General features: G+C 55.8%; 53 protein-coding genes and 5 pseudogenes. 21 read left to right on the top strand and 37 right to left on the bottom strand.

Annotated elements, in window-relative coordinates:
* From HGP16_RS27795 to HGP16_RS27805, 3 genes and pseudogenes are all read left to right on the top strand, one after another.
* Positions 1-197: pseudogene (locus HGP16_RS27795) on the top strand (DNA mismatch repair protein MutT); the annotation flags it as partial.
* A gap of 242 nt (positions 198-439) precedes the next feature.
* Positions 440-643, top strand: coding sequence for a hypothetical protein (locus HGP16_RS27800; protein WP_168843198.1), 204 nt, complete (start codon positions 440-442; stop codon positions 641-643).
* A gap of 312 nt (positions 644-955) precedes the next feature.
* Positions 956-1,195: a hypothetical protein gene (locus HGP16_RS27805; protein WP_168843199.1), complete on the top strand. Its 240-nt coding sequence runs from the start codon at positions 956-958 to the stop codon at positions 1,193-1,195.
* A 96-nt stretch (positions 1,196-1,291) separates the two neighbouring features.
* Here HGP16_RS27805 and HGP16_RS27810 read toward each other — a convergent pair whose 3' ends face one another.
* From HGP16_RS27810 to HGP16_RS27840, 7 genes are all read right to left on the bottom strand, one after another.
* The gene (locus HGP16_RS27810; protein WP_168843200.1) at positions 1,292-2,176 is read right to left on the bottom strand and encodes an NAD(P)H-binding protein; all 885 of its coding nucleotides are present in this window, start codon (positions 2,174-2,176) and stop codon (positions 1,292-1,294) included.
* Complete coding sequence (locus tag HGP16_RS27815; protein WP_205927574.1) at positions 2,176-2,628, bottom strand: VOC family protein; 453 nt, start codon at positions 2,626-2,628, stop codon at positions 2,176-2,178. Before HGP16_RS27815 ends, HGP16_RS27810 begins: the two co-directional genes overlap by 1 nt.
* Positions 2,629-3,515: 887 nt before the next feature.
* Positions 3,516-4,697 carry a GGDEF domain-containing protein gene (locus HGP16_RS27820; protein ID WP_168843202.1) on the bottom strand — a complete coding sequence of 394 codons (1,182 nt, stop codon included), beginning with the start codon at positions 4,695-4,697 and terminating at the stop codon, positions 3,516-3,518.
* Between the two features lie 1,361 nt (positions 4,698-6,058).
* Positions 6,059-7,033, bottom strand: a complete 975-nt coding sequence (locus tag HGP16_RS27825; RefSeq protein ID WP_168843203.1) for an FAD:protein FMN transferase — start codon at positions 7,031-7,033, stop codon at positions 6,059-6,061.
* Complete coding sequence (locus HGP16_RS27830) at positions 7,014-9,212, bottom strand: PepSY domain-containing protein (RefSeq protein ID WP_168843204.1); 2,199 nt, start codon at positions 9,210-9,212, stop codon at positions 7,014-7,016. Before HGP16_RS27830 ends, HGP16_RS27825 begins: the two co-directional genes overlap by 20 nt.
* A 17-nt stretch (positions 9,213-9,229) precedes the next feature.
* Positions 9,230-9,706, bottom strand: coding sequence for a DUF2271 domain-containing protein (locus HGP16_RS27835; RefSeq protein ID WP_168843205.1), 477 nt, complete (start codon positions 9,704-9,706; stop codon positions 9,230-9,232).
* Positions 9,707-9,737: 31 nt separating this feature from the next.
* Positions 9,738-10,091 carry a hypothetical protein gene (locus HGP16_RS27840; RefSeq protein ID WP_168843206.1) on the bottom strand — a complete coding sequence of 118 codons (354 nt, stop codon included), beginning with the start codon at positions 10,089-10,091 and terminating at the stop codon, positions 9,738-9,740.
* A gap of 371 nt (positions 10,092-10,462) precedes the next feature.
* Here HGP16_RS27840 and HGP16_RS27845 point away from each other — a divergent pair, with 371 nt between their 5' ends.
* The 4 genes and pseudogenes from HGP16_RS27845 to HGP16_RS34465 form a co-directional block, all read left to right on the top strand.
* Positions 10,463-11,122, top strand: a complete 660-nt coding sequence (locus HGP16_RS27845) for a response regulator transcription factor (protein ID WP_168843207.1) — start codon at positions 10,463-10,465, stop codon at positions 11,120-11,122.
* On the top strand, positions 11,119-12,480 hold the full coding sequence (locus tag HGP16_RS27850; protein ID WP_168843208.1) for a HAMP domain-containing sensor histidine kinase: 1,362 nt from the start codon (positions 11,119-11,121) through the stop codon (positions 12,478-12,480). Before HGP16_RS27845 ends, HGP16_RS27850 begins: the two co-directional genes overlap by 4 nt.
* 152 nt (positions 12,481-12,632) lie before the next feature.
* Positions 12,633-12,734, top strand: a pseudogene (locus tag HGP16_RS34770) (VIT family protein); the annotation flags it as partial.
* Positions 12,734-13,271: pseudogene (locus HGP16_RS34465) on the top strand (VIT1/CCC1 transporter family protein); the annotation flags it as partial. The pseudogenes HGP16_RS34770 and HGP16_RS34465, both read left to right, overlap by 1 nt.
* A gap of 887 nt (positions 13,272-14,158) precedes the next feature.
* Here the strand turns inward: HGP16_RS34465 and HGP16_RS27865 are convergent.
* Complete coding sequence (locus HGP16_RS27865) at positions 14,159-15,211, bottom strand: hypothetical protein (RefSeq protein ID WP_168843209.1); 1,053 nt, start codon at positions 15,209-15,211, stop codon at positions 14,159-14,161.
* Between the two features lie 798 nt (positions 15,212-16,009).
* On the opposite strand from HGP16_RS27865, the gene HGP16_RS27870 reads away from it, so the two are divergent.
* A complete protein-coding gene (locus HGP16_RS27870) occupies positions 16,010-18,613 on the top strand; it encodes an erythromycin esterase family protein (protein ID WP_246705609.1) in 2,604 nt (867 codons plus the stop codon).
* 137 nt (positions 18,614-18,750) lie between these two features.
* Here HGP16_RS27870 and HGP16_RS27875 read toward each other — a convergent pair whose 3' ends face one another.
* From HGP16_RS27875 to HGP16_RS27885, 3 genes are all read right to left on the bottom strand, one after another.
* Positions 18,751-19,080 carry a hypothetical protein gene (locus tag HGP16_RS27875; protein ID WP_168843211.1) on the bottom strand — a complete coding sequence of 110 codons (330 nt, stop codon included), beginning with the start codon at positions 19,078-19,080 and terminating at the stop codon, positions 18,751-18,753.
* A 54-nt stretch (positions 19,081-19,134) separates the two neighbouring features.
* Positions 19,135-19,581 (bottom strand): pyridoxamine 5'-phosphate oxidase family protein, encoded by a 447-nt coding sequence (locus HGP16_RS27880; protein ID WP_168843212.1) that lies wholly within the window; start codon positions 19,579-19,581, stop codon positions 19,135-19,137.
* Between the two features lie 155 nt (positions 19,582-19,736).
* The gene (locus HGP16_RS27885; RefSeq protein WP_168843213.1) at positions 19,737-20,045 is read right to left on the bottom strand and encodes a hypothetical protein; all 309 of its coding nucleotides are present in this window, start codon (positions 20,043-20,045) and stop codon (positions 19,737-19,739) included.
* A gap of 201 nt (positions 20,046-20,246) precedes the next feature.
* On the opposite strand from HGP16_RS27885, the gene HGP16_RS27890 reads away from it, so the two are divergent.
* Entirely contained in the window at positions 20,247-20,507 is a 261-nt protein-coding gene (locus tag HGP16_RS27890) for a DUF982 domain-containing protein (protein WP_246705610.1), read from the top strand.
* A 184-nt stretch (positions 20,508-20,691) separates the two neighbouring features.
* On the opposite strand, the gene groL is transcribed toward HGP16_RS27890, so the two are convergent.
* From groL to HGP16_RS27925, 7 genes are all read right to left on the bottom strand, one after another.
* Positions 20,692-22,320 carry a chaperonin GroEL gene (gene groL, locus HGP16_RS27895; RefSeq protein WP_168843214.1) on the bottom strand — a complete coding sequence of 543 codons (1,629 nt, stop codon included), beginning with the start codon at positions 22,318-22,320 and terminating at the stop codon, positions 20,692-20,694.
* 658 nt (positions 22,321-22,978) lie between these two features.
* Positions 22,979-23,890: a carbamate kinase gene (locus HGP16_RS27900; RefSeq protein ID WP_168843215.1), complete on the bottom strand. Its 912-nt coding sequence runs from the start codon at positions 23,888-23,890 to the stop codon at positions 22,979-22,981.
* Position 23,891: 1 nt separating this feature from the next.
* A complete protein-coding gene (argF, locus tag HGP16_RS27905; protein ID WP_168843216.1) occupies positions 23,892-24,893 on the bottom strand; it encodes an ornithine carbamoyltransferase in 1,002 nt (333 codons plus the stop codon).
* Between the two features lie 12 nt (positions 24,894-24,905).
* Complete coding sequence (locus tag HGP16_RS27910) at positions 24,906-26,120, bottom strand: arginine deiminase (RefSeq protein WP_205927575.1); 1,215 nt, start codon at positions 26,118-26,120, stop codon at positions 24,906-24,908.
* Positions 26,121-26,132: 12 nt separating this feature from the next.
* Positions 26,133-27,620, bottom strand: coding sequence for an arginine-ornithine antiporter (gene arcD / locus HGP16_RS27915; protein ID WP_168843217.1), 1,488 nt, complete (start codon positions 27,618-27,620; stop codon positions 26,133-26,135).
* A gap of 376 nt (positions 27,621-27,996) precedes the next feature.
* Positions 27,997-28,299 carry a hypothetical protein gene (locus HGP16_RS27920; RefSeq protein ID WP_168843218.1) on the bottom strand — a complete coding sequence of 101 codons (303 nt, stop codon included), beginning with the start codon at positions 28,297-28,299 and terminating at the stop codon, positions 27,997-27,999.
* Positions 28,300-28,431: 132 nt separating this feature from the next.
* Positions 28,432-28,791 carry a hypothetical protein gene (locus tag HGP16_RS27925; RefSeq protein WP_168843219.1) on the bottom strand — a complete coding sequence of 120 codons (360 nt, stop codon included), beginning with the start codon at positions 28,789-28,791 and terminating at the stop codon, positions 28,432-28,434.
* Positions 28,792-29,349: 558 nt separating this feature from the next.
* Between HGP16_RS27925 and HGP16_RS27930 the strand changes: the two genes are divergently transcribed.
* The 3 genes from HGP16_RS27930 (at position 29,350) to HGP16_RS27940 (ending at position 30,964) form a co-directional block, all read left to right on the top strand.
* Positions 29,350-30,045: an SPW repeat protein gene (locus tag HGP16_RS27930; RefSeq protein ID WP_168843220.1), complete on the top strand. Its 696-nt coding sequence runs from the start codon at positions 29,350-29,352 to the stop codon at positions 30,043-30,045.
* 204 nt (positions 30,046-30,249) lie between these two features.
* Positions 30,250-30,384 carry a ChaB family protein gene (locus HGP16_RS27935; RefSeq protein WP_168843221.1) on the top strand — a complete coding sequence of 45 codons (135 nt, stop codon included), beginning with the start codon at positions 30,250-30,252 and terminating at the stop codon, positions 30,382-30,384.
* Between the two features lie 139 nt (positions 30,385-30,523).
* The gene (locus HGP16_RS27940) at positions 30,524-30,964 is read left to right on the top strand and encodes a DUF2267 domain-containing protein (protein ID WP_168843222.1); all 441 of its coding nucleotides are present in this window, start codon (positions 30,524-30,526) and stop codon (positions 30,962-30,964) included.
* Positions 30,965-31,070: 106 nt separating this feature from the next.
* Here HGP16_RS27940 and HGP16_RS27945 read toward each other — a convergent pair whose 3' ends face one another.
* The 7 genes from HGP16_RS27945 to HGP16_RS27975 all read right to left on the bottom strand — a co-directional run bounded on the left by HGP16_RS27945 (position 31,071) and on the right by HGP16_RS27975 (position 37,627).
* Positions 31,071-32,666 (bottom strand): MBL fold metallo-hydrolase, encoded by a 1,596-nt coding sequence (locus HGP16_RS27945; RefSeq protein ID WP_168843223.1) that lies wholly within the window; start codon positions 32,664-32,666, stop codon positions 31,071-31,073.
* An 88-nt stretch (positions 32,667-32,754) separates the two neighbouring features.
* Positions 32,755-33,030: a hypothetical protein gene (locus tag HGP16_RS27950; protein ID WP_168843224.1), complete on the bottom strand. Its 276-nt coding sequence runs from the start codon at positions 33,028-33,030 to the stop codon at positions 32,755-32,757.
* A gap of 231 nt (positions 33,031-33,261) precedes the next feature.
* Complete coding sequence (locus HGP16_RS27955) at positions 33,262-34,029, bottom strand: cytochrome b/b6 domain-containing protein (protein ID WP_168843225.1); 768 nt, start codon at positions 34,027-34,029, stop codon at positions 33,262-33,264.
* 33 nt (positions 34,030-34,062) lie between these two features.
* Entirely contained in the window at positions 34,063-34,458 is a 396-nt protein-coding gene (locus tag HGP16_RS27960) for a cytochrome c (protein ID WP_168843226.1), read from the bottom strand.
* A 102-nt stretch (positions 34,459-34,560) separates the two neighbouring features.
* Positions 34,561-35,148, bottom strand: a complete 588-nt coding sequence (locus tag HGP16_RS27965) for a dual specificity protein phosphatase family protein (RefSeq protein WP_246705611.1) — start codon at positions 35,146-35,148, stop codon at positions 34,561-34,563.
* A 491-nt stretch (positions 35,149-35,639) separates the two neighbouring features.
* Positions 35,640-36,938 carry an ATP-binding protein gene (locus HGP16_RS27970; RefSeq protein WP_168843227.1) on the bottom strand — a complete coding sequence of 433 codons (1,299 nt, stop codon included), beginning with the start codon at positions 36,936-36,938 and terminating at the stop codon, positions 35,640-35,642.
* Between the two features lie 11 nt (positions 36,939-36,949).
* Positions 36,950-37,627, bottom strand: a complete 678-nt coding sequence (locus HGP16_RS27975) for a response regulator transcription factor (RefSeq protein WP_168843228.1) — start codon at positions 37,625-37,627, stop codon at positions 36,950-36,952.
* A gap of 314 nt (positions 37,628-37,941) precedes the next feature.
* Between HGP16_RS27975 and HGP16_RS27980 the strand changes: the two genes are divergently transcribed.
* Together HGP16_RS27980 and HGP16_RS27985 are read left to right on the top strand one after the other, a co-directional pair.
* Positions 37,942-39,057, top strand: a complete 1,116-nt coding sequence (locus HGP16_RS27980) for a glycosyltransferase family 25 protein (protein WP_312867339.1) — start codon at positions 37,942-37,944, stop codon at positions 39,055-39,057.
* Positions 39,058-39,062: 5 nt separating this feature from the next.
* A complete protein-coding gene (locus tag HGP16_RS27985) occupies positions 39,063-39,803 on the top strand; it encodes a glycosyltransferase family 25 protein (protein WP_168843229.1) in 741 nt (246 codons plus the stop codon).
* Between the two features lie 38 nt (positions 39,804-39,841).
* Here the strand turns inward: HGP16_RS27985 and HGP16_RS27990 are convergent, their stop codons facing one another.
* The 8 genes and pseudogenes from HGP16_RS27990 to HGP16_RS34215 all read right to left on the bottom strand — a co-directional run.
* Entirely contained in the window at positions 39,842-40,402 is a 561-nt protein-coding gene (locus HGP16_RS27990; protein ID WP_168843230.1) for a class I SAM-dependent methyltransferase, read from the bottom strand.
* A gap of 92 nt (positions 40,403-40,494) precedes the next feature.
* Complete coding sequence (locus tag HGP16_RS27995; protein WP_168843231.1) at positions 40,495-41,157, bottom strand: tetratricopeptide repeat protein; 663 nt, start codon at positions 41,155-41,157, stop codon at positions 40,495-40,497.
* Entirely contained in the window at positions 41,144-41,989 is an 846-nt protein-coding gene (locus HGP16_RS28000; RefSeq protein WP_246705612.1) for an SDR family NAD(P)-dependent oxidoreductase, read from the bottom strand. Before HGP16_RS28000 ends, HGP16_RS27995 begins: the two co-directional genes overlap by 14 nt.
* On the bottom strand, positions 41,949-42,617 hold the full coding sequence (locus HGP16_RS28005; protein ID WP_168843232.1) for a TenA family transcriptional regulator: 669 nt from the start codon (positions 42,615-42,617) through the stop codon (positions 41,949-41,951). Before HGP16_RS28005 ends, HGP16_RS28000 begins: the two co-directional genes overlap by 41 nt.
* Before the next feature lie 20 nt (positions 42,618-42,637).
* Positions 42,638-44,101: an AMP-binding protein gene (locus HGP16_RS28010; RefSeq protein WP_168843233.1), complete on the bottom strand. Its 1,464-nt coding sequence runs from the start codon at positions 44,099-44,101 to the stop codon at positions 42,638-42,640.
* On the bottom strand, positions 44,085-44,666 hold the full coding sequence (locus HGP16_RS34775) for a thermostable hemolysin (protein WP_168843234.1): 582 nt from the start codon (positions 44,664-44,666) through the stop codon (positions 44,085-44,087). The genes HGP16_RS28010 and HGP16_RS34775 overlap by 17 nt, the downstream gene beginning before the upstream one ends.
* A gap of 383 nt (positions 44,667-45,049) precedes the next feature.
* Positions 45,050-45,373, bottom strand: a complete 324-nt coding sequence (locus HGP16_RS28020; RefSeq protein ID WP_168843235.1) for a c-type cytochrome — start codon at positions 45,371-45,373, stop codon at positions 45,050-45,052.
* A 308-nt stretch (positions 45,374-45,681) separates the two neighbouring features.
* Positions 45,682-46,063, bottom strand: a pseudogene (locus HGP16_RS34215) (heavy metal translocating P-type ATPase); the annotation flags it as partial.
* 547 nt (positions 46,064-46,610) lie between these two features.
* On the opposite strand from HGP16_RS34215, the gene HGP16_RS28025 reads away from it, so the two are divergent.
* Both HGP16_RS28025 and HGP16_RS28030 read left to right on the top strand, forming a co-directional pair.
* Positions 46,611-47,036 carry an EF-hand domain-containing protein gene (locus HGP16_RS28025; RefSeq protein WP_168843236.1) on the top strand — a complete coding sequence of 142 codons (426 nt, stop codon included), beginning with the start codon at positions 46,611-46,613 and terminating at the stop codon, positions 47,034-47,036.
* A gap of 549 nt (positions 47,037-47,585) precedes the next feature.
* The gene (locus HGP16_RS28030) at positions 47,586-49,340 is read left to right on the top strand and encodes an ABC transporter ATP-binding protein/permease (protein ID WP_168843237.1); all 1,755 of its coding nucleotides are present in this window, start codon (positions 47,586-47,588) and stop codon (positions 49,338-49,340) included.
* Positions 49,341-49,542: 202 nt separating this feature from the next.
* Here HGP16_RS28030 and trxC read toward each other — a convergent pair whose 3' ends face one another.
* Entirely contained in the window at positions 49,543-50,091 is a 549-nt protein-coding gene (gene trxC, locus HGP16_RS28035) for a thioredoxin TrxC (RefSeq protein ID WP_312867340.1), read from the bottom strand.
* Positions 50,054-50,368 carry a helix-turn-helix transcriptional regulator gene (locus HGP16_RS28040; protein ID WP_168843239.1) on the bottom strand — a complete coding sequence of 105 codons (315 nt, stop codon included), beginning with the start codon at positions 50,366-50,368 and terminating at the stop codon, positions 50,054-50,056. The genes trxC and HGP16_RS28040 overlap by 38 nt, the downstream gene beginning before the upstream one ends.
* Positions 50,369-50,644: 276 nt before the next feature.
* Here HGP16_RS28040 and HGP16_RS28045 point away from each other — a divergent pair, with 276 nt between their 5' ends.
* The 5 genes and pseudogenes from HGP16_RS28045 to HGP16_RS28065 form a co-directional block, all read left to right on the top strand.
* Positions 50,645-50,845, top strand: a complete 201-nt coding sequence (locus tag HGP16_RS28045; protein ID WP_168843240.1) for a DUF2892 domain-containing protein — start codon at positions 50,645-50,647, stop codon at positions 50,843-50,845.
* Positions 50,817-51,821 carry an efflux RND transporter periplasmic adaptor subunit gene (locus HGP16_RS28050; RefSeq protein ID WP_246705613.1) on the top strand — a complete coding sequence of 335 codons (1,005 nt, stop codon included), beginning with the start codon at positions 50,817-50,819 and terminating at the stop codon, positions 51,819-51,821. The genes HGP16_RS28045 and HGP16_RS28050 overlap by 29 nt, the downstream gene beginning before the upstream one ends.
* Entirely contained in the window at positions 51,818-55,018 is a 3,201-nt protein-coding gene (locus tag HGP16_RS28055) for an efflux RND transporter permease subunit (RefSeq protein ID WP_168843241.1), read from the top strand. Before HGP16_RS28050 ends, HGP16_RS28055 begins: the two co-directional genes overlap by 4 nt.
* Positions 55,019-55,083: 65 nt before the next feature.
* On the top strand, positions 55,084-55,470 hold the full coding sequence (locus tag HGP16_RS28060; protein WP_168843242.1) for a tryptophan 7-halogenase: 387 nt from the start codon (positions 55,084-55,086) through the stop codon (positions 55,468-55,470).
* Positions 55,443-55,808 (top strand): annotated as a pseudogene (locus HGP16_RS28065) (NAD(P)/FAD-dependent oxidoreductase); the annotation flags it as partial. The gene HGP16_RS28060 and the pseudogene HGP16_RS28065, both read left to right, overlap by 28 nt.
* Before the next feature lie 125 nt (positions 55,809-55,933).
* On the opposite strand, the gene HGP16_RS28070 reads toward HGP16_RS28065, so the two are convergent.
* Positions 55,934-56,206, bottom strand: coding sequence for a hypothetical protein (locus HGP16_RS28070; RefSeq protein ID WP_168843243.1), 273 nt, complete (start codon positions 56,204-56,206; stop codon positions 55,934-55,936).
* A 330-nt stretch (positions 56,207-56,536) separates the two neighbouring features.
* Positions 56,537-56,743: a hypothetical protein gene (locus HGP16_RS34780; protein WP_168843244.1), complete on the bottom strand. Its 207-nt coding sequence runs from the start codon at positions 56,741-56,743 to the stop codon at positions 56,537-56,539.
* Between the last annotated feature and the right edge of the window lie 62 nt (positions 56,744-56,805).

Raw genomic sequence — 56,805 nt, forward strand, 5'->3', positions numbered from 1 at the left:
AGACCGTTCCCTCTATCGTTCAAGTCCATCTTCTTGACGTCGCCGAATTGGTGGAGCGCTTTCCGGAGCGCGGTCAGCGCCAGCTGCAATGGTTCTCGCCCCACGAAGCGGCCGCCCATGTCCGCGACCCGGAGTTGAAGAGCCTGCTGCGCAGGGTGGATACGCTGCTCAAAGAAGACAAGAAAGGCAAAGGATGAGCTCTCCGGCTATAGTTGGTCCAGGTAGGAATTGCGATGACGAATCGTGAGGGTCAGGCGCTACGCCCAAATTTCACAATGAAAGTTGACATTAAGTGGAACATTTTTGGAGCCCCGGCGTACCTATCAAAAGGGCGCACGAGCTCTAAACCTCGCCAACCGGACGCCGAACCAAGGCAAATCTGATCCGGGCCAATGTCAAAACCACTGAGAACAGTCCTCAACTTCAAGGGAGGCGTGCTGTGCCAAAAACTGCTAGAATTCCCCCCGTTGTTCCCCATGACGATCACATCGTCACGGCGAAAGAAGCGCTCGAGGTTTCTTTTCTTAGGCTGGAGCAGGAAGTCGAGATCCGTCTTGTCGCTGCAGCTCTACGTGCGGGATGGTCGGCAGACGACGCTCTCGACGCGATCGATCAACTGAAGGCTGAGGAAAACCGGCAATGAACCCAATAATATGTTGAAACGCGGCTCACGTCCCGGACGTCCTCTCAATTCTTGATCCGCCCAGATCGCCGTCAGGAAACTTCCATCCCCGCCAAGATGGCCGAATTCTTTGAAGAGGAAGGGCGATGGCGGGCAGTCGATTCCTCATCCCGGTTATGTCTCCAAGCTGAAGCGCTTTGAAGCAATCAATCTTCGACGCATCCGGCTGATTCCCGTCGTCGCGCCGAATTTTCTGCCTTTTCCAGTGGAGGAGGCGTCGCTGGAGCGGATGCGGGACCTGGTTCAATGCATCATTCGAGATAGTGCGGTACAATGGCCCGCTACGTCATCGAAGGCGCCCGGACCTGCACCGTCGGTGATCAACTCATGAAAAAAGAAGTGATCCTGCGGGGACTTGGTTGGGGACCTATGCCGGATTTTCCTGTCGAGGCTGAGTTGCGCGACGGCCGTTTGAACTCCATGGCCAGCAGCTATTTCCATGGCGGCGTGATCGAGCCTGTCGCCGCGCGCCGAGCCGGACGCGCGCACGGAGCAGCGGCATCGGCGTTCTAGCGTGTCCTGCAGGGGAGTGCCGATTCCAATCCCGAGCGCGAGCGCTGATGACGTCCTGATTGGGGTGGGGAACCGCAAATCTCAGCCCTTCGAACTTCAGCTATGAGCCGAAGCCCCGGTCTTCACGAGGCCCGAGATGTAAGCCCGCAAGCTGGTTGTTCCACGCATGGGGTCTTTGGGCATATCGAATCCGCCCAACGATACCTCGATCATTCGCGCGTAGGCATGGGCCGCTTGTTCTGAAAAACCCGCTTGCTTCAGGCTCGATTCCCACTCGCCCCGTTCAATCGTTCGGACAGTAACGGCATGCTCCAGCGTTTCGGCGAAAGCATCCGCGACGTCGTCGAACGAGTACGCTTCCGGTCCTTCAACATACCTGATCCCGACGTCGTCGAGCGAAGTGGTCAGCCGTCTTGCTGCGGCCACGCCGAGATCGGTCGGAGCCACCATCGGTATCTTCAAATGCGCCGGGAACATCGTGATGATAAAGCCCCGCTGAGCCTCGTCGAGCAGCATATCGAGGTTGGTGAAGTAATACGCGCCGCGGTTGACGGCCATCGGGATCGCAGCTGCGCCAACGCGTTTCTCGAAAGCCCATAGAACCGAGAGATCGCCGATCGCATCACCCGGCTGCGCGCCGTAGGTGGACTCCACCAGGATTTTTTCCAAGTTCGCTCCGGCGACTGCCTCGGCAATGCTCGTGGCCGTCCGGGTTTCTTCTGCATCTGTGTCGGTGGTAACGGGAGCCGGAGGGTTCAACAGGAATGCCCGTCGGCCACGACGGAGCGTAGCGCGAAGAGCCTCCATATTACCGACGTCGACAACGGCGATGTCGGCGCCGGCGGATTTGAGGTCACTGGCCCTGGCTTCGTCCCGTACGACCGCGATGACCTGGTGCCCCTCTCGAAGAAGCCTTCGAGCGACGACCGATCCGATATGGCCGGACGCGCCAAGGACGACGAAAGCATCTCGTTTCGGCATTACAAAACTCCTTTCTTCCGCATTTCTTGCTTTGCGGTCTCGGTTTTGTCGGCAGTGACACCCATCGCCTTGAGCACGGCATTCGATTTGGTGAACTGGACTTCGCGGTATTCGACGATTTCGAAATGGTTTCCCCAAGGGTCGAGAAAGTTAAATGGGCGGCCTTTTAAGACTATCGCGCCGGCCGCGGTGGCAAGGTCCATAACGCTCGATCTGTCGTCTACGACCAGACCGAGATGACGGTTCGCATCGCGCTCTTGCGTCCTGCCGCGGCTCAACGCGAGAGACTGGTCCCCCATGTCCACGAAAGCCATCTGCAGGACACCGCTCTCATCACGGTGGCTCCCGCGGAGCTGGAAATCGAAGACCTCACCAAAGAATTCGAGCGCCGCGTCGACATCATCGACTTCGAGCGCGACGTGGTTCATACCGATGAGCTTGGGTTTGGTCATGCTGATCTCCCGCATTCTTGATATCTTGGGCATAAGGCTGAATGATCAACAGAGTTCGGAAAGGTCTTCCAAGTGCGGGAAGTGCCTGTTTCCGCATCTGAGGATGCAGCTCCCGGCTTTGATACCGTTTTCCAGCAAGCCGCTTTCGCGGAGCCGGAGAACCTCCAAGGAACGTTCGATGCTTGTTTCTGAGACTGTCGCAAACCGTGTATAGAGATTAGAATTGCAGGATCATTTGCGATGTTTCAACGGGCGCGCTGAACTAACGTTTCGCCCCCGCGTTACCAGGTGATACCCATGGAGAGTTTTTATGACGTCGGAATTGCTGCCTGGCCGATTCAAGCGACAAATATTCCTTCTCGCGTCGTTTTCATCTTTTTGTAGGTATGCAGGGCCTCTGATGGCTCGGACCAATATGAGGTACCACCCGTATGCGCTACCGATGTCAAGGCATTGGTTCAAACCATCCATCGCATCATCAATGGCATAGGTGTGGTCGCGCTGCTCCAATCGGTAACGGTCAGACCGCGGATTGATGGCAAGGCCATGGAGATTCCCTTTGCCGAAGGCGAGACGGTTGTTGCTGATGCTCGATGATCGGGAGCTAATGGGGAGCTTGGCGTTTCGACCTGACCGAACTTTGCGGCCTCTGTATCGTTATCTTCTAAAAAGGAGCCATTCCCTCAAAAACCGTAGCGCCTATGCCAACGGCTCACGGGTCGGCGAACCAACCTCATTTCATAGAAGCGGCTTCGCGAATAGTTCGCGTCTTAATCAGCCGGGGAGACGTATCAATCCGCCTACAGGCGAGTTTCTGGAACGGGAGCTTCCGGTCTGGCAGGATGAGCGTTTCGTCATCGCTTTTGACTTTTGCGCTACTTCACACGTCAACTGAAACCACCAGATGTCAGTCGCTGCTGGTCTTGGGGGAAAATCTCAACGTCGGCATCACAAACTCGATTTCGACCTGCTGCTTTCGCCAAGTACAAGGCCCGATCGGCCTCCCGGCATAGGCAGGACAGCTCATTGCGCTCATGCGAGGCTCTCGCAATGCCTATGCTGGCCGTGACGACGATGTCTTTGGGAATGGAGGGATACTGAAGTTCAGAAACCGTTTTGCGGATTCTCTCCGCGTGAGCCATGGCATCTTCGGTTCCAGCCGGAAGAAAGACAATAAACTCTTCGCCTCCTTGCCGCGCGAGGAGAGCAAATTGCGGGAGGATTGTCTGCACGGCTTGCCCCATTATCTGGAGAACCTCGTCGCCTGCGGCGTGTCCCCAGCGGTCGTTCAACTGTTTAAAATGGTCTATATCGAGATAAAGTATCGAGTCGCCGCGACGAAGCCGGCTGGGTACGGTCGAGTTGAAAAAGCGACGATTATAAAGACCCGTAAGAGCGTCACGATCGGCCAAGCGTCTAATCTTAAGATGTTGGCGTTCGCTGATGAAGATCACGATGGAGATGGCGAGTACAAACTTGGACAGGATCATCAAGGAAAACCCGCTCGCTACATCAAGTAACAGAAACGTGTCGAACGCAAATTCCAGACCCATTATCAATGAAAGAACACTGGCGCACGCGAGTATCGCTGCGACCAATTTGCGAATTGGAAGGGGTTCGCGATAAGCGTCGCGCAACACAACGGCTGCAGTTGCAGCCATCGTTAGGCAGCCGAGAAAGGTGAACGTCGTTGCTCTATATGTGTTATTCAAGTGGAAGGCCGTGATCAGGCCAACAGCCAGCGTCGCCGCTGCGGGTATAACAACAAGCCAGGTCTTGATTTTTCGATCAGGATTGCTGATCACGACAAACGCCAGCCCTAGTAGGGAATACCCAAGGACAGCAAGGGCGATGTTCACCAGGCTGAGGGCGCCGTAAAGCGATGGGTAAATCTCAGCATGTCCCGCAAGCGTCGAGCCTCCGGCGAGGATAACAAAACTTGCGGCCAGAAGTCCAACCCCACGGCTCTCAGCCGACGTTAACCTTAAGTACCCGAGAGTTAAAGCACCCGCGATATAGGATGTCTTCTGCAGAAAGAGGACTGTTGGCATATCCAGTTCGTTCATCATCAAGCACCAAAACAGGGTCGTATGTTGAGATTGCTCTAGCTCGTACAATTAAAGATTTTGCGAAGATCGATCGAGTGCGTTCAGTGGTTCTGCGGATTGGAGGCACGCGACTTAAGCGATTTGGCGAGTTCCGCAAGGAGCTGGCATGCTGGTAGCCGAGAGCCATTTCGCGAAGTAGGGGCTGGCCCGGCTCATAGCCGAGAATGCGAAAGCCAAACAGTCCTGGACGATTGACGACCGCCGTTCAGGTCCCGTCAAGTCCGATGACCCACCGAATATTCACATGGCATGCTCGCAGCATCGATGCGCATGCCTCATCCGTTTGTCTTATCCCGACGGGCTTTTTGCAGCAGTGATATGTCACAGTTCTCGGCTAACAAGAAACTTGTAAAACAGTCCTCAAGCCACTCCGACGGTGGCAGTGAATGAGAGGCATAAAATCAAGCTGCTCTGCCATGACATCGACACGTATTGGCAGAGCAGCGATTGTCTTTCGAACGGAAGCGCGACCGTCCGGGCAGCATTAGCAGGCGGACGTCGCTGTAGTTATCATCCTCATTGGAAAACCCTCAGCGGCTTCGCTTTAGCAGGTTCTTTCTTACTAGCATTCAGTGGCCGTCTGCGTCCCCATCGGTATCTTCGCGCAACGCTAAGGCCGCAATGGCAGACGGAACGTTGGCTGCGGAGGATGAGCCGACCGTCGGAGCTGAGGTCCTGGCGGGATCGGAAACCGCAGGCGCGGGCGCAGGAAGCTTTGATGGAAGTGACGCAGTCGCGGTCGCATTAACGGAGGTTATGGAAGTCATTGAGAAGCCCCTTCTTCGGCGGAGCTTTCGCGTCATGCGTCAGCGCGGTCGAGTTTGTAGATGGTTCATCCATCCGAGAGTCGAATCGAATACCTGTCCATCGATCGCGGGCCGAAACTGGCATTCGATTCTTACAACAGACTTACAAGATGGTACCCAATCCAAATTTTCAAACAGAGCACAAAGACTTTTCGACCAATGACCCCTGACAATTAGGGGAATGGACGTGTGTTATAAGCAAAAGAGCCGAACTACGCACAAATTCTCAAGCCCGCCTTGACAGGACGTCGTCAGAGGCGCTTGGCAATGCCAATCGTGACTATCCCTCATCTGCCAAAGGACGTCGAATGGAAGGCCCTCAAATGGAACGGCCCTTTATCGATCGTATCGGATGGCTGTGCTCTGCCATCCCTTGCGCCACCGACGGCATCATATCCACGGCGAGTTTGATGGCTGGGATCGCGTCGGCCGGAATAGCATCGAGCGCCATCCCCGTCGCTGGCCCTGTGACCATGGTCGCTGGTTGATCCGGCTGTTGCGCAGACCTATGTCATTTCAGAATGGTTCATACGTTGATTGGCGCGCAGCTTGCTCAATGAAGATGCCGCATCCTGCTGTCTTTTGTTGACTATGATATAGGAAAAGGACGGACAATCCGAATTTCCGAGCTAGTTCCAGCCCTCGTTGTTCGCCCAGAACCATCATCGCGGTCGCCCAAGCGTCGGCGCTCATGCCGTCGCCGGCGATTACCGTCGCCGAGGCGGGTGGATTTTGGAGCGGCATGCCAAGCCGTGGATCCATGGTATGGGACAGACGGTGTCCGCCAACCGCCACCCAATGGCGATAATCCCCCGATGTCGCGATGGCAGCTTCCGAAAGCTCGATGATGGAGCGCGGCGCTCGTTCGTGACGATCAGGTCGCTCGATGGCAATCGCCCAAGCTCTGCCATCTGGTTGGGTACCGAGCGCGAGCAGTTCTCCGTCGATCGCGAAAAGGCCGGCTTCCACACCGTGCAGGCGAGCTACGTCCACCAGCCGATCGACACCGTAGCCCTTGGCGATGCCGTTTAGGTCGAGATACATGGCGGCATGTTTGCGTGCTCTCCGATTGGCGATGTCGAGCTCCAGCGTGTGATAAGTCGGGCTGCGGCACTTGATGCGAGCGGCCTTTATCGCCGTTTCGTCTGCATCTGCCGTCGCGAAACCCCATGCGGTGACGGCGTCCCCCATGCCAATGTCGAAAGCTCCGTCCGAAGCTTCGCCGATTGAGAGCCCCGCTTGGAGCACGTTCATCAGTTGTTCGGGCAGGGATATCCATTCGCCAAGAGTGGCGCGGTTGAGGCGATTAAGATCGCTGTCGGGCTTCCACGTGGACATCTGCTGATCGACCTGCGCGACCGCGTTTGCCATGGCGGCATCGACCTCCGCGGCTTTGAAGTCGAATGGCATGTGAAAAAGCGCAGACCAGCGAGTTCCCATGGTGGGCCCGTTCAGGGCATGACGGGCGAGATTAGTAAACGTCTTCGGCATAGCGGCCCTCCGCCTTGAGAATGGCGAGATCAACGCCGTGCGGCGTTAGGATATCTGAGAGCGCCGCGGCCACTCCCAATGCCATCTCGCGGCCGCCGCAGACCAGGATCTGACCTCCCGTCGCGACCAGCTTGCGGATCCTTGCACCGTCATTGCGCAGGACGTCCTGAACGTAGGTCGGGTTCACCGTGCGCGAAAAGGCAGCAACGACGTCCGCCAGGCGGCCTTCCGTCCTCCAGTTCGACAATTCCTCCGCGTAGAAGGCGTCGCTCGCCGGATGGCGCGTCCCGAAATAAAGATACATAGGTCGGCGCGCCCTGTTCGCGCGCGCAAAGCCCGCCAGCGGCCCGATGCCGGTGCCAGCACCGATGAGAATGACCGGCCTTCGACCGCGTGCGGGCCGGAAATCCGGATTAGGACGAACGAAAGCGCTTACTATCTGTCCGGGTTCAAGAGTCGAAAGTTGTCCGGAGCACAGGCCGCCCGGCTGTCTTCGGACGCAGATTTCGAGGAACCCGTCACTTGAGGCCGATGCGAGCGAATAGAAGCGCGGCACATTCGAACCTTCGGGGAGAATGCCGACCAGATCGCCGGCCTCGAACCTCGGCAGCGTGTTGCCTGTCAGACGCTGCCGAATGGATATTTTCGGCAGGGAAAAGCGCAGGATGACAGTGGTTGCCTCGACGCTTGCACCGTAATCGCGGCGCGAGACGAGCGACAGCTCGCACGTCTTCGGTCTGGTCTCAAGGTGATTGAGTTCGACGTTCCGACCGAGTGTTTGGGCGAGGTTCCGGCCCCAGCGGGCAAAGTCCTGGATCGATTGGCGGTCCACGGTGTCGTAAGGCAACAACGTATTCCAACCCTTTTCTTCAGCCACGCGTGCGACGTCAGCCGCGAAGCCGCAGAAGGAGGGGAAGCTGCGGTCACCGAAGCCCAGAACCGCAAGCGAAAGATCCTGCCTGACGGGTGCGCGCCGAAGGCGTTCAAGAAAGCCGCGCGCCGAAGCCGGAGCTTCGCCATTGCCGAAGGTCGCGGTAAGCAAGATCAATCGACGCGCCCGCGCCCATCGTTCGGGCTCGAATGACGACATCGGACCAACGTGAACACGCATACCCTGAACCGAGAGCGATTTGCTGAGCGTTTCGGCGAATTTCCAGGTGGTGCCACCGTCGCTGCCGACGAGGACTATGGTATAAGCGTCGCGCGCGGAAACCGAACTTCCCCTTTTCCTGCCGCGGCCGGTGAGCCAGACGGTGAGACCGGTCCAGCTCAGGACGGGAATGGCGAGCGCGGAAACGCCAAGCAGCAGGCCCATCCACGCCATGCCTCGACCTGTATGCAGCATGACAACAAAGTCGGTCACGCGATTGACCCAGTTTGAATCTTGCCAAGCGAGCAGTGCACCGGTGCCCTGATCGATAAAGCCTTCGCCGGCGTCCGTCTTAAGGGTAAATGTGTCGGTCGCATTGTCCACGGCTGGAAAGCGAAGTGAGCGAAGTGTCTCGACCGAGGTCCGACGCAGAACGGGGATGGTGCCGACGGGAACACCTGTAGCCCCGCTCACCTCCGACGGAAAGGGCGGCGCGCCGGCGCCCTCCGGCAGGTAGCCGAAGGTCGCTGCGGTCATCCAGAGGGCGGTGAGAGACGACAGAAGGAGGCCGGGCAGCGCAAGCCGCGAAACGACTGCGTGCAGGCGTCTATCGCCGGTGCCCTTTGCAGGTTTGAGGATAAGGCGCCATCCACCCGCCCGGCGTGCCAGCAGCGATAGCCCCGACAAAGCCAGCGTCAGCAGCGCTGCCGCGCCACCGGCGGCAACGAGGCGACCGGTGTCGTTAAGAAACAAGGAGCGATGGAAATCGATAAGCCACCGCTCGAAAGTCGTTGTGTTGGCGCTGCCAAGCGGTCTCCCGGTCATCGGATCGATGATGGATGAGACTGGCTGGTCGCCTTCGAGATAGTATGCCGTGATCCGGCCGGTTGGTGCGCGCCTGATTTGCTCCACCGAAGGCTCTATAGCCTGTATGCGTGCGGCGAGTTCGGCCACGCTGATCTGCTGACTGGCCGGAATCGTGAGCGTCTCAAGGGCGGGGAAGACCGAGAGTGCGGTGCCGCTTATCGCCATGACAGTGACAAGTGCTGCGGCGATCAGCCCGAACCAGCGGTGGAGCGACCGAATCATATCAATTTCCTTGGTGATTAACGCGAATAGGTGAAGTCGGCGATGTAGCTTCTGCCTTTGATCGCATGACCTGCGCCCGCTGAAGTCAGCGGTACGACGACTTCGTTAGGGCTATCCTGCATGTCTTCGGCGGCGGAATCGATGTGCAGCCGGTAACCAGCGTCGAAGAGGGTATCGGCAAGATCGACGGTGATTTTGAGCGTGCGCCCGGAGCCAACGCTGGCGCCGGTGATGCCGTTGATTTCTCTCGTGGCGCCTTTGGTCGCGCGATACCAGCCGTCCAAGTGTTCGTAGTAGCGCGCCTTGCCGCCGGCCATCCATAGGCTACCCACATATTTGCCCTGCCCATCCGTGACGTAATAGGCGAGATAGGCTCCATTGCCGCCGAAACTGCGCATGTTCGTGGTGAAGGTCACCTGGCTTGCCAGGGCAAGGCTCGGCACTGTCAGGGCCGTCGTGACGGCCAGTACGGCCAACAAGGGTTTGGTTCTCATCATATGCTCCGGTAAGAAAAGAATGGCGTGATCAATTCATCTGGCTGTGCGGCATGCTGCCGGGCACAAAGAGGCCGTTGCTCGGCCGAGTGGCGTCCTTTGGGATGGGAGTGTTTTCGTTGCCGCAGACACCACCACTGCCGCCGTCATCTTCTTCCTCGCCATGTTCGCCACAGTCGTTGGCGGCGTAATCGCCATTCCCGTCCTGCGGTTGGCGATATTCCCCGGTTTGGCTTTTTCGCTCGTGCTCGCGGTCGTCGACCTTGACGATGTCTCGACTTGCGGTGTCGAAGCTTAGCGTATCGAGCGGCAAGGCCCGGGCCGCGACGGCGGCAAGAATGCTTGTGCCGACAGCGGCGGCGAGAAGAAGTCTGCGGTTGATCATGCGTAAATCTCCTTGGGAATAAGCTTGCGGTCACCGTTGGCGCAGTGTTCATCGAGCTACGCGACATTGAGCCCGTGGGGACAATCTCGATGCGCTCAGCACCGGGCAGCGGACTCTGGCCCGTCACCGGCCATCTCGCGTCCATTCCACTCGGCGGACTATCGCCTCTTCTCCTGGGTCCCCGGATATCGCTGCCATGAAGCTAAGTGTGACGCTCGGTGAGATGCGGGTTTCATCATTGGTTTGTTCCTGTGGTCGAGGCGATCATTCGAACGACAAGCTGACCTGCACCTGACAGACGTGGAGACTTTGCTTCAGCTTCCCGTAAGCCAACCGTTGGACTACACAGGAAGGCAAAGGAGAGACCGGGCATGAGAGTCTTACTGATCGAGGACGACAGGGCGCTGGGAACGGCTATCCGTGATCAGATCGCAGCGGATGGACATTCCGTCGATTGGATGAACCGCCTTGACAGCGCGCGAGACGCGCGTGCTTCAACCAGCTACGATCTCATCTTGCTCGACCTGATGCTGCCAGATGGGCTTGGCATTCCGTTTCTCAAGGCGTTGAGGGCGCGGGGCGACGTCACACCCGTGATCATATTGACCGCGCTCGATCAGGTGTCGGATCGGATCTCGGGGCTCAATGCCGGAGCGGATGACTACATGGTGAAGCCTTTCGACCTGGACGAACTATCCGCGCGCATCGGATCTGTTGCACGCCGCTACACAGGCAATCCCAATCCAATCGTTGTGCTTGGCCCGTTGGAGGTCGACCTTGCTCGGCGCAGCGTCAGGCTGAATGGCAAGCCCGTCGTGCTGACAGCGCGAGAATGGGTGTTGTTCGAGGCGTTTGTCCAGCGTCCCGGCCAGTTGCTTTCCAAGACGCAGCTCGAAGAACGGCTTTATTCCTTCGATCAGGAAGTTGAGAGCAATGCCATCGAGGTCCATGTGAGCCGGCTACGCAAGAAGCTAGGCGCGCGCGTGATCGAAACCGAACGCGGCCTTGGTTACAGGCTGGGGCGGCCATGAACTGGATATCCTCGCTTCAGGCGCGATTGGCAATCGCGATCGGTGCATCGGTCACGATACTGTGGCTTGCAGCCGCCGTCGCCACCGCAGACCGGCTCGAGCGAGAAATGGAGCAGGTCTATGACGATGGCCTGAAGGCGACGGCGGAGCGCATCTTGCCCATCGCCCAGCATGACTTGCGGGAAGGACATCCCCGGCACGAAAGCGCTGAGGTCGACGAAGAAGACGATAGTCGTCGTGACGCGCAGCCCAAACGCGAATTTCGTTACGGCGAAGACGTGACATTCATACTGCGTGACGGACAGGGCCGTATCGTGCTTGGCTCTGCAGGCGTGGACGCCTCAGTCTTTCCTCCCTTCGAGAAGCCGGGATTTTCTCAAACCGGGACCCATCAGCTCTATTCTGCGGTAAGCACTGATGGAAATCTCAGCATTTCCGTGGCCGAACCGCTGGCGCATCGCCAGCAGCTGTCAAAAAAAATGCTGCTTGGTCTGGTGCTGCCGCTTTTAATCGTTATTCCGCTCAGTCTGGTGGCAATCCTTGTCGCAGTCCGGATTTCGCTGCGTCCAGTCCGCGCACTCAAACAGGGACTTTCGCTTCGTGGTGCACAAGACCTCTCCCCATTAGCCGCCGCCGGCCTACCGCGCGAATTATTGCCGATATCGACGGGCATCAACCAGCTTCTTACGCGCCTGAAGGGTGCCTTTGACGCCGAGCGGACCTTTGCGGCGAACGTTGCGCATGAGCTTCGAACCCCTGTTGCCGGTGCGATCGCACAAGCTCAGCGCATATGTTCCGAGACGAAAGAGGAGCTGACCGCGGAACGCACGAGGGAGATCGAGACGACGCTTAAGCGCCTCATGCGCATGTCTGAAAAGCTCATGCAGCTTGCTCGGGCCGAGGGCGGCCGGTTGCGTTCAGACGAGGCCTTCGACCTGAGATCGGTACTGCATATGATCGTCAAGGATTTCGAACGTGCCGGACAGGGGCGAATCGAGTTGACCATGCCCGAAACGGCCGTTCTATCGCCTCTCGATCCCGATGCAGTCGGCATTCTCGCCCGAAATCTCATCGAAAACGCATTGAAACATGGAGCGCAGGGAAGTCCGGTCCATGTCACGCTCGAGCAGCAAGGCACGCTATCTGTCGCCAATGATGGCCCGATCCTTCCACCGGAGGCAATGGACCGCCTCATGCGCCGGTTTGAACGCGGCAACCTCAAGATTGTCGGGAGCGGCCTTGGGCTTGCTATCGTCAAGGCGATTGCGGACCGTGTCGGAGCCGCAATCGAGGTTGTGTCGCCTCGCCGCGGAAGGAGCGAAGGCGTGGAGGTGCGGGTAAGCTTACCGATCAACTGAGAACCCCACTGTTGGCTGCGACCGTCCGTCGCTGGCTGCCGTCCTTGCCGCCAATGAGCGCGGCTGCAGCTAGTGGTTCCATTAATTCACTGCTGAAGGTCCACGACCTCTATTCGAAAAGATAACGACTGGCGCCAAGTATTCTCGACCACGGAGACATCGTCTCGACCGCAAGTCTTATCAAGGGGGTCGCGTCGGCGTCGGCGGAGACGTCACAGGCGCTAGTGGACGGCGTGGCGGGCCTCGTCGCAGGGTGACCCTCTTCAAGCGCCTGCCGCGCGGCCTTGCCCTGACCGATGAGGGGCATGCTCTCTTGCCGGTGTTGACCGATGCCTTTCGCCGTATGAGCGCCACGCTCAGCCAGCTGGAGGAAGGCAACGCGATGTCGATGGCCGCGGGCGAACACGTCTCAATCCGTTCGCAGGCGGACATCGAGGCGGCCGATCTCGCACGCGAGCGTATGAAGCTTGAGACCAGTCCAAGGCGGAATTTGAGCCCACATTTATGTCGCGCGAGGCCTAGTAGCGATGATCTGGCGAGGCAGGTTGGCGTGCAATTGAGGGCAAACAACGCGCTGGACGCCCACGCTCGAGATGAGCTCGCGGTTGTCGAGCACTTGGCGGCGCCCGATCGAAGCGGCTCTAACCTCCGCGGCAACCCTCACGGTGGGGGCCGCGTTGCCCCTTCTCATGGTCATCCCGTTCCCGGGGGCATTGATCTACTCTGTCGCCATTGCATCGTTAATTTTCCTGGCACCTCTCGGCGTCATCGGTGCGATAGCCGGTGGTGCCAATGCAGCCAGTGCCAATGCAGCCAGTGCCCGTGTGCCTTCGCCATGGCACTGACGGCAAGGATCTGGAGAGTATTGATCCGGTATCGACAGCGCGCTCATAGGAGGGGCAGTTTAGCTGAGGTGCGCCTCATCGATGTGATATCTTCGGACAACGGGATCAAGATTCCGCGATGACTTGGGCGAGCATCGAACGCAGGTTTCTCGCCAGCGCCATCAGCAAATTGCGATCGATCGCCCGCAGCGATTCCACGGGATCAATCGCCCCCGTCAAGTTTCGACCCCGACATGTCCATACGATCATATTAGCGCAGCATGGCTCCCACCTTTGGCTCCGGCTTCATATGCCATAGGCGGACTACACGCTCCGAGGTCGGGGACTTATCGACATCAGCGCTGATCTTGTTCCTCATCGTCGCTTTTACGTCGATCTTAGCCAAAATGCCGAAGCCCATTATTTCGTTCAAAATGACTCCCTCCGTGAGCGACTGCGCATGTGGGAGACGTGCCATCGCTGAGAGATTTGCAGAGCGGGTACAAATCTCCATTCCAAACTTGCAGGCTCAAAGTGCCAACTAGTCTCCTGTTCAGATCGGCTCCATCATGCGCCCATTCTTGTCATTGCCTTCTTAGACCCGTTTCCCGGCGTTGGGCATGACTGCATGAAGTTGATGCAGGTATGCCCGACGCCGGAATTCGATAATTTCACCCTTAGCAGCATCGCCCAGATCTTCCGCGCCATCTTGTTTGCAAGAGCGATCGCCACTTCCTTGCCAGCGACCGGATATGCCAGTCTCAAAGAAAAAACATCAAAACGGCGGCATGGAGCGTCACCACAAGTTTTAGAATCTCACCTTCATATCCGCTCGCAATCCATGTTCGCTTGTGTTACGGCCAAACGAGCCGGAATAGGAAAACCCCAACATCGCCGCTTTGGTAAGATTGAAATCCAGGCCGGTCTCGATGACGACAACATCCTCGGCGATCGGTATTTGATCCCGCAAGTCCCAGCGTCCCGCGTCCGGTCTTAACCACGCCACCGGCTCCGGAGATAATACTTGAATCGACAAAATCGGCCGCGAGCGTGTCGAAGCTGATCGTTGAAATGCCATCTTGCAGACTAATGGCGTTGCCCAGAGTGAGCCCCGTGTGCTGCGGTGCGACAGTCGCCGCGGCGCCTGGCGCGATAACGATATCGCCGACTAGATTCGAACCGCTCAGCAGACCGAGAACGTTGCCGGAGCTCTCGAAGCGAACGGCCGCCGCGCGGGATAGACCGTCGCTGTTCATCCCACCCACGATGGTGCCACTATTGAAAATGAGGCTGTCGCCGCGGCCAATCACGCCCACGCCTGCCGCGGCACCATTTCCCGGACCGCCCGCCACTGTCCCAGCATTTTGAAGAAGACTGTTAAAGCCTCCAAGATTGACGCCTGCACCACTTGCCCCCGCGCTACCGCCGCCGCTCACCGAGCTGGTACCAGGACCTCCTCCGATACCGCCAGTGATGGTCCCGAAATTAGTAATAATCGTCCCGCTCCCGAAAACCAGCAGACCGTCGCCGCCGCCGCCACCGGCACCGAAGCCGCCGCTGCCACCCACTCCACCATTTCCCCCAACGATAGCCCCGATGTTATTGACAGTCGCAGCCGCGAACGCCGATATGATGCCAGAACCTCCACCGCCACCGCCGCCGCCGCCGCCATTGCCGACAGAGCTACTTGCCGTAACTCCATGACCACCGGCGCCGCCCGCCACGGTAACGCCGCTGTTAATACTCAGGTCTCCCGCCGTAAAAACGCCAGCTCCGCCGCCGCCACCACCGCTTGCAAAATTGAGGCCGTCATTGCCAGCTGTGCCGTCATCCCCGGCAATGTCCGTAATAATGCCAGCCCCCCATGGGACGACAATGAAACGCCTAGGCCCCGCCTTGCCCTGCAAAGCCGTCTCCGGCGACACCATTTCCACCCACACCGTTCGCGCTCGGGCTTCCGGCGATCACGTCGGTGGCGCCTGTGCTATTGTTGAAAGCGCTTGCTCCACCGCCGTCGCCATTACCGGCACCGCCATTACCGGTACGATTTGGAATGCCGGCCCCGCCTTCGGCGCTGCACGAGGCTGTTGCCGTTGGACCGCATGCCGCCCTCGCCGCAGTCGAATAGCCATCCGACAGACATAATAAAGTGACGATCGCAAGTGCCGATGTGGTCGACGTTGCCGTGGATCGTCCTTTTGGCACCAAGAAGAGAGAGGAACGCTTTCGCTCAACGAAAGTCGCCGCAATAATATTCGCCCACATTCTGACCCCCAACACAGTCGCCTAAGTCGACCCGTGACACCGTCCCAATTTCAGCCTTTCGCTTTGATTTGGGCTTGCCTCCAACCAGCCGAACTTCCGATTCCCTCTAGCATGGAGGCAATTAAGAGCCAGAATTTATCCTCAAGATTGTATAAAAGCGCTGACAGGGGAAACCGGCAGGCCGACCCTGATGAGAAGAGAATAAGGGCGGTATAGAAACTATCAGGAGCGGGGCGGCTGATGCCAGGCTCGACGTTTCTTGCCTCATCTCGCTCAGATAAGAGCCTGTCGATGGCGATCCTCGAAGTTTCCAAAAGAACGAAACGAGCTAACGAGAAAGCATTGATCCTGGTCAATGTAGCGGATCATAAACAGAACAGTATGTTTTCATGGCACGTTCATCTTTCCAATTCTTGAATCGATCAGATGCAGGACGCCGATTGGCGTCCAGCTTAGTCGGCCTCGATCCTGTTAGCCCCGTCATATATGCACTGCCGCGTGGCGGTGTGCCGGTTGCCCTGGAAATCGCGCGCGCCCTGCATGCACCTCTTGATCTCATTCTCGTGCGCAAGATCGGCGCGCCGGGTGTGCCCGAGGTGGCGCTTGGTGCCATCGTGGACGGTGCAAGCCCTGAAACTGTTATCAACGAGGATGTTCGTCGGCTGAGCAGAGCCGACGACGTCTATCTTCAGCACGCGAAACAGCGCGAACTTGCCGAGCTCGAGCGCCGCCGTGCGCTATATCTCGGTAACCGTGCGCAGGTAGAGCCGACTGGGCATACTGCCATTATTGTCGATGACGGTCTCGCTACCGGGGCCACGGCGAAAGCAGCACTCATTGCAGCCAAAAGTCGCGGAGCCGCCAAGGTCATCCTCGCCATTCCGGTCGCACCGGCAGAGACACTCGTCGAGATGCGTCAGCACGCCGATATGGTGGTGTGCCTCCATCCTGCCACGAGCTTCCAGGGGGTCGGATCGTTCTATCAGGACTTTCATCAGCTAACCGATGAAGAAACGATCGGATTGTTGCGCCAGGGATGGGCTGAGGTTGATCAGGCGGCCGCTGCCTCCATGAAGCGCCAGATTGCAGTCCCGCCGCTCGGCCTAGTGGGTGACCTAAGTATGCCCGCAGACCCGCGCGGCATCATCCTGTTTGCCCACGGCAGCGGTTCAAGCCGTCTTAGCCCTCGAAACATTGCCGTTGCCGAGAGCCTGAATGCTCAGGGCTTCGCCACTCTTCTTCTGGATTTGCTGACGGTAAATGAGGCGAGAGATCGGCGCAACGTCTTCGATATTCCTTTGCTCGCGGAGCGCTTGCTCGAAGCTGTGATCTGGATCGGCGCCGAGCCGGACATTGCGGACTTGCCGTTGGGCCTGTTTGGCGCGAGCACTGGAGCCGGCGCAGCAATGCTGGCGGCCGCGGGACTGCGGGACCGCGTGGCAGCGGTAGTGTCGCGTGGTGGCCGGCCCGATCTTGCAGCCGAACGATTGGCCGAGGTCGAGGCGCCGACCCTCTTCATTGTTGGCGGCGGCGATCAACAGGTCCTTGAACTGAACCGAAAGGCATTGGCTGCCCTCATATGTGAAAAGATGCTGAAGATCGTTCCCAATGCCACACATTTATTTGAGGAGCCTGGCGCCTTGGAAGTGGTGACCGATATGGCAAGCGCCTGGTTCCAGCATTACTTGGCGCTGCCGGCGTCTAGGCAAACGCCCGTGCCTGCAGAGATATCGCCAACGCAGAAGATTCCGACGGTAGCCGTCGTACGAGCCGCCGCCGAGCCGCTGCCGTCGCTGGATGACCCGAATTTCGCGACTGCCTTCGATCGCTTTGCTGCTGCCCGTGTAGTGTTGCTTGGTGAGGCTTCGCATGGCACGTCGGAATTCTACCAGGCCCGTGCCGCGATCACGCGTCGATTGATCGAGCAACACGGCTTCACGCTCGTTGCTGTCGAGGCTGATTGGCCCGACGCAGCCACGATAGATCGCTATATCAGGCAAAGACCGCATCAGCCGACGAATACGCCCCCATTTTCCCGGTTCCCGATCTGGATGTGGCGCAACAAGGATGTTGACACCTTCGTCAGCTTTCTGCGGGACCACAATACCAATCAACCGCCCGCCACGAAGGTAGGCTTCTTTGGCCTTGACCTCTACAATATGACCGCTTCGATCGCTGCGGTGCTGACCTATCTCGATCGCGTAGATCCGCAGGCCGCGCAAGTGGCTCGCGCGCGTTACGCTTGCCTGTCGCCATGGTCGCGACAGCCGGCAGCTTACGGCCGCGCATCCCTGACCGAAGGATATGGCTTGTGCGAACGACCCGTGACACGGATCCTCGTCGATCTCTTGCAGAAGGAGTTCCAATACGCAAAAAGGGATGGAGCAGAGTTCTTTGACGCTATGCAGAATGCTCACCTTGTGGCGGATGCGGAGCGATACTATCGATCGATGTATTACGGCGCCCATGAATCCTGGAACCAGCGTGATCAACATATGTTCAACACGCTGCAAAATATTCTTGCATGGGCAGGTTCAACGTCGAAGGCGATCGTCTGGGCACACAACTCACACATCGGGGATGCCCGTTTCACAGACATGGGGATGGAGCGAGACGAGCTGAACATCGGCCAGTTGTGCAGACAGGCTTATGGACAGAATGCTGCCCTGATCGGCTTTGGCACCCATACTGGGACAGTCGCCGCAGCGTCAGAATGGGACGCGCCCATGGAGATCAAAACGGTGCGTCCGTCTCGGCCCGATAGTTATGAAGCCCTTTTCCACGACGTCGGTACTGATCGCTTCCTGCTTGATCTCCGAGTTGGGCAGCACAACGATCTTCGCCGCGCCATGGCTGATCCGCGCCTTGAACGTTACATTGGAGTTGTCTACCGTCCAGAGACGGAGCGCTGGAGCCACTACAGTTACGCGTCGTTGTCCAATCAATATGATGCTTTCGTGTGGTTCGACAAGACTAGCGCTGTAACGCCGTTGTCGACGCGGGTTGCCTCGGGCGAGGATCAAACTTACCCATTTGGCCTGTAATCAGATATGAGGTAACCATACATCTGGTTGTTGAAGATCGGACCGTCGCGAAAGCTGGCGCGCGACATCATCGATATCGGCAGTTACACCGCCAGTCCGATCATGGCGAAGGCGTTAAGTGTACACCAGCGAAAAGCCTAATTCCGATTCCGATCAAGATATCCAAACTTTATATCATCAAGACGATCCGCGTGTGCCTGAGCGTCGCTAAGTATCTTTTTGGCGTAGTCTTGAGCGTCCAGTATATCTCGTAGGTGCAGCCCTCTTCTCCGGCAGGTGGAGTCGATCTCGTGCAGAATTTGGGCGGTAAGCTCCGCTTTTTCCTGACCATCGTGGAGACGCAGCAATCTGACGGTTGCGCTCGCCGCCATCATGTCGAGCACCAGGAGGCGCCCCATAATCTCTCCGATTGATGGTGCCACGGCGCTGGTCGTCTCACTCTCGGTGAGGTTTTTTGCTTTCGGCATGGCTCAACTCCTCATTCTAGCTCAACTTGGCGTGTTTGTCGGCAGGTGGGCGTTCTAATCGATCGTTTTGCGCCCGCTCAAATCAATGATCTCGAGCGCAAAAAAGATTTGTGTATGCAGGTGAGTATCCGCCACCTTGCCTGTCGGCTTCAAAGCGCCAGGCTCCCACCAATCGGTGTGTTTTGCGAGCAAAGACCAGGCTTGATCTCTTTCTTCTCGGCATTCTTCCGTGCTGAGATCTATGAAGCGCGTGTCAGCGACCACGCTCTTCCAAGAATGCTTGCTTTTCAATTGATCGATCTGAACGCAAACGTGAGGATTTCTTCTCATGATTTCTAGCTTTTTACCAGGCAGCGTAAAAACGTATAGCTTGTCACCCGAGCAGGAGTATTGAACCGGTATAACATACGGAACATTCCGATCCGCGCAGCCGAGTCTTGCAAGCCATTGCCTCTTTATGAGTGCAATACACTCATCGTAGGACATCATTTGAACATTCATTGAGATTCACCTCGAATTTTTGGGCAGTCGTTCGCAACTGCCTTATGATGTCTTAGCGGTCTGCCAGCATCGATCCGCCGAATTTCAAGCGATAATGCCCCCCAAATTGCCGCCAACGACAACTGAAGCGATGAGCTCACAGCCAATAGAAGCAATTACCGGCTATTGACAGAGGGGTTTGCCTTGGTCAACGCAAGCACCTCGTCGAATAGGCCTTGAGCATATTTCGAGGCGGCCATGGTATCAGTTTCATCGAAGTTCGCGTCCTTGGCTTTTCTTTCGATTGCACGGCGAAGCGCCGCCAGAAATGAGACCTGGCCTTTTTCGTCATGATGTTTCAAAAGCCTCTCAAGTGAGGCGGTTGCTATAACTCGTGACACAAGCAATCTGCCCTCAACCTCGCTCATAGACCCAATCGCATAACCAAATGGTCCGCCCAATCTTCCTTGCTCGCTACTAGCCATCCTATCGATCCAGTCTCAGCGCGTTAATTAAAATTTAAAATAATCCTATTGCTGCGCTATCGCATTGAGGCAGATCAACCGAGCGCCAACCCACGGCGTGTCAGGCGATGGGGCTCCATGCGAGGAAGACATGATTGATGCAAATCAATTGCCACGGCAAAGCATCCTGTAAGGTCAATGCGAATTTGTCTCCTGGAGAGCATGGCAATGAAGCCGGGAATGCGTCGCAAGATACCCTCAATCACGCTAACCGTGGAAAGTGCAATGTCTCCGCGACGCATAAATACGGTACAGGATGCGGTGGAGACACTTTTAGACCATTGGCCGATCGATGACGGCGAGGAGTATCTGACGGCAGTGCACGTGTGCCTTGACGCTATCCATGGCCGAATTGCGCCCGAAGCTGTCCGGGATGCGATGGTCAAGGCCGCGGAAGAAGCCGGCGTATCAGTGTTGCAGTAAGGAGGCGAAACGTTCAATGCACCGTTGCACTATAATGCTGCTTTGCGGGCAAGCGCCTCGTCGATACGGTTCGACCTGATGATGATCGCGCCACATTGGCATGGCGACAGTCCCGGCGCATTTTCCTGAAGCTGATCGTTTTGGCGGAGTTAGTTTTAGATGGTCTGCCGAAACGCAGTCGAACTCAGACCTGCATGGTCGTATCGGTCAAAGCATTCTTTTCTTTGAGGGTTTCATCGACTTCGGTCATCGTGGCTTCCGTCAGCAATAGCACGCTCGCAATCGAAACGGCGTTCTCCAGAGCCACGCGAACGACCTTAGTGGGATCGACGATGCCGGCTTCGAACATATCTACATAGACCTTTTTCTCTGCATCGTAGCCGAAGGTTCCGTTGCCCTCCAACACCTTCGCGACAACGACGCCGCCATCGATGGAAGAATTTTCCGCGATCTGTCGGATTGGCACTTCCAGAGCTCGTCTCAGGATTTGCACTCCCGTGCGCTCGTCGCCTTCACACCTTGTTTCCTCCGCCGCAATCGCTTCTGTACAGCGTAGAAGAGCAAGACCGCCGCCGGGAGAAATACCTTCGGCGACGGCCGCCTTGGTAGCATTGATTGCATCGTCGAGAGCTTCCTTCTTCGTCTTCATTTCAGCTTCTGTCGCCGCACCGACGCGGATGACCGCTACGCCACCCGCCAATTTGGCCAAACGCTCGCGTAGCTTCTCCTTGTCGTAATCGCTGGAAGTTTCGATGATTTCCTGACGTAGCTGATCAATGCGACCGGTGATTGCGCTCTTATTGCCCGCGCCGCCGACAATCGTCGTGGTATCCTTGGTTATGACGACACGGGAAGCGCGGCCGAGTTGATCGAGAGACACAGCATCAAGCTTGATTCCCAGATCTTCCGATAGAACCTGGCCACCGGTTACGATGGCGATATCCTGCAGCATGGCTTTTCGCCGATCGCCGAAGCCCGGAGCCTTTACCGCGCAATTCTTTAGCGTGCCGCGAATCTGATTGACAATAAGTGTTGCCAAGGCTTCACCTTCCACGTCTTCGGCGACGACGAGCAGCGGCATGCTCGCCTTGGCGATTGTTTCCAGTAGGGATACGCAGTCGTTGAGCGTGGCCAATTTGCGATCGACCAAGAGAACCGCAGCCTCCTCCAAAACGATTTCCATGCGCTCACTGTCTGTGACAAAATAGGGAGAGAGGAAACCGCGATCGAATTGTAATCCCTTGACAACTTCAAGCACGGTTTCTGTGGTTTTTGACTCTTCAACAGTGATAACACCATCATCGCCAATCGTTTCCAAAGCGTCACCTATTAGAGCTCCGATCTGGCTATCGTTGTGCGCAGAGATCGTCGCCACTTGAACTTTCTCCCGTTTGCCCGCCACAGGGCGACTGTTTCGTTTAAGAAAATCGACCGTGCATGCAAGGCCTCGATCGAGACCGCGTTTGATATCGATTGCGCTAGCGCCGGCTACGACGTTGCGCAGCCCATCTGAAAAGATTGCTTGCGCAAGAATCGTCGCGGTGCTCGTACCATCGCCGACAACGTCGCCGGTTTTCTCCGCCGCTTGTCGCAACATGCGCGCGCCGAGATTTTCCTCCGCATCCTTCAATTCGAATTCCTTGGCTATGGTTACGCCGTCATTGCATACAAGCGGGCTACCCCACCTCTTTTCGATGAGCACAGCTTTGGACCGCGGGCCGAGTGTCACGCGCACAGCATCGGCCAGTTGAGCGGTACCTTTGAGTATCTTTTCTCGGGCTGCGGAACGAAAGAGAACATTTTTATATGTCATGGCATCACCTCGTTGAGGGCGATCATATTGGCGAATTCGATTCAGGGCTTTGACGGCGATCAATTGACGATGTGGTGGATTCGGATGTTTTCTATTCAAATAACTCGATAGCCCGTTTGAGAACGATCCGCAGCATCACGTGATCCTCAGCCCTGCGCTGGTCGCTCATTTAGGTCTTTCGTCTAAATCGTCAGTCGCCTGTAAAGACTGTGCCCGTTTTCGACCTGCATGGTCGCGGATAGCCAGGAGGGCAGGCGGTTGGATGAGTTTCTCCTGAACCAACTCTTGCCTGGTTCAATCGTGACGCCGAATTGTCAATTTGATCTAAATCATCGTGTACGTCCTGCTCATAGGCCTGCTTCACCAGGCTGCCTTGCACTTCCTCAAGCTCCAGGAGTGTCTGGTTGATTGTGCCGGCTGAAACCGATGCCATGCCCGGCATAGGCGGCGGGATGACAGAGACAAGAGCATAATGCCTCATCAGCACATGGACATATCGAGACTAGCTGAAGGCGAGGAGCAAACCGAAGTCGCTGGGATATGTAGTTGGTCGCTTCTCGACGTTCTCTTGCCGACCGAGCCAAGGCATTCCCAGCTGAGCGCTGGCGGCCCCGCAAAGTTGAGCTATCGATACATCACCGACCCGGCGCTAATGCAGCTAGCGCGCTTTTGCGAAGAACGTAGTTCCCTTCGTCATCGCGACGATTGCAGCAGCATCCTCAAGGCGCCCGATGGCTGCGCGCCGACCGCCGCTCCTCGAAAAGCGGGTCGCGGCGGCAATCTTCGGCCCCATCGAACCTGGCGGGAATATCGTTTCATCCACCTGCTGGGGATCTATCCTTGTCAGCAATCGTGCATCGGGCGTCCCGAAGCCCTCGTAGACGGCATCAACGTCGGTCAAAAGGAGGAGTATGTCGGCAGCGAGCTGCTCTGCGAGAAGTGCGCTGGCCGCGTCCTTGTCGATGACGGCTTCTACTCCCTGCAGACCGCCATCGAGTCTGTCAACGACCGGAATTCCACCACCACCCGCGCAGATCACCGTTATACCTTCCTTGACGAGGAGAGAAATGATGGGGGCTTCCATAATGGTCTTCGGCGCCGGTGAGGGGACGACACGTCGCCATCTGTCTCCATCGAGTGCAATTTGCCAACCCCGTTCGGATGCGAATTTTTGGGCAGTTTCGGCGGCGTAGGTTGGGCCGACAAATTTCGTAGGTTTCCGGAACGCGGGATCGCTGGCATCCACCTTGACGAGGGTCACGAGCGTGGCGAAACGATGATCTTTCATGATGCTGGCGAGCTCCTGCTCGATCATGTAGCCGATCATGCCCTGGGTCTCGGCACCCAGAACATCGAAGGGCAGATCGGCCCCATTCGGTCCGGCCGTTTCAAGAGCTAGGAGCCCGACTTGGGGACCATTTCCATGCGTTATGACTAGCGAATGGCCCGCCGCGATCAATTCGGCAAGCGCGATTGCCGCTCGCTTGATATTGGCGCGTTGGTTCGCCGCGGTCAGCGGCTCGCCTCGTCGCAGCAGCGCGTTGCCTCCGAGAGCCGCGACAATCAACATCTCAGCCTCCGATCGTTGCGACAAGCAGCGCCTTGATGGAATGCAGGCGGTTCTCGGCCTGATCGAAGACGATGGAGGCTTCAGATTCGAACACCTCATCGGTTACCTCCATGCATTCGATGCCGTATTTTTCTGCGATCTGCCTGCCAACTTCCGTTTGGGTATCGTGGAATGCGGGAAGGCAATGCATAAACTTGCTGTAGGGATTGCATGTGGCTTCCATTACCTGTCGGGTAATGCGGAACGGCAATAGAAGATCGATGCGCTTCTTCCAGTTACTTTCGTCCTCGCCCATGGAAAGCCAGACGTCGGTGTAAACGAAGTCCACGTCCTTCACGCCCGAAACGATGTCAGAGAGGAGTTCGAACTGTCCGCCCGTCTTCGCGGCTTCGATCTTGACACGTTCGATGAATGTCTGCTCGGGCCAGCGCTCTTTCGGCGAGACCAGCCGGAAATCGATCCCCACTTTGGCTGCACCGAGGGCGAGTGAGAGAGCAACGTTGTCCTGACCGTCGCCGACAAAAGCCATCGCCACGTCAGAAAGGTGCTTATGGGTGAACTCCCGCATCGTCATGAAGTCCGCGAGGACCTGCGTTGGATGCCAGATGTCCGTTAGGCCGTTGTAGACTGGGACGCCCGAATGGCGTGCGAGCCCCTCCACGGCTGATTGCTCAAACCCCCTAAATTCAATTGCGTCGTACATGCGGCCAAGGACCCGCGCGGTGTCTTTGACGGATTCCTTGTGACCGATATGGCTGCCTGAAGGCCCAAGATAGGTGACATGGGCACCTTGATCATAGGCCGCCACTTCGAAGCCGCTCCGGGTACGGGTGGAATCTTTCTCGAAAATCAATGCTATAGTCTTGCGCGTGAGGCGAGGATTTTCGTAGCCCCCAATCTTGGCGGCTTTCAGCTCTGCCGCCATGCGCAGCAGGAACCGGATTTCATCGGGGGAAAGGTCATCAAGTGATAAGACGCTTCTGCCATGCAAATTGATCGGCATATCCGTTCCTTCCTAGGCGGTTTCGCGAACCAGGGGGCATGTCATGCAATGCCCGCCGCCGCGCCCGCGGCTTAGCTCCGCGCCTTCAATGGTAATCACTTCGACACCTTGGCGACGTAGCAGCGTATTGGTGTAGACATTACGGTCGTAGGCGATGACGATGCCAGGTTCGACCGCGACGACATTATTGCCGTCGTCCCATTGTTCGCGTTCGGCCTCGTAGCGGTCTCCCCCGGTCTGGACGACGCGCAGTTTCTTCAGTCCCATAGCTTCAGCCACGACATCAATGAACGGGGCGTTTTCTTCGCGGATGTCGATCAACTGATCGCGTTCGCCCGGACGCAGGGAATAGCAACGTAGCAGATCGACGACCGGCGGATACATTGTTACGAGATCGCGGTCACAGAATGTAAAAACTGTATCAAGATGCATGTAACTGCGATCGCGCGGCATGAGAGCGGCGATGACCCGTATCGCCAGCCCAGCGGCAAACAGTTGCTTGGCTAAGGCACTCACTGCTTGCGGGGCTGTTCTTTCACCCATGCCGATAAGAACAACTCCATTGCCGATGGGCAGGACATCGCCGCCTTCCAGGCTTGGAGCTTCTCCTCCATTTGCGGAAAATATCGGAAAGTTATAATCCTGAAATCGGGAATGGAAGCGGTAGATAGCTTCCACGTTTGCCGCCTCTGGGCGGCGCGCCTGCCAATACATGGAATTGACTGAGACTCCGCCATAAATCCAACACGAGCTGTCGCGAGTGAAGAGCTGATTGGGCAATGGTTGCAAGACGAAATCTTCTTGCAGCAATGTTCTCCCACTTAACCCTAATGGCTCAAATGGAAGCTCCGCACGAGAGATGCCTCCGACCAGATAGGTTGAAAGCTGCTTCGATGGCATCTCCCTTAGCCATGCCTGTACCTCCGCTATCATATCCTCGCCGACACCCGGCGGCTTGATCCTTCGGGCCAAAAGCCATTGTCTTGCTTCGGTCGACTCCAGCGTCTCGGCGAGAAGATCACCCAGCGAATGGACCACGACATTTCGCTCGCGCAATGCATCCACAAATGCGTCATGCTCCTGCCGGGCTCGTTTGACCCAAAGGACGTCGTCGAAAAGGAGGGATTTGCAATTGGCCGGCGTAAGCCGACGCAGGCTGAGATCAGGTCTGTGAACCATCACCTCACGCAATCGGCCAACTTCGGAATGCACGCCTAAGTTCATCATTGCTATATCTCCTTAGAAGGGGCTGACCGCACCGATCCACATCTCGTAAGCGGCAACCACTCCGACAGCGACGAGTGCGACGGCGAGAATGGCTTCGGCCGGTTTGAAGACCTGCTGGTGCGTCTGGCGGCGTGCGATCACGTAGAAAATAATGCCGGGTGCATAGAGAACAGCGCACATAAAAAGGTAGGCAGGGCCGGCGGCATAGACGAGCCACAGACCATAGATGGTGGCAGCAAGTCCCATGATCATCGGACCGGCGCGGCTTTCTCCCCGTTGATAGGATTCGCCGGTGAGCGCCAGCTTTGCTGCATAGGCGCCGGAAAAGATGTAAGGCACGAGGATGGCAGCCGAAGCGATAGAGAACAAGGCTTGATAGGTGCTCTGCTCAAATAGGGTGAGGAATAGAAACGCCTGGACCAGGAGGTTTGTAATCAATAACGAGGTCCAGGGAACACCCTTGCGGCTTTCTTTTGCAAAGAACGCTGGCATGGTGCCATCCTTGGCTGTTGCGAGCGGGATTTCGGCGGCCAGAAGTGTCCAACTCAGAAAGGCACCCGCGACCGAAATCACCAACGCGATATTGATTAGGATAGCACCCCAAGGTCCGACGATTGCTTCGAGTACCCCCGCCATGGAAGGGTTCTTAAGCGCGGCGAGTTCCGGTTGGCTCAGGATGCCGAGTGAAAGGAGCGATACAAGCGCGTATAGAGCAAGGCAGGTTAGAAAACCTGTAATCGTCGCGCCCGCAATGTCTCGACGGCGTTCTGCTCGGCTTGAGAAGACACTTGCACCTTCAATCCCGATGAATACCCACAGCGTGATGAGCATCGTACTCTTCACCTGCGTGGTAATGGAGCCGAGGTCTGCGTTGCCAAGGCCGGAAAAGTCAATAGAGAAGATATTGACTTTGAACGCGACGATCGCCACGCCGATGAACAGGATAATAGGCGCAATTTTCGTTACAGTGACGATCAAATTGACGATCGCAGCTTCACGGATGCCCGTCATGATCAGAGCATGCACTAGCCATAGAAGCAGGGATGCGCCAATGATGGCAGGCCATGTATTCCCTTCACCAAATGAGGGAAAAAAATAGGAAAGAGCACTGAAGACAACGACGGCATAAGATACATTGCCAATCCAGGCGCTCAACCAATAACCCCAGGCGCTGTTAAATCCGATGAACGGACCGAACCCCGCTTTGGCGTAGGCATAAGGACCGGCGTTCAGTTCGGGCTTGCGGGTTGCGAGTGATTGATAGACGAAGACAAGGGCCAGCATTCCGACCGCGGTGATCCCCCAGCCAATGATAATTGCGAGCGGCCCCGCGCCGGACGCGATATTCTGGGGAAGACTAAAGACACCCGACCCGATCATGGAGCCAACAACAAGGGCAGTCAGTGACGCGAGTCGAAGCTTGCTCTTATGTCTATCTCTATTGGTGATCGTCGCAGTATCGGCAACTGGCTCCGCCGATTTCAGTTGGATTGACGACATAGCTGCCTCTCCCTTGTGTGAGCCGGGCAACCTCATCATCAGGGAACAGCGGCGACATTGATGCGTGTCAATGAAGCGTGTAAGAATAATTGAAACCGATTGGATACTCTTATCTATCAAGCCGTTCGTCGTTGCGTTCAACGGTCGCAAAATGCTTTGAAGCGCCCATTGAAGATATGACTTTATCTCCTGAACGGTCGCAGCCCGATGTGGCCCCTGAGCGAGGCGAGTTCCAAATATTCTTCCCTCGTTACCATTGCGCATCGCCTGAACGACTGGCGATGCGGGTATTTGTGGTCATCTAAAACGTCTGGTATCGGTCGGTTCGTCAGGGAAGTTGACGCGACGAACTGATATTGACATTCCGAATATGACATTAGAGTGGATTGCGGGCTAAAGACTGGCAAACTTCGTAGTTCGCCTTCAATTTTGCCCGCTGATCATCCTTCATATCGCAAGAGAAGTCTTTCAACGCCCAAAATAGGGCTATCGTCTTGAGATGCGGGGGATCAGTGACCCCATACCGGTACAGGGCAATCAGCCGCACGGCAAAGCCCTCGGCACTATAATCATTGGGATCGAACCATGGCTGCCCGACGACGAAATCAAATATTCCTTTCAGCGCCTGGATTTCTACAGGCAACAATGCGCTGTTTGCGAGGCGGTGTAAGCGCTCCATAATCAGTCTTTCATACAAAAGAGGGAAATCAACAACTGTACGGGGATCGCAATCTAGGTGAGTGAATTCCGCCCCTCATTGCGGGATCTCCGCCAGCAGCAGTCCTATCGCGGGTCGAATATATCAGCCCGGCTACTCGCCGCCAGTCTCTGGGCGTCGCGAGGCGAAGGCCAGTCCGCTCACCACGATTAGAAGCATCCCCGCGAACACAAAGCTGAGGTCAAAGAATATATTGTCGTTGAACCGAAACAGCCATGGTGTCACCAGGAGACCAAAACCCAGCATGTACTTCAGCCAATCGTTCCAAATTTTCGGAGCGACGATTCCGAGTAGCGAAATGCTGACGAGCGTCAGCCCTGCAACTGCTCCAGCTATGTCTGTCGTCATTGACGCCGGAGCAAGCGAAAAAGTGCTCGGAATGACCCACGGCGATATAAGTATATGGATTCCGAGAAACAGCCCCAGCCAATTTTGCCATTGCGGTTCACGCATATTCACCTCCCGCCAGAAACAAAATAATTCTATGGCAAGGGAATTGAAGCAACTTGATGCAAATCAAGAAAAGTATCGCGACATATTTTTTTTGAAATAATACTTCAAGGTTGTCACTGAGATGAGCTTGCATGACGGGATAATATTGGAATTTGATCTTTAATATACAGATGGTTTCATCCAAATGTTGGGCTTGGAAAACTCCATGGCGACGAGCGTGAGTTTGAATCGTTGCCGGTGGGCATGGTCCGTTCTCTGGCCGAGGGGCGTAGTTATGGTACTCCATCGCCTCAACGTGTCGGAAGAGATCATGGTGAGTGCAAGTGTTCTCGCCCACCATTCGATCATGACCAAAGCGAGGTTCTTATGGTTCATCCGGAGGTCTATTTTGGCAAATCGCGACTTGGCCGCTTGGTCGTTCCAAAACGTGAGCACTCAAGCAACGAGCCAACCGCTGTAGCCGCTAGGCGAGAGTTTTCATAGGTGGGCTGGCTAGCGCGGTCCGAACTTCGCTCTCTCAAACGTCAACGCAGCGGCAAGCTCGTTGCAGCCCTCGCGATGACAGGCGATTTTCAGATCGCAACCCTGCTCAGCCAGTCATTTGAAATCATATGGCCGCCGGAGACCAATCATGTTCAATCTTTTGGCGAGATTGAGCGTGCAGAATGGTTCACCCTCGAACAGGCTTTTGCAAAGATCATCCCGGTCCAACGGCCATTCCCCTATCGGCTCGATCCTTCCTTGCGGATAATGGTCAATTTCCGACCGTTCAGTTCACTTGCGTCTGATCGACACGCCAGAGGCCGGAGGGAAGATCACCAGACCTTGATTTTGATCTTGCGCAATGTGCTGTCGAGCTTCGTGCCGCAATATATCGCCTTAACTTGGAGCGATGCGATGCGAAGTATTCCCTGGCGGAATGCCGTTATATGCATGGTCGGAGTGTGGCTATGTTTCTCGCCCTGGATATTGGGCTATCTGTTCAGCAGCTCAATGCAAGCTGCCATGGAGATCTGGAATCTCGTAGTCAGTGGTGCGCTTGTCGCGATGTTGAGCTTAGTTGCGATGATCACATTTCAGCGATGGGAAGCATGGTTCGAAATACTTATTTCGGTATGGCTCGTTATGTCGCCTTGGTTACTCGGATTTCAAGCTCAACCCTTGGTAACGCTGAACCTCCTGTTGAGCGGAGGCATTATCTTCGTCACATCAATATGGGCTTTGAGCAAGGTGGGTCATGGAAAAGAATGGTAGTTCGTGACTGATTTCCGTAGAAGTCGGGGCGACCCTCCGGAACAGTTCGGGAGGCGGCAGCTTGCGAAACAGAACGACGGGCCGCCAGTAAGGGATGAGCTGAAGCAAGGAGAGTCGAAAAACACTGACTCCTGCCCGCAATCGCGATGCGCGAAGACGTATTTTTGAGACCACGAACAGTGATGTGATCAAGGGATTAAGCCAATGCCTTACACCTCCAAGCCGCGCGTTTCCGTTTCCGTCGTCAGGCATCTACCAATACGCGCCTACGAAACCTATCGCGCGGCATTCAACGATGCATGGCGCGAATATGCCGATCGTGACATGCGGCGTGAATAGATTGCACATCGGGTCGTATGGCCTCCGGTCAAGCGGGCTTATTGCGTTAGAAGAGCGACGATTGGGTTGCGCGAACTTGAGTCAAATCAACGCCCCGGCGCCTCGCTCACGGTTCGTTATCGTTCGAATGGAGATCTGAATGAGTTACTTTCCGCTACGCACCTTTCCGGATGCTGCCCAGCAAGCCAACTTATGGGTCCACGAACTGGCCGATCGTCTTAATTGCGAACAGCGGGAGGCCTACGAGGTTCTACGAACGGTTTTGCAGGTGCTGCGCGATTCAATGACGGTGCATGATTTAAGTGAATTTGCCAATTATTTGCCGGTGCTTCTTCGGGGAATTTTTTTCGAGAATTGGCATCCAGCAGCAGCGACCTCCGCTCGCAATAGTACCGAACACTTTCCTGCAGCCGTCGCCGCACGGCTGGATTGTAGTGAGCCTGAAGGCCGGGACGCTATTGCAGAGGTATTCAAGTTGCTCGAGCTTCGGGCAAACCCGTTTATCGCCGAAAAGCTTCGCGCGTTGCCGCGGACAGCACTTTCATCGCCTATGTCCGCAGGTAGCACGCCGCCAGGCTAGCGATAGGCATTTCTTCACGGTGGTGATTGCGAAATGACGGGGAAAGGGATTTTCTCGTCGAAACAGCTTTTGCAGTTGGCATTGTCGCGGTGCTGCATATACCTCTTCAATCCGTAGCATGCTGAAGCGCCTTTCTAACACGCCTCAAGATAATCGCCCTGCGTTTTTCATCGGCTGCCTGCCGGAGTTCTTCGTCAAGATCGAGGACGAGCGACTGGTAGTCGTTATGCCAATCAAAGTGCCCGACTTCTTCAGCGCGCAACCTAGGGGGTGAAGTGGTCGCAACGCTCGCGACGGCCCCATCCTTTGTGAGGTGATATGCACTGTCAAGTTCTGGCTCGAGCACAATGGGGACGCCTCGATGTCCGGATATCCGGCTACTCAGCTGGCCGATCGCCGCCGGCTCGCCATGGACAAGAAACAATCCCTTGCGGATCGGTAGTCTTGCGAGGATCCAATTCTCCAATTCAGTCGCATCCGCATGGCCGCTGTAAGCATCCAACGACTGGATCGTTGCCCTCACGGCAATCTGTTCACCTTGAATCTTCACTGCATGCGCTCCATCCTGCAGGATACGCCCCAAGGTGCCGGCGGCCTGGAAGCCGACCAGCAATATTGTTGCCTCGTCGTGCCAAAGCCAATTCTTGAGGCGATGTCGTATGCGGCCTGCCTCGCACATTCCGCTTGCTGCAATGATGATATGAAATCCGTGAATGAGATCGATTGCTTTCGATTGCTCAGCGGTCTCGGTGAAGCGAACGTTCTTCGCATTTAGTGCTCGAAGAAGAAGATCGCTATTCGACAATGAGCGAGCGTGTCGTTTGAAGACGGAGGTTGCTCGCGATGCGAGCGGGGAATCTATAATGATGGGGATGCGCTGCAGCTCGTTGGCATCCATCAATGTATTTAGGTCGGCCAGCAGTTCCTGTGTGCGTTCGACAGCAAAGGAAGGAATAAGCAGCGCACCATTCGGATGGTAAGCCTGGCTCACGATCTGGCGAAGCTGCCTGCGTCGCGCTTCTGGCGACGCGTCGTCCCTTTCCCGGTCGCCGTAAGTGCTTTCGCAAATGAGGTAATCGAAGTCCTCTGGAGCTTCGGGAACAGCCTCGAACAACTTGTGTTGCGGCCCGATGTCACCGGAAAACAGCATGCGGATCGTCCCGTCGCTGGAAACGAGCTCAAGTTCGACGGACGCCGAACCAAGTAGATGGCCCGCATCCCAAAAGCGAAATCTAAGAGCGCCTTCTGTCTCCTGCCATTCCTTGTATCCAATCGAACGAAACTGTGTCATTGCAGCTTGCGCATCGGCGACCGTATAGATCGGCTCAATCATTTGCCGGAACCGGGACTTGTTTCGCCGATTCAACTGCTCGACTTCCATTTCCTGTATATGCCCTGAATCCTGCAGCATGATTGTACAGAGATCGGATGTCGCAGCCGTGCAATAGATCGGTCCCTGGAAACCCGCTTTTACCAGCTTTGGCAGCAAGCCTGAATGATCGATATGGGCGTGGGTCAGGATGACTGAATGTATCGATGAAGCTTCGAAAGGGAAGGGGCGATAATTCAGCTCCTTTTCTGTTTTCGAGCCTTGAAACATCCCGCAGTCGATCAACGTTCGCGTGCCTGCGTGTTCGAGCAGGAAACAAGATCCCGTCACGGAGCCAGCAGCGCCATGAAAGCGCAAAAGGGGATCAGCCATGACTTTCCTCATTCCATTTGGTGACTTGGGCCAACAGTTCAAATCCTTGCGCGCAACGTTTCCGGCGCAGGAAAGCAGGTCGGTGGCCCTATCGAAGTTCTCTCCATTTTGTCACGTCGTTGGAGGTGATCAGGATGCGACCATCCGGTTTGATCTCGCCGCGATCATATTTCGTGCTGGCAATATCGCTGAGCACGCCGATATATTCCTGCAAACGGCTTTCGTCGCAACGCGGCGGAAATGCCAGGTCGAGAAGCGCTTGTTTCGTAACAAGAGCGAGCTTGTTCATGGTCCCTGTATTCATGACCAGCAAGGCTTCGTTGCCGGATGACTTCATCATTCCCGTTACCAGCTTAAGCGGCATTGATTCCTCCAAACTCTGCTTCATGATGTCGGAGAAATCAGTATGCGCCATATACCCAGCCCAGTGCTTTGAGCGATGTCAAAGCGCTGTCTCGCTGTAGTGATTGCGTTGTTCGACTTGTTGCTCGTTGATCGGCAAGTCCTGCGCAGGAACCCTCAGGTGGGACGACCATCACGACTAGGAACAGGGACGCCTGCCGGACACAAATGCGAAATTGGCACGGACAGCCTTCTAAGTCGCATTGTAGAAAGTTCCTCCAAGCAGGGAAATTGTTCCAAAGACAAGGCCGGCTGCGATAATGAGGCAAATTGCCGCCGCGAGCAGCGATCCGCCGCGCGCCTCATTGCGTTCGACATAATACGCACGCTTCTTGCGCCCAGTAACCATCGCACCGATGAGATTGTCGCGCTTGATGAACTGATAGAAGAGGTTTGCCGCGATGTGCACGACGGCAAGTCCGACAATAGCGACATAAAACCATGTCGCGTGGATAGAGGCCGCCCAACTTGAAATGGCGTCACCCGCTGCGTCGGCAAAGGGTCCCGTTGCTGTCACTCCATCACTGGAAAAAAGCCCGAGTAGTCCTTGAACGGCACAAGCTAAAAGCAATCCGACAACCATCAGCCCCCCCACTGGATTATGACCGAGATAGCGCTCAGCCCTGTTCCTGCTCAATGCTCTGAAATAGTTCCATATGATGGATGGCGAGCGCACAAAGCTTGAGAAGCGGGCGGTCGTGCTTCCAACGAAGCCCCAGAGAATTCGGAAAACCACAAGTACGAGAATACCGTAGCCCGCCGTCTTGTGGACGACCATCTTGGGATCATCGAAGCCACTTGATATCCAGGCTATTATGATAAGCGCGACAAGCGACCATTTGAAAAGACGTGTGGGAAGATCCCACGCCCGGACATACTCATTCTTTGCCGAGGAAGCGTCGACGCCGCTATCTGAATGCTCATCACAATAGTCGTCAATCACGTATCGTTGTTCGTTCATACCATGCTCCCGCTCCGACGAGGTCCAGAGTCATTATTTGTACGTTGAATGGCAGGATTTACATTCGCTTGCCACTTCGGTGAACGTCTTGCGAAATGAGGGCTTACTTTGCGGCGCCTGGCTTGCGGCTGCTGCCATCGCTGCCAATTTCTGGAAACGAGCGCTCAAGTCTCTTTCCTTGGCGCCACCTTGGCCTCCAAACATGTCGCTCGCTGCTTGAGCTTGCGAAGCATAACGTTGCAAAACTTGCTTGGCGGCGGTGCTGTCGAAATTGGCGAGTACGGCTTTGGCCGATGTTGTGTTGTCTCGCATATCGCCCATTATGCTTTTCAGGGAGGCTGCGAATGCCGGTCCGACCACAACGGATAGCACAAGCGCGGCGGCGATATGGCGGCGCGAATGGATGGAAGATCGGCGAAATATTCTCATGAAGCTTGTCAGTCCTTTATCTTCGCGCCGAGGCGCCGGCGGGTTGCAGTGAGAAACTTGTTCTTCGCAGCGATGGGCGGATGGTGCACCCAACATGGGCGTCTAATGCGCGATCGCTGTGCCTTCTAATGCGATCAGCTTCCGTTCTTCATCATTCGCTTCGATAGCTCTCCAGCTGCGGTCCATCGCGTAGGCGGATGAAATTATGGGAACACCGACATGCCCATAGTAGAACGATAATTGGCCTCGCGCTCTTTGCTCGTCCAACCCGGCAATCTTTTTCATATAAAGAGCAGCAACCAGACCACTGCGATCGGCGCCCGACTGACAATGGATAAGGATCGGTTTGGGTGCCGTGGTCATGAGCTCGACAATCTGCTGCGCGGTCCGAGGAGATATCAACTTCGAAGAAGACATGCCGAAGTCGATGTGAACTATTCCTAATCCCCTCGTCACGGCGACTTCATTGTCGTACCATGCTGTTCCGGGATGATTGCCTCTTAAATTGATGATCGTCTTGATACCGTATGTCCGTACATAGAAGGTAAGCTGGTCAGAGGTTGGTTGTGCTGAGCGATAAAGCTGACCATCGATGACCGTATGAAAATTGCCGCGCAGTTGAAGATAGCCAGTATAAACTGCGCAACTCAAGCCTGGAACGCCGATTACTAACAAGATAATGATCATCATCCGCCGAAGGCCACTTCCCGTCATTGCTTCCTAAGGTTCCATTTTTCATATGCCAACATTTGATGGATCCCCCTGACGGGTACCTGAACAAGGGCGTCAATATTGTTAGAATTTGCGCTTCCGTGCTGGGAAAAGTGCCGGTGAAGGCAAGAAAATGCATATCTATGATCGTTCAAGCTTCCGCGAACATATGGGGCAATTTAATGGTTGAACAATGGAATTTCCGTGGCTGAGCTATTTCTCATGGTAAGGTAGACTTTCGCTTGGAGGCAGCATCCAGGTTATATTGATGCAGCTACCTGCTCTAACGAGAGTATAGATGATCAACTACAAGCCGAAGACGAATATCCATAGTTGGTGGGCTTGAGCGGTTCGTAAGACAGATGGAACGGCACCAGGATCAAATAATGGCATTAAATGTCTGAAAACGGTCAACTGCGGTCGGACACGCAGGCCATTCTGCGGCAAAGCCGCAGCCAGTCTGCCGCCAGCTAGAAAACCATGGTCGCTAGCGCTCCGCCAGACGGCAAGTTCGCCAACACGAGTTGTCCACTATGTGCCACCATCGTTTCCAAGACAATGGAGAGACCGAGACCCAAGCCGTCCGCGCGGTCCGTCTTTCCGAACAATCCGCCGCCCTCGCTCAAGCGCCTGTTGGTGAAACCGGGACCTTGATCGGCAACGCTGATACGCGCGTTGAATACAGCGATCGTAATCACGCCGTTCTCCGGACTATGATGCAGTGCGTTTTCAACCAAGTTGCGCAGCGCTCGAAATATGAAATCCTTGGCGCCACTGATGCGAACGGGGCCGTTCTCGATCTTTAGCTCGATATTGCGACCGGCTTCAATGATTATGGGTGCCAGATAGCGGGCGACTTCGGTGGCCACGCCTCCGAGATCGACCAAGTCGGCCGCCTCATAGTGGAGCGTGCCTACGCGCACGCGATCGATGAGTTGCGTTATGACACGTTCGATGTCCTCGAAATCTCTTTCGACCGCGCGTGCGATTTGGTCTTGGGATAGGGACAGCCGTGTCTTGGCGATGGCAAGAGGTGTGCGCAGTTCATGAGCCAGTTGCCCGGAGAAGCGCTCCAACGAAAGGAAGCCGCTTTGCAGGCGGTCAAGGGCGGCGTTAACCGATCTGATCAAGGCCAGAACGTCATCGGGCATCCCACTCTCGGTTAAGCGTGTCGCAATGCTCGACGGGCCAATTCGAGCTGCTTCTTGGGCTGCCGTGCGCAGAGGCTTCAGTGCAAGACCAAGGACAGCAATGTTCGTCGCGAGCAGCGCAAGGACAAACGGGATCCAGATCCAGGCGATATCCCTGACGAACTCCTCGAGGACGCTGTCGAAGATCACATGCGCTTTGGGAAAGGCAACTTGTATGGCCTGCGCGGGGCTTGGCGCGGCGATTGGGATGGAAATACCGAAAAGTGCCTCGTGTCCCTCATGAGATGGAAGCTCGAAATACTGAGTTCTCTCGCTGGCATAAGGAATTAGCGGTTCCTGCGGACCGGAAGATTCGATAATCCGTCCATCACGTCCCAAGATCGCATACTGACCACGAAGTTCGCGAATGCGCGCCTTGACGGCGCTTGCATGGGGACTTGAAAGTGGCGGATCCGTAGATAAAACCTGCCGCAGATCTGCGGCAAACGTCGAAAGCGTTTCTTCCCGGAAGGTGTCATTGGAGGCTTGGAAGCGGATATATAAAAACACGATGCTTGCGCAAATCGCAACGAGGGCGACGATAGACATCGCCAGCACCAATCGCTGCAGGAGCGTCAATCGTCGCCCCTTCACGACCGCTTTTCCATAAGCATATAGCCAATGCCGCGCATATTGTGAATATACAGGGCCGATCCGGCCCCCTGAAGCTTCTTGCGCAACCGGTGCAGCAAAACCTCGATGGCATTGGAGCTAAGCTCGTCGCCGAAGCCATAGATTGCCTCTTCGACCTCCGCCTTCGACAATACGTGGTTGGGACGCCGTAAGAAGAGATGCAGAGCGGCGAACTCACGACGACTGAGGGCAAGGGGCGTTTCGCCGACGGAGGCTGAATACTGGCTGGGATCGAAAATGACGTCACCCTGCTGTAGGATCGTGCCGTGACGAGGTTGACCACGACGCATGATTGCGCGCAAACGGGAGATGAGCACACCCATGACGAAGGGCTTGCAAAGATAGTCGTCGGCACCGCTATCGAGAGCATCGATAATCGAACTCGACGCATCGCGCGCGGTCAGGATGAGAAGTGGAGTCGATGGCGCCGCTTTTCGCAATGGTTCGATTAGTGTGAGGCCGTCACGGTCCGGCAAGCCGAGGTCTAGTATGATGGAATCATAGTCGACCGTCGCCGCAGCCTCTTCGGCATCATGTGCGTTGGAGACGTGATCGACCGTAAAGCCGTGTGAACGCATGGCATCATGCGTTACCGCAGCCAATTTTACGTTGTCTTCTACTAATAACACACGCATGAAATAACCAGTCTAGTTTGATGGAACGAAAGCGGGCACTAGCATTTGGATCTTCCACACTCGTCGCATCGCTATCTTTTGGATGATGCCGCCTACCCATTGGGGGGTGCGTTGCTTGCGGGCACTTGCGACCTGGAACCCGCGACGGGCAACGACTGCGCTAGCCAGCAGAAGAATGCCAACCTCAGCAAAGGACGTGCGTGCATAAGGCGTCATCAATGGAATCATAAGTTCGTACGTAGTGTTTCAAACGATCAAGCGCCTTCATATGGGGTTCTCCGTATGAGTACGGCTTTAATCCACAATCACGTCCGTTGAACACGGGACGGATCGTTCGAACCGCGGCCCAACTTAGTGTGCGTTACTGTCACCAGCCTGAAAATGATGGCGTCATACTTCTGGAGCAGATGTCCCTAGCAGGAGCCTTCAATAGGCGCGAATTGGGTACCAGAAGACGAGGGATCGGGACAAATTCCATCTTTTCGCCGAGATTTTGTAAGCGTGCGGTAAGCCGAACTCAACATGTTCGCTCGGATGAGACGGTGATGTCGCCGCCTCGGAGTGGATGCGACATGGTAAGCACAAGGCAAGGCGAAGCGTCGCTGACGGTCTTTTTGATCAATCTTGATCGCGCGGTCGACCGGCTGGTTGCCATGCAACAGAAACTTGGGTGCATCGGCCTGCACGCTCAACGAGTATCGGCGGTCGATGGTGCTGCCCTCGACTTTCCGATCAGGGACTTCAACGAGGTTGCGTTCCGTTTCAAGCATGGCCGCCGGCGCAATCCCGCCGAAGTCGGTTGCTATCTGAGCCATATAGAATGTGCTCGGCGCCTTCTTGCCTCGAATAGCGAGTTCGCTCTGGTGCTTGAGGATGATCTCGAGTTTCCGGACGACTTTGCGGAACTTCTGGATGCGACGCTCCAACAGAACGAGAAATGGGACATCTTGCGCCTTTCGACGGTCAGCGACGGACGAAAGTTTCGCTTTTCCAGGCTGACCAAAACTCGAAGTCTGGCGGTCGCATTGACACGCGAAAAAGGCTCAGGCGCCTATATCATCAATCGACGCGCGGCACATTGGTTTGTCGAAAAGCTCGTGCCTATGCAATTGCCCTTCGACTTGGCATTCGACCTTGAATTCTTTGGCGGATTGAAGTCAGCTTTTGTCGTACCCGTCCCCGTGGATCAGCAATTGGACCTGCCCTCGCAAATCCAGGGAAGGCGCCGGCGCTATCATAGATCGCGAGGACATTACTTGACGGTGATGCCCTATCGAATCTTCATTGAGACCATACGATTGCCGGCGCGGCTTATGTGCCTCGTCGGCCATCTGACATGTGCGCGAATGACAGAAGAAACATTCAGCGGGCAGACAAGCCAGACCGAAAAGATATCCGCTCCAGACAGCTCGGCAAGGCGGATCGGCTAGATGCGATGAGGTTAGGTGTTTACGTCATCAATCTGGATAGGTCGGTGGAGCGATGGAATATCATATGTTCCAGGGCAGCAAAACATGGCATCGACATCGTCAGGGTGAGTGCTACCGACGGGCGCAATCTATCGCAGAAGGAATTTCGCGATGTCGATTGGAAGGGTTTCGCCAGGCACGGCGGACGCGCAATTCTTGCGGGAGAATATGGTTGCTATCGCAGCCATCTCAGATGCCTTGCCAGCTTTCTCGAAAGCGATTTCGATGCAGCGTTGGTCATGGAGGATGACATCGATGTCTCCGGCGACCTGCTTGACAGGACGACGGCCATTCTTGCTGTCGTTCCAAGCGCGGATGTCGTGAAATTGTTTAATCACAGAAGTCACGGATTTCTCGGCGTCGCGATAAGTGATTTCGGCGATGAAGTCGGTCGTTGCCTGCATGGGCCGCAAGGCTCGGCAGCTTGTTATGTTATCACTAGGCGCGGCGCGCAGATCGCACTTCCATTCCTGAGAATTATGAGCTTCCCCTTCGATGTGGCGCTGGAGCGAGGATGGCACCACGGCCTAAATGTCATGAGTGTCCGCGAAAACGTCGTAAACTTAATGAGCTCTAGCCATACCAGTTTGATTGGAAAGCGGGCAGATTATAATCATGTGAAATTCGTCGGCGCGAAACGCCTGCCCACGCACCTCTTGCGCCTTGCCGAATATTATCGGCGGATTCGCTACGTATTGGAAATTTAGGTAACCAGCCGCAGCTCGGTCTATTTTCTTCGCTATTGTCAACGTTTGGTCGCGCCAACCACCAGTCCACGGATGCCAAATGGCAGCGGAACCGGCTCGACCGTCATGTCGTCCCGCATAAAGCCGGCGCTCGCAAGCATTTCAACAATATCATCAGGTCCGAAGATGCGGTGGTTCTCTTCTTCGCAAAAGGGCCATCGCTTCATAGTTTCCTTGTCAGTCGCATACATGGCGATGCGACCGCCTGATCTTAATACGCGGTAGCATTCCGCGATATCGCGGCCAGCCCGATCGAAGAAGTAGATAACGTTGACGAGAAGGATACGATCGAAGAAACCCTCTGGAAACTCCAGGGGAGAAAATCGCCCGGCCTGCAAATCGAGCCTTCCGGCCGCTATTTGCCGCCGATTTTTCCGTCGCGCCATGGTGAGCATGGCTTCGGAATGTTCGATCGCGACCACCTTGCCATTCGCGGCAAGACGGCAAAGGCGCGCAAGGCTGCGTCCTGCACCGAAGCCCAGTTCGAGTACGCGGTCGGAGGCTTGCACCTCCAAAGCCTTAACAGCTAGCCTATATGGCTGCCGATTGACGATGGTCATGAACCGACCGACCCATGGGCCGAAAAAACCTTCCGGACACCGTAATTGGCGTCCGGTGGCGGACCAGATTCCGCGTCTATGTGCTGGCATGCTCATGCTTTGGCTTTAATCTTGCCGATGAGCTGTTCGATGACCAGCCGACGGTTATGATCCCAAAGGGGGCGATCCTGGCTCGGTGGAATCTTCAAGGCCTGCTGCAGAACGGCTTCCGCTTTCGGATATTCATGTTGTTCGTAGAGAAAATCTCCGTAGAAATACTGCGTGTCGAGGCCTTGGGGAGCGCTGCGGACCGCCTCTTCCAGCAGTGCACGCGCCTTCTTCGTATCGCCAAAGCCCAGCGGAAAACCTGGCACCCGATAGTAAAGGACCGCAAGACTGGTCGGCGCACCCGCATCGAGCGCTCGTGGGTCGATGTCATAGGCTTTCTGCAGAATGTCCCTGGCGCGCTTGGCGAGTGTCAGGGCTGAAAACGCACTGGCCATCGAGGCGCGTTCGCTGGTGATGATGCCGTCCCAGATCAACGCTTCAGCATGATTGGGGTATTTGGTTGCGAGCTGATCGGCGTCCTGGCCGAGCTGGTTCATCAGCATGGTCTGTTTGTCGCCAGCACGCATCGTGAATTTGAGCGTTTCCCATTGACCGCGGACCTTGGCGATGTCGGAATTCATTTCCGAAATCTCGTCGGCCCGTAGGGCTGGCGCGAGAGTGGTGAGGAAAAGCGCTCCGATTGCCAACAGCGTCCTAATTTTGGACATGGACTGCCTCCTTTCGAGTCTGTTTTTCGTGTGAGATGGATGATTGTCTGGGCGGTCTCGCAACGGCCCGATCGATTACCCGAGGGGCGATCGACTGTATCAGCAAGAAGAGTCTCTCCGACGCAGACGGGTATACAACGTCCTTGTCGAGATCCACCGCGTCCCAAATCTGAGTGGCAACTCGCTCAGGCGCATCCAGCTTCGAGCCAGCGGCTGCATCCAGCGCCACTGCGGCGCCGTCCGTGTCGGTGGCTCGTGGAGCAGCATAGGTTACGGCAATGCCGATGCCTCGCAATTCCCGGCGCAAGGCAACGGAAAAACCCTTCATGGCGGCTTTCGAGGTGGAATAGGTGGCAAATCGAGGAAACGGTATTTCTCCGAACATCGATCCGATGTTAACGATCCTCGGCAGCGTGCCCTCCTTCAAAAGAGGGATAAGCTGTCGCGTGAGCAAGATCGGCGCGATGACGTTCGTCACGACAAGCGCCTCGATCTGGGCCGGATCGGTTAATTCGAGCGGGCCGGATAAGATCAGACCCGCATTGTTAACGAGAATGTCGACCCCGTTCCACCGTCGTAACAACAGTTCCTCGATGCCTATACGATCCGTGTTGATGGTAACATCCGCCGTAAGTTGCAGATGCTGGCTTCCAGGCAAAAGGCGCATGGTTTCATCCAGCTTGTCCTTGCGCCGGCCGCAGATACAGACATGCGCGCCGCGTCGTGAGGCGTCTATCGCGAGCGCTCGACCAATGCCCGAACCTGCCCCCGTTATGAGGATGCGTTTGCCTTTAAGCGGCATGTCGTAAGTCCGCCCGTTCACCGAGTTCATGGAAGATCGCGCCGTAAAGGCGGTAGAACATTTTCGATTGGGCGACGACCAGATCTTGGATGGCCCGATCCTCGAAGCCATTGATCATCGACCTGAAGAATGCGACATGCTCCTGATCGAGAGCTCCATGCGAGCGCAGGTAGGAAAAACCGATGTCGTCGGATATGCCGAATTTTGCCCTCAGACTATTAGCAAGCTGATCGGCCAGCAAAACCGACATGCCTTCCAGCACATGAACGCTGCCAAGCATGGCATAGGGGCTGATATGCTCTATAGCGTAATATGCATAGGCAACCATGATCCTGCAGGCAGGACCGGCTTCGCCGGCTGCGACGGCAGCGGCATCGCCGCCGAGTGCTTGAATGTCGTCGAGGATCCATTTTTCATGGCCTCGTTCCTCTTCCATATATTCGACGAGTGCGTCCTGATAGCGCTCGTCGTGTGTTCTGGAAGCAGCCAAAGCAAGAAGCGGGAAAGTGTGTTTTACGTGGTGGTAGGCCTGCGTGAGAAACGCGATGTAGGTCTGTCTCGGGGCACCGTGTCGCACGCTGTGCGAAACAAGTGGAATATGCAGGAATCCTTCGCGCTCTGCGGTCGTTTCTGCAATCAGCCGATCATAGAATGTCATGCGATGTCCTTTCATTCGGTTTATTGTGCCGCTGTCTGGTGAGTGGAGGTGGCGACATAGTCATTGAAACGGCAGCGAATCGGGCGGCCATTTGTCGTCATCAGCTTGGCCTTGAGCGCATCTGATATCGAAAGGGTCTGATATGCCTGGGGCACGGCATAGGCTGGAAGATCGCTGCATAGGGTCGCGATCAGGCAATGGACGTCTTTTTGCGAGGCTGTAGTGAACCAGCTCTCCCCGAACGCCGTTGGAACAAGAACGGCATGCAAGGCGGATTGGCCGGATCCACTGATGATCGCAAGTGCAATCCGAGGATCGGCCATAAGCGCGGTCTCAACCCATTCCGGGCTGATGTTTCTGCCAAAGCTGGTGACAATAAGATTGTCCTTGCGACCATGGACGGTCAGAAAGCCATCCTCGTCGATTGTCCCAAGATCGCCGGTACGCCAAGATCTGCCGGTCAGCGGTGACCCAAGATAACCTTGCATGACCGTCGGGCCATCGACGACGATCTCGCCGTTGTCAATGGCGATTGTAACGCCGGAAAGCGGCTTGCCAGAGGTGCCGGGCTTGCTATCGTCTGTGCGGTTTAGCGTCACCACAGAGCAGCATTCGGACAATCCATAGCCTTCGAAGACAGGTACGCCCATATTTTCGGCAAGATCCAAAACCGCCCGAGAGACCGGAGCTCCGCCAACGGCGACAAAACGCAAGCCGGACGGTGGAGGAATCCGCATAGCCCTCATTTCGAAAAGCCAGGCTTTCAGGAGCTGTGGAACAAGCACTGTCGCCGTCGGATCGCCGTCGATGATGGCCTTGCTCAGCTCGCTAACGCGTCCGGCGGCCACCCCTTCGGCAATTCTTGCGTCGAAATAAACCCGGGCGCCACTGAAAAGGGGCAGAAAGACTGCACATATGGTCTCCAAAAGCATGGGAAGAGGCAGAAGCGAAAGATAACGATCTTCGGCTGTTGCCGCACTCGCAGCCCCCAGGCTTTGCACAACGGCCTCGATCTGGATCGACGTGTGTCGAACGCCCTTAGGTTGGCCGCCGCTGCCCGATGTATAGATGATCGTCTCGAAGCTCTCGACTGGCGCGCTCCAGGTGCAATCGGCTGTGTCCAGGTTTACAACCGAATGGGGCGCCCCCAGTCGCGTGGCTCGTTGGACGATTTCCTCGGTTACGAGAATCCGATTGATGGATGCGTCGCCAATGATCTTTGAGAGTTGGGCGTCACTGAAAAAGGTCGGTAGCGGAACGAGTGTCTTTCCTTCCGCAGCCGCCGCCAGAAGAGCAACGACATATTCACATCCATTCGGTGCGAGCAGGCCGAGTATCTTCTCGTTTGTGGCGAGCTTCTTCCGGTAGTTGGCCACTGCATTTCTAAGATCTGTCCAGGTCAGTGTCTGATGTGTGTCGGCCACGACGATTTGCGAGGGACGTTCCGTGAGATGTCGTTCGATGCTGTCAAAGAGGAAGCGCATGGATGCTTTCTTTCGATGGGAAGGAAATTGCCGAATGAGCAGGGTTTCGAAAGGCAAAGACGTAAGGTGCGCAACTGTAATAGCTACCCCAATCGGCACTGCGAGCCACTCGGTGGGGTTCGGCCCTCGCCAGCGGAACCAGATCGATGCCGAGAGGGGCAAGCATGCGTGCCACGCGGGTGGTCAATGTAAAGAAGGCCCAGCCGTAACCCGATCGTTGGCCGTATGATATGATGGCGCGAACGAATTTGATCGTCTGGCGCACGTCCCGGCTTGCGAGAGAGGTTACCTCAAGCAGTTCATCGCGCTTGACCTGAAGGCCAAAAGCGGATGAGAGCACCAATTCGATGGGATCGTTGAGGTACTGTTCCGAAAAGAAGCCGTCCCTTGAAAAGCGCAGGCCGGCAGCACAGATCGCCTGCTTATCATCATTGAACGTGGCAATGAGCGTTTCGGGAAAGACTGAAACCTGGGCGCTGTAGCGCATTTTGAACATGTCGGTGATGAGTGCTTCGGCAGAGGGCCGTCTTTCATCTTGCCGCGTCAGTATTGACGTTCCGAACATTGCGTTTTCGCTCCGCCCTGTTGATCACACGACGAAGTTTACGTGCTGGTATTACGGCATACTTACAGAAGAATGGTCTCAGAATGATCTTAAAGTGGCGAAAGCTGCTCGGCAGCACCTAAATTGGATCTTCTGTAGCCGTATTGTGAAGATGAAGCGCTACCGCGTTTGTGCTCCTTGTGTAGCGTCTGCCGTTGTCCACCGGAATGACTTCTTTTTTCAGGATCGCCCCGATTGCACTCGCAGGAGGTTAAGCGATTTCGCCAAAACCAATGCGCTAGAAAGCCAATATCTTTGATAGAAGTAGCACTGCTGCAATTCGATGCTGCGCGGAGTTAGCGTCTTCCCAGCACCAGCAGAGGAAGCAACGCGACAAAGCCCGGCTAGGGATGCTGAGCCTTGATGTAGGCGGTTAGATCTGCAATTTCCGCGCGTGTCAGGGAAAGATTTGGCATTCGTGAGTGCTGAGGATCCGCCAAAAAGGCTGATAACCGCGGCTCGTCGAGGTGCTCAGATTCACTGATCTGAGCAAATGTCGGTACGGAATCGGAACCGGTTGTCTGGCCGGGAGCAACGACATGACACTGGCTGCACCAGCGCAGCGCGATGTTGCGTCCCTGTATAAGGTCTGCCGCGCCGCCTTCGTCAAAAAATATCAGAACGAGAGCGACGACGATCACGCCCTTCAAACTGCATTTCTTGCTCATCGATCCAATCCTCCTGAACTTTTAGGCCTGTGCGCATCTTACCGTCGGCAATGAGTTTCATCGTCTCGACGAACACGCTTGTCATCTTCGCCGCAATTCGCCCATCGCCCGCCATCGTCCAGGCCGTTGTCCCGAGCTCGTCGGCTCAGAATGACAATTCCGCGCCACAATAGTCGTGAGCGAGTAAAGCAAGTCCTGAATATGCGGAATCAAGGTCATCATCTTTGCTTTCGGTCAATGCATCCGGGAATTGTTTAATGCCAGCAGCAAGCAGTATGTTGACCATCGTATGCGTGATGAGTTTGGGGTCAGGCGACGGTTAGTTGGATGAAACCGTGAGAAGAGCTCTGTACGGCAGTGGCAATCGTATATGGCTTAATATGGAGTGCGCGCAGGGCGTTCAAAATGACGGCAACGTCGATCGCTTCCTGGAGACTTGCTCCTCCGACCGTGGGAGATAAGCAAACGCGACCGCCAGCATGCCGAGGACGGAAAAGCCAATTCCAGCCCAAACGGTCTCAAGCGCGATGCGGCGAGAACGTCTGGCAATCTCGAGCCCCCTCCAGAATTGGTCGATGCGGTCAACGAGAAGCGCGATATCGGCGGCTGCAGCGGCTCCTCGAACTCCCATGGCAACCCTACATCTGCGGCGGCGCGCGCAAGTGCGTCATTGATCCCATCACCCACCACAAACTGTCCGTTCGATGCTCGGCGAGGCGATCGCCGGCGCCCAACCCCTACGCGGAAGCATGTGTGCCCAAGCTGATACACAAGAGTGTCGTTTGGTTGCGATTGCACCTGCCGGCAATTGCTATGGCGAAGTGAGCCTAGCCTCGTGACGCACATAGCAGACGGTGTTCTTGACTTGGATCAAGGCTGCACGTCGACCAGTGGCTAATGATTAGCTTATGTTCAGCATTCCAAGGGCCGCCGATGTCAAGATTTGTTCAATGGCGACCGCAAGTCTTCGTAACAACTGACAAACTTTCCGATGATGAAGTTGGATCCCTAGACCGCAGCCATTATCGCACCGGCTTCGTAGGTAACGAGGATGATTAGGCACGGCTTGGGCCAACCTTCGCGTGCGATAACGGGGCGCCTCTTGGGGGCATCTGAAATTCGTTCAGGCGACGCCAATCGTTCGGATGGAATGCCTGTCGAATTTACAGAACAACACCCTTCGGGATCATCCTCAGAATGAACTGACAAATATAAAGAGAGCAAAAGGAGAAGCGATATGAGTATGATACGAACTCCAGTGGCGGTCCTTCTCGCCTCCATGGTCGCTATCGGCGGCCCCTGCCTGGCACTTGCGCAGACAAACGAGGCGGATGACCATCGCCCTGGTTACTCGTCACCGACGAACCCGCCTTCGGAAATGGGGAGCATGATGGAAGCGGACCAGGACGCAATGAATGGATCGCCAATGATGTCCAAGGGATTCCAGTGCATGATGATGCCCGGAACGACGGGCGGCATGCCGACAATGGCCATGGCCGGGAACATGATGAAGTTCATGTTTGCCATCGCGGACACGGACGGGGATGGTTCGCTATCCTTCGATGAGGTCACGGCCGTCCACAAGCGGATCTTCAACGCGATGGACGCGAACAAGGATGGTAAGGTTACGCCTGAGGAGATGCGAGCATTCTGGCTACAATAGGCTTCTGACAGTGATTAAGTGGACAGACGGTCACATCGCCGCTGGTCACACATTCTTGCCGGCGAGATCGTCGATGCCCGACGGTTTCGTCCTTTCAAGCGCCTGCCGTTGGGTCTTGGGGTGGCACCCCGCCATTCTCCATTTTTCACGGCCTCGGTCCTTCGCCGTCGTCATAGCCACGTTCTAGCGTGATCATGCCAACGTCATTGAATTAGGGAGGCGAAAGTGTGCCAAGTCGACCCAGCGTGGTTTGGTTGCTGGCGGTGCTGATCAGGCATTGCCGCCGCGCGATCGGGCATCATAGAAAGTCGACATAACAGTGGTGACGTCTTGATCGCCGGCCGCGTTGTTGAGGGATGGAACGCGAATTCAGGTTGCGAATAGCGCCGACCGGATTCGACCAGGCAAACTGTCGACAGCAGCGATGTGTCTTCACTCTGATCTGCGGTCAAGGCATGCCACTTTGGGAGCATATTCAAAAAAACCTACGTCCTTCTGGGGAGAAGCAAAAGTCGATAACTTACTTTGCCAATCCAAGATCGAGGCAAAATGTCACAGAAACAGCCTTTGCTCCCTTTCTTTGCGGGCGCGTCTGGAGCTATTCGCCGGTTAGGAGCTTATGCGGACGCAATCCATAGTTCGCGCGGCCGCAATGGACTTATTTTGCTCACGTTTGGTCTGATAGTCGTGGTGGGCGCCACTGCAATTGGTCAGCTTCGGCTAAATGCATGGAACGAACCCTTCTTCGACGCGCTGAAAAACCGCGATCTCGCATCGTTCAGCCAACAGCTCGTCGTGTTTGCCAGTGTGGCCGGGGCTCTCATCTTCCTGAACATTGCGCAGGCATGGCTTGACCAATGGACAAAAATTGCGTTGCGCGAATGCATTACGCGTGACCTCCTCGTCCAATGGTTTACGCCGCGAAGAGCTGTCCTTCTCGCCGGCGTAGCTCCAGTCGGCAGCAATCCTGATCAGCGGATACAGGAGGATGCGAGGCGACTGACCGAGCTTACTGTATCACTCGCCCTGGGGATGCTTCAGTCGACATTATTGCTGCTCAGCTTCGTCGGCGTGCTATGGCTGCTTTCCCGCGGTTTCGTGTTCGAATTTGAGGGACGCCGTCTTCAGATTCCAGGGTTCATGGTTTGGGTCGCGTTGATTTATGCGGCGTCGGGCTCTTGGCTGAGCTGGCGTCTAGGGCGTCCACTAATCGGACTGAATGCGACGCGCTATGCTCAAGAAGCCGAGTTCCGTTTCGGGCTCATGCGGGCAAACGAATCCCGCGATGGGATTGCGCTCAGCGGAGGCGAGCAGGGCGAACGGACGCGGCTCGAACGGGAATTCAAAAGTGTGATTAGCACCGTGCGGCGTATTGCCAACGTTACAACGCGGCTGACGGGAATTACCGCAGGATACGGGTGGTTCACCACAGTGGTTCCGATCATCGCCGCCGCTCCAGGATATTTCGGCGGTCACCTCACGTTCGGCGGGCTAATGATGGTCGTCGGCGCCTTCAACCAGGTACAGCAGGCACTCCGTTGGTATGTTGATAATGCGGGTAACATAGCCGACTGGCTAGCTACGCTCGAGCGCGTGATGGATTTGCGACAGGCGCTTATCGCGCTAGACCTTGCCGCGCCCTCGGAGAATCGCATCACAGTGCTGGAGAACGCGCCGGCGTTTGTCATCGAAGGCATGATCGTGGAGATGGCTGACCGCACGATCTCCATCAGCGAACCAAGGCTGGAGCTTCGCCCGGGAGAGCGACTCCTCGTCATTGGTAGGCCGGGAACGGGCAAAAGCACGCTGTTTCGAGCGCTTGCCGGACTGTGGCCGTGGGGAACCGGGCGGCTTTTACTCCCCCCGAAGGCAAAGATCATCTTCCTGCCGCAAAGGTTGTATCTTCCGGACGGATCGCTGCGGGATGTCCTTGCCTACCCATACGAGGCTTCGGTCTTTAAACAAAAGGATTTTGGTCGCGCCCTCGCGCGCACGAACCTTGCTCATCTGATCTCCTCGCTCGATCGGCTGGCTCGGTGGGATAGAGAGCTGACGGTGGACGAACAGCAACATCTGGCCTTTGCCAGGCTCCTTGTCCACGAGCCCGAATGGGTTGTAAGCGACGAAACGTTATGCCATCTCGACGACGATGATCGGAAGATGTTGTTTTCACTATTTGAAAAAGAATTGTCGAAAACAGCCGTCCTAAGCATATCCAGCAATGAGGCACAGTATGGGTTCTATTCCAGAATCCTTTATTTGACCGCGCGCCCGCGCCTCAAAGTCGTTCCAGCATCCGGGTGATCGCCGCCCTGCTTTTTGAAGGTGTTTTGATTGGGAGATAGGTGCCGCTAAAGGGAATGTTTCACACGTAAGGATCCCATAATCATGCGGGATCCGCCGCTTGCCAAATACGAATGACGTACAACTTTTCAAAATCGGAAGATGGAGTGCTATTCGTCTCCACCGTGCTGACTCTACCTGTCGAGATGGATCCGGTCCCGCTTTAAGCGAGATGATATTGCTCCAACCACTGACGAAGTTGCCCACTGGCCATCGCTCCACTCCGCCGGGCAATCTCCTTGCCGCCTTTAAACATTATCAGCGTCGGGATGGCCCGGATCCCATACGCGGCGGTTAGTTCAGGTTCGGCTTGTGTATCGACTTTTGCAAAGCGAATGCGGGGTTCAAATCGTGATGCTGCGTCCTCCAAGATTGGAGCCATTGCTTGACACGGGCCGCACCATGAGGCCCAGAAATCAACCACGACCGGTAGATCCTGGGAACTAATCTGGCGCGCAAAGTTCTCGGAAATCAGCGAGACAGGTCGTCCAGTAAACAGGGCTGACCTGCAGCTTGAGCAACGCGCCGCGCGGTCATTCCTGCCATCATCCAATCGGTTCGATTGCCCGCATCTCGGGCATGGCACAATTCGAGGCATGCCGTAGTTCCCTGGTTCAACATATACAATCTTATACTGCCGTTGACTTGTTCGACTTGACCTGACGCAATCTCCATCATTCGTTTGTTGACTGGTTTCGACAGAACCTCTCATACAAGATAGTCATTATCTGCAGCGCGGCCTCGTCAGCGATGAAGTAGTGGAGTGTGCGATGCTCCCTGCGAAAATCCACGATGCCTTCCTTCTTGAGCTTACCAAGGTGCTGGGACATAGACGTCTGGGCAATACCAGTCGCATTTATGAGCGCCGACACATTGCGTTCGCCGTTAGCCAGCTCACATAAAATTAATAGTCGGTGCGTGTTGGCGAGGCCGCTGAGAAATTCTGCAGCATTATCTGCTTTTTTGGCGATTGCTTCAGCTACGTCCATGGTGGCCCTTTACAGTTTACAAAAATATGATATTACATTCACATGAATTGAAGTATAAGTCAAATGAGGCAGTCTCACGGCCCATCCCACGTGAATAGCCGTCTAACCGGAACCACGGAAGAGATACGACGCTTGGCCCGGGTTGATCCGGGTCAAGGCGCAGAACAATCGCTTATCAGAATGTCATAGCAAGCAGCGAGGCCACGGGATGCAATCCGTCGGGGTGGTTCGACTGGTCTGCTGTCCGGAAATGGGCAAGAGAGGAAAGGAAGAAAAATGACCTTAGATCGTTCGGTTCTCGCATTTGCAGGTTTGATGGTGCTTTTGTCGGTCGCGTTAACCTGGTGGGTGTCAGCCTATTTCGTTTGGCTGACGATATTTGTCGGCGTCAACCTCCTGCAATCGGCATTCACAGGCTTCTGCCCTGCTGCAACGGTGTTTCGCAAGCTTGGCATCCGTTCAGGCGCTGCCTTTTGAGGACTTCATCATGCGACTTCTCTTGCTCGCCGTAGCCCCGCTGTTGTTTGCTGGCGAGGCAGATGCGGTGACCATGAAATTGGAACCTGTCATCATCACCGAATGGAAAGCGGTTTACGGCACGATCGAAGCACGCAATACGGTGCCGGCCCGTGCCCGCATAGGAGGGACCGTTGCTGATCTTCGCGCTACGGAAGGGGATGTCGTCAAGGCTGGACAGAAGATTGCAACGGTCGAAGACGAGAAGCTTGCATTCCAAATTGCAGCGCTCGATGCTCAGATTGGCGCGTTACGATCGCAGCTGACGGCAGCTCAGGCCGATCTGATACGCGGCGAATCCCTTGTGAGCCGGGGTATTGTCACTCAGCAGAAGCTTGATGAGCTTCGATCGCAGACCGGCGTTTTGCAGAACCAGATCAGCGCAATGGAGGCGCAGCGTTCCGTCGTCGTCCGGCAGCAATCGGAGGGAGAGGTGGACGCGCCCTCGGATGGGAAGATTTTAACGGTACCTATAACTCGCGGCGCTGTGATCATGGCTGGTGAGACAGTGGCGATTGTGGGCGGTGGCGGCCTGTTTCTCCGTCTTGCGGTTCCCGAACGGCATGCCGGCGCGCTCAAGCAGGGCGCCGACATCAGAGTCTCCCTGGATGGGCGGCAGACAATCGGAAAACTGGCAAAGATTTATCCACAAATCGAGAATGGGAGAGTTATCGCCGACGTTGAGGCGGGAGCCCTCGATACGACTTTCGTCAACGCCCGCGTTCTTGTTCAGCTCCCGGTGGGCGAGCGGCAAGCGCTCCTCGTACCGGCCAGTGCCATCGCCACTCACGATGGCGTGGATTTCGTCTCCGTGAACGAAGGCGCCGCAACTTTGCAGCGTGTTGTTATCGCCAGCGAAGTCATAAATCGACCGGACGGCAATTACAGGGAAGTGCTGACCGGGCTTGCTGCCGGTGATGAGATCGTCTTGCCATGACTTCGCAACCCAACGATTACGGCATGGCCGGGCGGCTTACCGGCATGTTCATCCGTTCGCCACTGACGCCACTCTTGCTCCTGGCCGCGCTTACGTTCGGCTTGATCGCTCTTTTTACGCTGCCGCGCGAGGAAGAACCCCAGATCTCCGTTCCCATGGTCGATATCCATGTGCAGGCACGTGGCCTTAAGGCGGAAGATGCGGTGAAACTCGTTGCGGAGCCCTTGGAAACGATAGTGAAAGGCATTGACGGTGTTGAGCACGTCTATTCTCAGATCCGGGACGATCAGGTCCTCGTGACCGCGCGCTTTTTCGTGGGCACATCGTCCGATACGGCCGTATTGCGCGTTCATGAAAAGATCCAGGCGAACATGGACCGCATTCCGGTTGGCATCCCTGCGCCACTGGTCGTCGGCCGAGGCATAGACGATGTTGCGATACTTTCCTTCACGCTTTCACCCGCACCGGAGGCTACTGCTCGCATATCGGCCAATGATCTGACGCGTGTCGCAAGGGAAGTCCGTACTGAGTTGTCGAAGGTCGAGAATGTCGGTCTGACCTACCTCGTCGGCGAGGCGGATGAGACCTTCCGGGTTGCGCCCGATCCACAGAAGCTCGCGCTTTATGGCGTCACTTTGCAGCAGCTTGCACAGAAGGTGGCCGGCGCCAACCAAGCTTTTCCGGCGGGAACAGTGCGCGACAAAGGTGAACAAATTGGTCTCGTTGCAGGAGAGACCCTCGCAACGCCTGAGCAAATTGGCAATCTTCTCATCACGACCCGTGACAACAGGCCCGTTTATGTCCGCGATGTGGCGGAAACCTATTTGGCATCCGATTCTAATGAGACTATTGCGTCCCGGCTAATTCGTAACAATTCGGACCTGAAACGTCTACCCGCGGTCACTGTCGCTGTGGCAAAACGCACCGGTGCCAATGCGGTTGATGTGGCGAACGCTCTGATGACCCGTATCGACGCACTCAAAGGATCACTTATTCCGCAGGAGATGATAGTCAGCGTTACCCGAAATTACGGGGAAACTGCCAATGAAAAGGCAAACGAGCTGCTCCTACATCTCGGGCTGGCGACGGCTTCGATTATCCTGCTTGTCGGTCTCGCCATTGGCTGGCGAGAGGCTGTAGTAGTTGCGATCGTCATTCCGGTCACGATCCTCTTGACACTGTTTGCCTCGCAGTTGATGGGATATACCCTCAATCGCGTCTCGCTCTTTGCCTTGATATTCTCGATCGGCATCCTGGTCGACGACGCCATCGTGGTAATTGAGAATATCTCCCGACACTGGGCGATGGCGGATGGACGCTCGCGGTATCAAGGAGCCGTGGAAGCAGTTGCCGAAGTCGGCAACCCGACGATCATAGCGACGCTGACCGTGGTCGCGGCTCTTCTGCCGATGCTGTTCGTCTCGGGCATGATGGGACCCTATATGAGCCCGATTCCTGCCAATGCGTCCGCTGCGATGATCTTCTCCTTTTTCGTTGCCGTGATTGTGACACCCTGGCTGATGATGAAGCTTGCCGGCAGATCCGGTGTTCATGGCGCTGACCATCATGCGCAAGGAGGGATGGTCGGTCGGCTTTATGCAGCGATGGCACGACCAATACTTGCTTCAAAGGCGCGAAGCTGGATTTTCTTGCTTGCTGTCGGCATCTTGACCTTGGGCTCACTGTCCCTGTTTTATTTGGAGAAGGTGACCGTCAAGCTTCTGCCCTTCGACAACAAATCGGAACTGTCCGTCCTAATCGACCTGCCGGAAGGCTCCTCCGTCGAGGCGACGGATGCGGTCGCGCAAACCATCGCACGAGCGACAATGGAGTTCCAGGAGGTGCGCTCAGCTGAGACATATGCTGGGACGGCAGCCCCTTTCAACTTCGACGGCCTCGTCAGGCATTACTACTTGCGCAGTGGCAGTCAGCAGGGCGAGACGTCGTTGGAACTTGTTCCCAAGGACCAGCGGTCCCGTAGCAGTCACGATCTGGCGGTCGCAATTCGAAAGCGTCTCGCTGAAATTGCGCTTCCGGCAGGCACGAAAGTGAAGCTGGTCGAACCGCCGCCGGGCCCTCCGGTGCTCGCCACGCTGCTCGCCGAAATCTACGGCCCGGACGCAGAGACACGCCGGCAGACGGCGGGCAGAGTGGAAGAGGTCTTCCGTGCCGTTCCCTTCATCGTTGACGTTGACAATTCCTATGGCAAGCCGGCAAGGCGTCTGAGAGCCACTATTTCGCCTGACGACGCGGAATTTTTTCATGTCGAGGAAGCAGACGTTCTGGATACGCTTGCGATTCTCAACGGTGGCAGGACGGTGGGCTATTCCCATCGTGGCGGCGGCAGATCACCTATTCCAATCCGGATCGAGCTTCCCAAGAACAGACGGGTGATGGATGAAGGCTTTCTGACCACGCCCATCCCGGCCAACGTGCTTCCGGGAGAGCGAGGCGTGGTGGAGCTCGGCGACGTCGTCAGAATTCATGAGGAAAAGGCTTCTTATCCGATTTTCCGGCACAATGGTCGCGCCACTGAGATGGTGACCGCAGAACTCGCCGGCGCATATGAAGCTCCCCTATATGGCATGGTCGCGGTGCGCCATGCACTCGACATGCAGGATTGGAAGGGCCTGCGGAAACCGGTTATCTCTTTGCACGGCCAGCCGATGGACGAATCCGTTTCCACTCTCCTTTGGGATGGCGAATGGGAGGTTACCTGGGTGACCTTCCGCGACATGGGCGCCGCTTTCGGCGTCGCGCTGCTCGGCATCTATATCCTTGTCGTTGCCCAGTTCGGATCGTTCAGACTGCCTTTGGTGATCCTCACGCCGATTCCGCTGACCTTCATCGGAATCTTGTCTGGCCATTGGTTTTTCGGCGCACCGTTTTCGGCCACCTCCATGATCGGCTTTATCGCGCTTGCCGGCATCATCGTGCGCAATTCGATCCTGCTTGTGGATTTTATCCGGCACTCCGCGTCATCCGGAAAGCCCTTGACCGAGATATTGATCGAGGCAGGTGCGATCCGTTCAAAGCCAATCCTGCTAACGGCGTTGGCGGCAATGATCGGAGCTGCGGTCATCCTGTCGGATCCGATTTTTCAGGGACTGGCGATTTCACTTCTCTTTGGGCTCGCGTCTTCGACTTTGCTGACCGTGCTTGTCATTCCAGCCATCTATCGAGTGCTCAGGACCTAAAGGAAGAACGCTATAGTCGCGGCCAGTTGGTCGCAACCACCTGGCAATAGGAATAGCTTGCCGCGGTGGCGTCCAGCATTTCAATCCGCCGGGTTGATTACGGCGGTGTTGGGATCAGCCGCGTGTGGATATTACTGAAACAAATATCCATTAAATCCATTGATTTTCGTCAATGTCGATTTCTTGCCCCGCTGCTATTCGTTCTCCAATATACGGAGGAAATCATGGCAAGGATAGTTATTTTGGGTGCCGGGCCGGCCGGGACTATTGCTGCTTTTCAACTCCGCCACGAGCTTGAGGCATGTCACGATGTCGCTGTCATCAACAAGGGACGCATTTTTCAGCTTCGTTCCTTCCAACCCTTGGGTTGCCGTTGGCTGGCGGACCCGCAAAGACGTAAAGATCGATCTCGAACGCATTTGCCGTTGGCGTTCCTAAGACAGGCTTCGTGATTGAGTCTATGGTGAGTGCTGCCGTGCGAAATATTAGCCGATTGGCCATGGGCAATCAGCCGGACGCGGAAGCAACCTGGAATGCGGTCTGCATGGCGGACTTCGGTGATTCGGGCGTCGCTTTTGTCGCGCAGCCACAAATCCCGCCCCGCAATGTCAGTTGGTCATCGAGCGGCGCTTGGGTTCATATGGCAAAGGTCGGTTTTGAGAAATATTATCTGCGCAAAATGCGCACTGGCAACGGAGAGCCGTTTTATGAAAAACTGGCTCTGAATGTACTCGGTATCGAGAAACTCAAGCAGATCAAAATTGATATTCCTGATTACGCTGATGGATGACTTTGGAACCGGGTGTGGATTCTCGTCATCCCGAGATTGCAACACGTGACATCCATAATCGCCTTTTGACGAACAAGTCGACCATTTCCTCCCAAGTGCCAGGGCCCGATCTTGCAGATCCGAACTCAATGTTCCTTACTACGCAAATCGATGGAAAGCGGCCCCGTGTCGAGATCCGTCTGGGAAAAGGTGTCCAGCAGGAGAATGGTGAACTGGCATAGTTCGATCATCCATTGATAGCGGACAATGACGTTGGGCGTTATTTCGACATACTCCTCGGCCGGCGGATGCAGGGCGAAGATGCGCTCGCCACCTTTGATGCCTTCGACCTGCGACCTGAATCGGTTGAGGCGCTCGACGACAATTTCCCTGTTTCCGCGAAGGGCTTCATTCTGCATGATAACCTCCGAAACTAAAAAACCTGGACGAATATTAGTATATTTCGATATTTTTGGGTATTGGTTTCTAATCTATGTCCCTCTTTGCGACACAGATTGCCAATATATAATTTCAGCTCTTTATGCTTGCATTTTGCTTAGGCTAAAGGACGCCTCTTGGCGTTTGAGATACCGGCCAGCGGTTGAAGATATGTCGAAAGGGCCTTCCAGGAAATCGCTTTGATCCACAATTCGAAGGGGTTGATGGCGTTCCACCCGTCTAGGGCTCTGTTTGGCAATAGCGGCAGGACGACGACCGTCATGGCGAGCAGGATGAGCGCGGCGCGAAGCTCAGGCAAGCCAGGTGAGCCTCCGCAAAAAGCCGGGTAGCGGCTCGCGAGCAGCCAGGAATGCCGTTATGACAACCGCCGTTGCCATTGTCGTCCTATCGGCAACCACCGCTCCAAACCCCAGAACAAAGACGGTGAGGGCGGCAACCACGCCTGTCGCGTTATATTCCCCGGCCTGTTCTGCCTCCATATAGCTAAAAATGATCATGGTGGCGCTGACGACGAGGAAGACCGCAAGCGGCAGAAAAAGCCGACACTCGGATAAAGAGA

Source organism: Rhizobium sp. P40RR-XXII (genome assembly GCF_012641405.1).
Lineage (GTDB): Bacteria > Pseudomonadota > Alphaproteobacteria > Rhizobiales > Rhizobiaceae > Rhizobium.

What these genes read in the sequence shown, in the direction of transcription:
- HGP16_RS27805 (WP_168843199.1), top strand. Translation starts at nt 956, where the DNA reads ATGGCCCGCTACGTCATCGAAGGCGCCCGGACCTGCACCGTCGGTGAT.
- HGP16_RS27810 (WP_168843200.1), bottom strand. Translation starts at nt 2,176, where the DNA reads ATGCCGAAACGAGATGCTTTCGTCGTCCTTGGCGCGTCCGGCCATATC.
- HGP16_RS27815 (WP_205927574.1), bottom strand. Translation starts at nt 2,628, where the DNA reads ATGACCAAACCCAAGCTCATCGGTATGAACCACGTCGCGCTCGAAGTC.
- HGP16_RS27820 (WP_168843202.1), bottom strand. Translation starts at nt 4,697, where the DNA reads ATGATGAACGAACTGGATATGCCAACAGTCCTCTTTCTGCAGAAGACA.
- HGP16_RS27825 (WP_168843203.1), bottom strand. Translation starts at nt 7,033, where the DNA reads ATGCCGAAGACGTTTACTAATCTCGCCCGTCATGCCCTGAACGGGCCC.
- HGP16_RS27830 (WP_168843204.1), bottom strand. Translation starts at nt 9,212, where the DNA reads ATGATTCGGTCGCTCCACCGCTGGTTCGGGCTGATCGCCGCAGCACTT.
- HGP16_RS27835 (WP_168843205.1), bottom strand. Translation starts at nt 9,706, where the DNA reads ATGAGAACCAAACCCTTGTTGGCCGTACTGGCCGTCACGACGGCCCTG.
- HGP16_RS27840 (WP_168843206.1), bottom strand. Translation starts at nt 10,091, where the DNA reads ATGATCAACCGCAGACTTCTTCTCGCCGCCGCTGTCGGCACAAGCATT.
- HGP16_RS27845 (WP_168843207.1), top strand. Translation starts at nt 10,463, where the DNA reads ATGAGAGTCTTACTGATCGAGGACGACAGGGCGCTGGGAACGGCTATC.
- HGP16_RS27850 (WP_168843208.1), top strand. Translation starts at nt 11,119, where the DNA reads ATGAACTGGATATCCTCGCTTCAGGCGCGATTGGCAATCGCGATCGGT.
- HGP16_RS27875 (WP_168843211.1), bottom strand. Translation starts at nt 19,080, where the DNA reads ATGCCGAAAGCAAAAAACCTCACCGAGAGTGAGACGACCAGCGCCGTG.
- HGP16_RS27880 (WP_168843212.1), bottom strand. Translation starts at nt 19,581, where the DNA reads ATGAATGTTCAAATGATGTCCTACGATGAGTGTATTGCACTCATAAAG.
- HGP16_RS27885 (WP_168843213.1), bottom strand. Translation starts at nt 20,045, where the DNA reads ATGGCTAGTAGCGAGCAAGGAAGATTGGGCGGACCATTTGGTTATGCG.
- HGP16_RS27890 (WP_246705610.1), top strand. Translation starts at nt 20,247, where the DNA reads ATGGCAATGAAGCCGGGAATGCGTCGCAAGATACCCTCAATCACGCTA.
- groL (WP_168843214.1), bottom strand. Translation starts at nt 22,320, where the DNA reads ATGACATATAAAAATGTTCTCTTTCGTTCCGCAGCCCGAGAAAAGATA.
- HGP16_RS27900 (WP_168843215.1), bottom strand. Translation starts at nt 23,890, where the DNA reads ATGTTGATTGTCGCGGCTCTCGGAGGCAACGCGCTGCTGCGACGAGGC.
- argF (WP_168843216.1), bottom strand. Translation starts at nt 24,893, where the DNA reads ATGCCGATCAATTTGCATGGCAGAAGCGTCTTATCACTTGATGACCTT.
- HGP16_RS27910 (WP_205927575.1), bottom strand. Translation starts at nt 26,120, where the DNA reads ATGATGAACTTAGGCGTGCATTCCGAAGTTGGCCGATTGCGTGAGGTG.
- arcD (WP_168843217.1), bottom strand. Translation starts at nt 27,620, where the DNA reads ATGTCGTCAATCCAACTGAAATCGGCGGAGCCAGTTGCCGATACTGCG.
- HGP16_RS27920 (WP_168843218.1), bottom strand. Translation starts at nt 28,299, where the DNA reads ATGGAGCGCTTACACCGCCTCGCAAACAGCGCATTGTTGCCTGTAGAA.
- HGP16_RS27925 (WP_168843219.1), bottom strand. Translation starts at nt 28,791, where the DNA reads ATGCGTGAACCGCAATGGCAAAATTGGCTGGGGCTGTTTCTCGGAATC.
- HGP16_RS27930 (WP_168843220.1), top strand. Translation starts at nt 29,350, where the DNA reads ATGACAGGCGATTTTCAGATCGCAACCCTGCTCAGCCAGTCATTTGAA.
- HGP16_RS27935 (WP_168843221.1), top strand. Translation starts at nt 30,250, where the DNA reads ATGCCTTACACCTCCAAGCCGCGCGTTTCCGTTTCCGTCGTCAGGCAT.
- HGP16_RS27940 (WP_168843222.1), top strand. Translation starts at nt 30,524, where the DNA reads ATGAGTTACTTTCCGCTACGCACCTTTCCGGATGCTGCCCAGCAAGCC.
- HGP16_RS27945 (WP_168843223.1), bottom strand. Translation starts at nt 32,666, where the DNA reads ATGGCTGATCCCCTTTTGCGCTTTCATGGCGCTGCTGGCTCCGTGACG.
- HGP16_RS27950 (WP_168843224.1), bottom strand. Translation starts at nt 33,030, where the DNA reads ATGCCGCTTAAGCTGGTAACGGGAATGATGAAGTCATCCGGCAACGAA.
- HGP16_RS27955 (WP_168843225.1), bottom strand. Translation starts at nt 34,029, where the DNA reads ATGAACGAACAACGATACGTGATTGACGACTATTGTGATGAGCATTCA.
- HGP16_RS27960 (WP_168843226.1), bottom strand. Translation starts at nt 34,458, where the DNA reads ATGAGAATATTTCGCCGATCTTCCATCCATTCGCGCCGCCATATCGCC.
- HGP16_RS27965 (WP_246705611.1), bottom strand. Translation starts at nt 35,148, where the DNA reads ATGATGATCATTATCTTGTTAGTAATCGGCGTTCCAGGCTTGAGTTGC.
- HGP16_RS27975 (WP_168843228.1), bottom strand. Translation starts at nt 37,627, where the DNA reads ATGCGTGTGTTATTAGTAGAAGACAACGTAAAATTGGCTGCGGTAACG.
- HGP16_RS27985 (WP_168843229.1), top strand. Translation starts at nt 39,063, where the DNA reads ATGAGGTTAGGTGTTTACGTCATCAATCTGGATAGGTCGGTGGAGCGA.
- HGP16_RS27990 (WP_168843230.1), bottom strand. Translation starts at nt 40,402, where the DNA reads ATGACCATCGTCAATCGGCAGCCATATAGGCTAGCTGTTAAGGCTTTG.
- HGP16_RS27995 (WP_168843231.1), bottom strand. Translation starts at nt 41,157, where the DNA reads ATGTCCAAAATTAGGACGCTGTTGGCAATCGGAGCGCTTTTCCTCACC.
- HGP16_RS28000 (WP_246705612.1), bottom strand. Translation starts at nt 41,989, where the DNA reads ATGAACTCGGTGAACGGGCGGACTTACGACATGCCGCTTAAAGGCAAA.
- HGP16_RS28005 (WP_168843232.1), bottom strand. Translation starts at nt 42,617, where the DNA reads ATGACATTCTATGATCGGCTGATTGCAGAAACGACCGCAGAGCGCGAA.
- HGP16_RS28010 (WP_168843233.1), bottom strand. Translation starts at nt 44,101, where the DNA reads ATGCGCTTCCTCTTTGACAGCATCGAACGACATCTCACGGAACGTCCC.
- HGP16_RS34775 (WP_168843234.1), bottom strand. Translation starts at nt 44,666, where the DNA reads ATGTTCGGAACGTCAATACTGACGCGGCAAGATGAAAGACGGCCCTCT.
- HGP16_RS28020 (WP_168843235.1), bottom strand. Translation starts at nt 45,373, where the DNA reads ATGAGCAAGAAATGCAGTTTGAAGGGCGTGATCGTCGTCGCTCTCGTT.
- HGP16_RS28025 (WP_168843236.1), top strand. Translation starts at nt 46,611, where the DNA reads ATGAGTATGATACGAACTCCAGTGGCGGTCCTTCTCGCCTCCATGGTC.
- HGP16_RS28030 (WP_168843237.1), top strand. Translation starts at nt 47,586, where the DNA reads ATGTCACAGAAACAGCCTTTGCTCCCTTTCTTTGCGGGCGCGTCTGGA.
- trxC (WP_312867340.1), bottom strand. Translation starts at nt 50,091, where the DNA reads ATGAGAGGTTCTGTCGAAACCAGTCAACAAACGAATGATGGAGATTGC.
- HGP16_RS28040 (WP_168843239.1), bottom strand. Translation starts at nt 50,368, where the DNA reads ATGGACGTAGCTGAAGCAATCGCCAAAAAAGCAGATAATGCTGCAGAA.
- HGP16_RS28045 (WP_168843240.1), top strand. Translation starts at nt 50,645, where the DNA reads ATGACCTTAGATCGTTCGGTTCTCGCATTTGCAGGTTTGATGGTGCTT.
- HGP16_RS28055 (WP_168843241.1), top strand. Translation starts at nt 51,818, where the DNA reads ATGACTTCGCAACCCAACGATTACGGCATGGCCGGGCGGCTTACCGGC.
- HGP16_RS28070 (WP_168843243.1), bottom strand. Translation starts at nt 56,206, where the DNA reads ATGCAGAATGAAGCCCTTCGCGGAAACAGGGAAATTGTCGTCGAGCGC.
- HGP16_RS34780 (WP_168843244.1), bottom strand. Translation starts at nt 56,743, where the DNA reads ATGATCATTTTTAGCTATATGGAGGCAGAACAGGCCGGGGAATATAAC.